Annotated in this window: 44 protein-coding genes (2 of these 44 cut by a window edge); 26 read left to right on the top strand and 18 right to left on the bottom strand. The window is 70.1% G+C overall.

What is annotated here, in order from left to right:
• A protein-coding gene (locus FDA94_RS26155) for a GAF domain-containing sensor histidine kinase (RefSeq protein ID WP_137249725.1) crosses the window boundary here: on the top strand, positions 1-328 show its 3' portion. Its footprint begins 1,298 nt before the window's first position; the window shows 328 of its 1,626 coding nt (coding positions 1,299-1,626); the start codon falls outside the window, past its left edge; it ends in the stop codon at positions 326-328.
• Here the strand turns inward: FDA94_RS26155 and FDA94_RS26150 are convergent.
• Positions 321-962 carry a response regulator gene (locus FDA94_RS26150; protein ID WP_137249724.1) on the bottom strand — a complete coding sequence of 214 codons (642 nt, stop codon included), beginning with the start codon at positions 960-962 and terminating at the stop codon, positions 321-323. The two genes, FDA94_RS26155 and FDA94_RS26150, sit on opposite strands and share 8 nt — an antisense overlap.
• A 137-nt stretch (positions 963-1,099) precedes the next feature.
• Between FDA94_RS26150 and FDA94_RS26145 the strand changes: the two genes are divergently transcribed.
• The 9 genes from FDA94_RS26145 (at position 1,100) to FDA94_RS26105 (ending at position 15,507) form a co-directional block, all read left to right on the top strand.
• A complete protein-coding gene (locus FDA94_RS26145; protein WP_137249723.1) occupies positions 1,100-1,948 on the top strand; it encodes a universal stress protein in 849 nt (282 codons plus the stop codon).
• A gap of 88 nt (positions 1,949-2,036) precedes the next feature.
• Entirely contained in the window at positions 2,037-3,218 is a 1,182-nt protein-coding gene (locus tag FDA94_RS26140) for an ROK family transcriptional regulator (protein ID WP_137249722.1), read from the top strand.
• Positions 3,215-4,144: a carbohydrate ABC transporter permease gene (locus FDA94_RS26135; protein WP_212735516.1), complete on the top strand. Its 930-nt coding sequence runs from the start codon at positions 3,215-3,217 to the stop codon at positions 4,142-4,144. Before FDA94_RS26140 ends, FDA94_RS26135 begins: the two co-directional genes overlap by 4 nt.
• Positions 4,137-4,943, top strand: coding sequence for a carbohydrate ABC transporter permease (locus FDA94_RS26130; protein WP_137249721.1), 807 nt, complete (start codon positions 4,137-4,139; stop codon positions 4,941-4,943). The genes FDA94_RS26135 and FDA94_RS26130 overlap by 8 nt, the downstream gene beginning before the upstream one ends.
• Positions 4,944-4,962: 19 nt before the next feature.
• Positions 4,963-6,216, top strand: a complete 1,254-nt coding sequence (locus FDA94_RS26125) for an ABC transporter substrate-binding protein (protein ID WP_137249720.1) — start codon at positions 4,963-4,965, stop codon at positions 6,214-6,216.
• Positions 6,217-6,240: 24 nt separating this feature from the next.
• Complete coding sequence (locus FDA94_RS26120) at positions 6,241-7,284, top strand: glycoside hydrolase family 15 protein (RefSeq protein ID WP_170991130.1); 1,044 nt, start codon at positions 6,241-6,243, stop codon at positions 7,282-7,284.
• Positions 7,281-9,425: a glycoside hydrolase family 31 protein gene (locus FDA94_RS26115; RefSeq protein WP_137249718.1), complete on the top strand. Its 2,145-nt coding sequence runs from the start codon at positions 7,281-7,283 to the stop codon at positions 9,423-9,425. The genes FDA94_RS26120 and FDA94_RS26115 overlap by 4 nt, the downstream gene beginning before the upstream one ends.
• A complete protein-coding gene (locus tag FDA94_RS26110) occupies positions 9,422-12,685 on the top strand; it encodes a TIM-barrel domain-containing protein (protein ID WP_137249717.1) in 3,264 nt (1,087 codons plus the stop codon). Before FDA94_RS26115 ends, FDA94_RS26110 begins: the two co-directional genes overlap by 4 nt.
• A complete protein-coding gene (locus FDA94_RS26105; RefSeq protein ID WP_137249716.1) occupies positions 12,682-15,507 on the top strand; it encodes a TIM-barrel domain-containing protein in 2,826 nt (941 codons plus the stop codon). Before FDA94_RS26110 ends, FDA94_RS26105 begins: the two co-directional genes overlap by 4 nt.
• Positions 15,508-15,529: 22 nt before the next feature.
• Here FDA94_RS26105 and FDA94_RS26100 read toward each other — a convergent pair whose 3' ends face one another.
• Complete coding sequence (locus FDA94_RS26100) at positions 15,530-15,991, bottom strand: hypothetical protein (protein ID WP_137249715.1); 462 nt, start codon at positions 15,989-15,991, stop codon at positions 15,530-15,532.
• Between the two features lie 171 nt (positions 15,992-16,162).
• Here FDA94_RS26100 and FDA94_RS26095 point away from each other — a divergent pair, with 171 nt between their 5' ends.
• The 4 genes from FDA94_RS26095 to FDA94_RS40030 are packed head-to-tail and all read left to right on the top strand — an operon-like array spanning position 16,163 to position 20,665.
• A complete protein-coding gene (locus tag FDA94_RS26095) occupies positions 16,163-17,617 on the top strand; it encodes a carboxylesterase/lipase family protein (protein WP_137249714.1) in 1,455 nt (484 codons plus the stop codon).
• Positions 17,618-17,631: 14 nt separating this feature from the next.
• The gene (locus FDA94_RS41380; protein ID WP_212735515.1) at positions 17,632-18,540 is read left to right on the top strand and encodes an O-acetyl-ADP-ribose deacetylase; all 909 of its coding nucleotides are present in this window, start codon (positions 17,632-17,634) and stop codon (positions 18,538-18,540) included.
• Positions 18,537-20,087 carry a CocE/NonD family hydrolase gene (locus FDA94_RS26085; RefSeq protein ID WP_137249713.1) on the top strand — a complete coding sequence of 517 codons (1,551 nt, stop codon included), beginning with the start codon at positions 18,537-18,539 and terminating at the stop codon, positions 20,085-20,087. Before FDA94_RS41380 ends, FDA94_RS26085 begins: the two co-directional genes overlap by 4 nt.
• Complete coding sequence (locus FDA94_RS40030; protein WP_212735514.1) at positions 20,084-20,665, top strand: maleylpyruvate isomerase N-terminal domain-containing protein; 582 nt, start codon at positions 20,084-20,086, stop codon at positions 20,663-20,665. Before FDA94_RS26085 ends, FDA94_RS40030 begins: the two co-directional genes overlap by 4 nt.
• 92 nt (positions 20,666-20,757) lie before the next feature.
• Here the strand turns inward: FDA94_RS40030 and FDA94_RS26075 are convergent, their stop codons facing one another.
• Positions 20,758-21,333, bottom strand: coding sequence for a PQQ-dependent sugar dehydrogenase (locus tag FDA94_RS26075; RefSeq protein ID WP_246060165.1), 576 nt, complete (start codon positions 21,331-21,333; stop codon positions 20,758-20,760).
• A gap of 293 nt (positions 21,334-21,626) precedes the next feature.
• On the opposite strand from FDA94_RS26075, the gene FDA94_RS26070 reads away from it, so the two are divergent.
• Entirely contained in the window at positions 21,627-21,995 is a 369-nt protein-coding gene (locus FDA94_RS26070) for a DNA-binding protein (protein WP_246060167.1), read from the top strand.
• Positions 21,996-22,630: 635 nt separating this feature from the next.
• Here FDA94_RS26070 and FDA94_RS26065 read toward each other — a convergent pair.
• The 5 genes from FDA94_RS26065 to FDA94_RS26045 are packed head-to-tail and all read right to left on the bottom strand — an operon-like array spanning position 22,631 to position 32,925.
• The gene (locus FDA94_RS26065; RefSeq protein WP_137249712.1) at positions 22,631-23,920 is read right to left on the bottom strand and encodes a hypothetical protein; all 1,290 of its coding nucleotides are present in this window, start codon (positions 23,918-23,920) and stop codon (positions 22,631-22,633) included.
• Between the two features lie 45 nt (positions 23,921-23,965).
• Entirely contained in the window at positions 23,966-26,785 is a 2,820-nt protein-coding gene (locus FDA94_RS26060) for a pPIWI_RE module domain-containing protein (protein ID WP_137249711.1), read from the bottom strand.
• A 15-nt stretch (positions 26,786-26,800) separates the two neighbouring features.
• The gene (locus tag FDA94_RS26055; protein WP_212735512.1) at positions 26,801-30,286 is read right to left on the bottom strand and encodes a pPIWI_RE_Z domain-containing protein; all 3,486 of its coding nucleotides are present in this window, start codon (positions 30,284-30,286) and stop codon (positions 26,801-26,803) included.
• Positions 30,287-30,308: 22 nt separating this feature from the next.
• A complete protein-coding gene (locus FDA94_RS26050; protein ID WP_137249710.1) occupies positions 30,309-31,436 on the bottom strand; it encodes a pPIWI_RE_Y domain-containing protein in 1,128 nt (375 codons plus the stop codon).
• A complete protein-coding gene (locus FDA94_RS26045; RefSeq protein WP_170991128.1) occupies positions 31,423-32,925 on the bottom strand; it encodes a PD-(D/E)XK nuclease family protein in 1,503 nt (500 codons plus the stop codon). Before FDA94_RS26045 ends, FDA94_RS26050 begins: the two co-directional genes overlap by 14 nt.
• A 288-nt stretch (positions 32,926-33,213) precedes the next feature.
• On the opposite strand from FDA94_RS26045, the gene FDA94_RS26040 reads away from it, so the two are divergent.
• On the top strand, positions 33,214-34,563 hold the full coding sequence (locus FDA94_RS26040) for a serine/threonine protein kinase (protein ID WP_137249708.1): 1,350 nt from the start codon (positions 33,214-33,216) through the stop codon (positions 34,561-34,563).
• Between the two features lie 14 nt (positions 34,564-34,577).
• Here the strand turns inward: FDA94_RS26040 and FDA94_RS26035 are convergent, their stop codons facing one another.
• Entirely contained in the window at positions 34,578-36,551 is a 1,974-nt protein-coding gene (locus tag FDA94_RS26035; protein ID WP_137249707.1) for an N-6 DNA methylase, read from the bottom strand.
• A 175-nt stretch (positions 36,552-36,726) separates the two neighbouring features.
• Positions 36,727-37,938, bottom strand: a complete 1,212-nt coding sequence (locus FDA94_RS26030) for an acyl-CoA dehydrogenase family protein (RefSeq protein ID WP_137249706.1) — start codon at positions 37,936-37,938, stop codon at positions 36,727-36,729.
• Between the two features lie 108 nt (positions 37,939-38,046).
• Between FDA94_RS26030 and FDA94_RS26025 the strand changes: the two genes are divergently transcribed.
• A complete protein-coding gene (locus tag FDA94_RS26025; RefSeq protein ID WP_137249705.1) occupies positions 38,047-40,623 on the top strand; it encodes a discoidin domain-containing protein in 2,577 nt (858 codons plus the stop codon).
• Between the two features lie 136 nt (positions 40,624-40,759).
• On the top strand, positions 40,760-41,779 hold the full coding sequence (locus tag FDA94_RS26020; RefSeq protein WP_137249704.1) for an ion channel: 1,020 nt from the start codon (positions 40,760-40,762) through the stop codon (positions 41,777-41,779).
• Here FDA94_RS26020 and FDA94_RS26015 read toward each other — a convergent pair.
• From FDA94_RS26015 to FDA94_RS26005, 3 genes are read right to left on the bottom strand one after another with little or no spacing between them, the layout of a single operon-like run.
• Positions 41,751-42,350: a Uma2 family endonuclease gene (locus FDA94_RS26015; RefSeq protein WP_212735511.1), complete on the bottom strand. Its 600-nt coding sequence runs from the start codon at positions 42,348-42,350 to the stop codon at positions 41,751-41,753. The two genes, FDA94_RS26020 and FDA94_RS26015, sit on opposite strands and share 29 nt — an antisense overlap.
• A gap of 4 nt (positions 42,351-42,354) precedes the next feature.
• Positions 42,355-43,269, bottom strand: coding sequence for a glucosyl-3-phosphoglycerate synthase (locus tag FDA94_RS26010; protein WP_137249702.1), 915 nt, complete (start codon positions 43,267-43,269; stop codon positions 42,355-42,357).
• A 55-nt stretch (positions 43,270-43,324) separates the two neighbouring features.
• Positions 43,325-44,794 carry a helix-turn-helix domain-containing protein gene (locus tag FDA94_RS26005; RefSeq protein WP_246060164.1) on the bottom strand — a complete coding sequence of 490 codons (1,470 nt, stop codon included), beginning with the start codon at positions 44,792-44,794 and terminating at the stop codon, positions 43,325-43,327.
• Between the two features lie 249 nt (positions 44,795-45,043).
• Between FDA94_RS26005 and aceA the strand changes: the two genes are divergently transcribed.
• Both aceA and FDA94_RS25995 read left to right on the top strand, forming a co-directional pair.
• Positions 45,044-46,327: an isocitrate lyase gene (aceA, locus tag FDA94_RS26000; RefSeq protein ID WP_137249735.1), complete on the top strand. Its 1,284-nt coding sequence runs from the start codon at positions 45,044-45,046 to the stop codon at positions 46,325-46,327.
• A 92-nt stretch (positions 46,328-46,419) separates the two neighbouring features.
• A complete protein-coding gene (locus tag FDA94_RS25995; RefSeq protein ID WP_137249701.1) occupies positions 46,420-47,160 on the top strand; it encodes a S1 family peptidase in 741 nt (246 codons plus the stop codon).
• A gap of 3 nt (positions 47,161-47,163) precedes the next feature.
• Here the strand turns inward: FDA94_RS25995 and FDA94_RS25990 are convergent, their stop codons facing one another.
• Together FDA94_RS25990 and FDA94_RS25985 are read right to left on the bottom strand one after the other, a co-directional pair.
• Positions 47,164-48,690 carry a protein kinase domain-containing protein gene (locus FDA94_RS25990; protein WP_137249700.1) on the bottom strand — a complete coding sequence of 509 codons (1,527 nt, stop codon included), beginning with the start codon at positions 48,688-48,690 and terminating at the stop codon, positions 47,164-47,166.
• A gap of 160 nt (positions 48,691-48,850) precedes the next feature.
• Positions 48,851-49,855, bottom strand: coding sequence for an alpha/beta hydrolase (locus tag FDA94_RS25985; protein WP_137249699.1), 1,005 nt, complete (start codon positions 49,853-49,855; stop codon positions 48,851-48,853).
• Between the two features lie 117 nt (positions 49,856-49,972).
• Here FDA94_RS25985 and FDA94_RS25980 point away from each other — a divergent pair, with 117 nt between their 5' ends.
• Genes FDA94_RS25980 through FDA94_RS25970 form a run of 3 tightly spaced genes read left to right on the top strand, consistent with a single transcriptional unit; the run spans position 49,973 to position 52,330 of the window.
• Positions 49,973-50,755 carry an ABC transporter permease gene (locus tag FDA94_RS25980; protein ID WP_246060163.1) on the top strand — a complete coding sequence of 261 codons (783 nt, stop codon included), beginning with the start codon at positions 49,973-49,975 and terminating at the stop codon, positions 50,753-50,755.
• Positions 50,748-51,527 (top strand): ABC transporter permease, encoded by a 780-nt coding sequence (locus FDA94_RS25975; RefSeq protein WP_137249698.1) that lies wholly within the window; start codon positions 50,748-50,750, stop codon positions 51,525-51,527. Before FDA94_RS25980 ends, FDA94_RS25975 begins: the two co-directional genes overlap by 8 nt.
• Complete coding sequence (locus tag FDA94_RS25970) at positions 51,527-52,330, top strand: ABC transporter ATP-binding protein (RefSeq protein WP_137249697.1); 804 nt, start codon at positions 51,527-51,529, stop codon at positions 52,328-52,330. Before FDA94_RS25975 ends, FDA94_RS25970 begins: the two co-directional genes overlap by 1 nt.
• Here FDA94_RS25970 and FDA94_RS25965 read toward each other — a convergent pair.
• Positions 52,257-52,730 carry a hypothetical protein gene (locus tag FDA94_RS25965; RefSeq protein ID WP_137249696.1) on the bottom strand — a complete coding sequence of 158 codons (474 nt, stop codon included), beginning with the start codon at positions 52,728-52,730 and terminating at the stop codon, positions 52,257-52,259. The genes FDA94_RS25970 and FDA94_RS25965 overlap by 74 nt on opposite strands.
• A gap of 133 nt (positions 52,731-52,863) precedes the next feature.
• On the opposite strand from FDA94_RS25965, the gene FDA94_RS25960 reads away from it, so the two are divergent.
• Positions 52,864-53,544, top strand: coding sequence for an MFS transporter (locus tag FDA94_RS25960; protein WP_246060162.1), 681 nt, complete (start codon positions 52,864-52,866; stop codon positions 53,542-53,544).
• A gap of 47 nt (positions 53,545-53,591) precedes the next feature.
• Positions 53,592-54,341, top strand: coding sequence for a YcnI family copper-binding membrane protein (locus FDA94_RS25955; RefSeq protein WP_137249695.1), 750 nt, complete (start codon positions 53,592-53,594; stop codon positions 54,339-54,341).
• Between the two features lie 804 nt (positions 54,342-55,145).
• On the opposite strand, the gene FDA94_RS25945 is transcribed toward FDA94_RS25955, so the two are convergent.
• Positions 55,146-55,817, bottom strand: coding sequence for an HAD family hydrolase (locus FDA94_RS25945; RefSeq protein WP_137249694.1), 672 nt, complete (start codon positions 55,815-55,817; stop codon positions 55,146-55,148).
• Positions 55,792-56,748 (bottom strand): dihydrodipicolinate synthase family protein, encoded by a 957-nt coding sequence (locus FDA94_RS25940; RefSeq protein ID WP_137249693.1) that lies wholly within the window; start codon positions 56,746-56,748, stop codon positions 55,792-55,794. Before FDA94_RS25940 ends, FDA94_RS25945 begins: the two co-directional genes overlap by 26 nt.
• A 70-nt stretch (positions 56,749-56,818) precedes the next feature.
• Here FDA94_RS25940 and FDA94_RS25935 point away from each other — a divergent pair, with 70 nt between their 5' ends.
• Positions 56,819-57,671, top strand: the 5' portion of a protein-coding gene (locus tag FDA94_RS25935; protein WP_137249692.1) for a LysR family transcriptional regulator. Its footprint extends 95 nt past the window's final position; 853 of the gene's 948 nt are visible here — the first part of the coding sequence; it begins with the start codon at positions 56,819-56,821; its stop codon lies off the right edge, out of view.

Here is a 57,671-nt window from a genome sequence, read left to right as displayed (position 1 = left end):
GTTCCGGCCCAGGCTGCGGTTGGACGGGCAGCTCGACTACGGCGTGCCCGAGGAGGTCGCCGAGCAGGTGCTCGCGGTGCTCCACGAGGCGCTGTCGAACGTGGCCCGGCACGCCGGGGCCAGGAACGTCGGGGTGACGCTGGAGCAGGACGGCGGGCAGGTGACGCTGGTCGTCGAGGACGACGGGGTCGGGCTCCCTCCCGGCGGGCGGCGCAGCGGGCTGCGCAACCTCCAGAAACGCGCGGACGATCTGGGCGGCTTCTTCGAGGCGGGGCCGCGCGCGGGCGGCGGCGGCACCCGCCTGGTGTGGCGCGTGCCGGTCAGCTGACCCCGTCGCCCCGCAGCCGCGTGGCGTAGACGGCCGCCTGGGTGCGCCGGCGCATGCCGAGTTTGCCGAGCATGCGGGAGACGTGGTTCTTGACCGTCTTCTCCGCCAGGAACATCTGTTCGCCGATCTGGCGGTTGGTCATGCCCTCGCCGACGTACTCCAGGATGCGGCGCTCCTGGTCGGTCAGCACGGCGAGCGGGTCCTTGCGCGCGGCGTCGTCCCGCAGCCGCCGCATCATCGTGCGGGTGGCCTTCGGGTCCAGGAGCGAGCGGCCGCCGGCGACGGTGCGCACCGCGCCCACCAGGTCGGATCCGTGGATCTGCTTGAGCACGTAGCCGGCCGCGCCGGCCATCACGGCCTGGAACAGGGCGTCGTCGTCGGCGAAGGAGGTCAGCATCAGGCAGGGCAGGTCGGGCATCCGGCTGCGGACCTCGCGGCAGACGTCGACGCCGTCGCCGTCGGGCAGGCGGACGTCGAGGACCACCACGTCGGGCCGCAGGACGGAGATACGCGTGATCGCCGACGCGACGGTCCCGGCCTCGCCGACGACGCGGATGTCGTCCTCGGACTCCAGGAGAACGGTCACTCCGCGCCGCACCACCTCGTGGTCGTCGACGATGAATACGCGAATCATGCTTTCACCATATTCATCCCAGATCTACCTAGATAGGGACTAAAGTCCCGTTTTGGCCGACTAGGGACTTTCGTCCCTATAGATCTACCCCTTGCAAACGTTGTCATCGGAAACCGGGAGAACACCAAGGGGAGAAAATGAAGGTTGTAACCGTTGGCGTGGACGGCTCGCCGAATTCGCTGGCGGCCGTCGAATGGGCCGCCGACGACGCGGCCCGCCGGGGCGCCTGGCTGCGCATCGTCCACGTGGTCGACCGGTCTCCGTACCGGTTCGTCCACTCTCCCCAGCTCGAACGCCAGATCGCCAGGGTGACCGGCCAGATCATGAGCGCGGCGGAGAAGACCGCGCGGCACCGGCGGCCCGGCCTCGGGATGCGCCTGGAGCACAGGGAGGGCCGCCCGGCCGAGGTGCTGCGCCGGCTGGCCGCCGAGTCCTCCGGGCTCGTGCTGGGCAGCCGGGGCATGAGCCGCACCGCAGGCGGCATCCTCGGTTCCGTCAGCACGCAGGTGGCCGGGCACGCCGCCGGGCCGGTGGTGATCGTCCGGGACCGCCCCGGGCGGCAGGTCGGCGAGGTCGTGATCGGCCTGGACGACTCGGCCGACTGCCAGCGGCCCATCTCCTACGCCTTCGAGCAGGCGAACCTGCACCGCGCCGAGATCCGCGCCCTGCACGCCTGGAGCCTGCCCGGCCACACCTACGCCCCAGAGGTCGACTACGACATCCACGCCGTCCGGGCGCACCAGCGGGCCGTCGCGGCCAACCAGCTCGCCAGGCACCGCAAGCGGTATCCGGCCCTGCCGGTCTTCGACGACCTGCGCTCCGCGCATCCGGTGGAGGCGCTGGTCGAGGCGTCGCTGAGGGCCGACCTCGTCGTGGTCGGCGCGCACGGCCAGGCGGGGTCGATGGTCATGGGCTCGGTCAGCCGCCGGGTGCTCCGGCACGCGCGCTGCCCGATCGCGGTGGTCCGTCCGTGCGCTCGGCACTGAGGTTTCGATCTGGTTTCAGACCCTTGACAGTGTCCGCCTGAACAGCCATATTTCGGGACTAACTTTACCAATAAAGAAAGTGAGCCCGATGGCTGCGACCGATCGCGGCGACCTCACCCGGACGGCGATCCTGGCCCTGCTCGGCACGGTCGGGCCGCTCAGCCGCACCGAGATCGCCAAGGAGCTGGACCTCTCCCCCGCGACGGTCACCCAGCTCACCAAGGCGCTCATGGCGGCGGGCATGCTGGAGGAACTCGACCTGCAGCCCTCGCGCGGCGGCCGGCCCGCCCAGCGCCTCGGCCTCGTCGGCTCGGCCGGGCGCGCGCTCGGCGTGAAGGTGACGGCCGAGCATCTGGTCATCGTCGAGGTCCGCCTCGACGGCGAGGTCCTCGGCTCGTGGGAGACCCCCTTCGACCCCTCCTCCCCCGACGCGCTGGGCGACCTGGCCGAGGCCGTCGCCGACGTGCTCGGCAAGGTGCCTCCGCTGCTGGGCGTCGGGGTCTGCGTCCCCGGCGGCGTCGACGACCAGGCCGTCGGCACCTGCAACGCGCCCACGCTGGGGTGGCAGGCCATGCCGGTGGGCGAGCGCCTGCGCCGCCGCCTCAAGCTGCCCGTCCTGCTGGAGAACGACGTCAACGCCCTCGCGGTGGCCGAGCGCCTCTACGGCCGGGGCCGCACCCACCGCGACTTCCTGGTCGTCACGATCGGCCGCGGCGTCGGAGCCGCGATCGTCGCCGACGGCCGGGTCTACCGGGGGGCCAGGGGCGGCGCGGGCGAGTTCGGGCACGTGCCGGTCGCCGTCGACGGTCCGTTGTGCGGGTGCGGGGCGTACGGCTGCCTCGAAGCCGTCGTCGGCGCGACCGGCCTCGTGGCGTCGGCCAGGGCCCGCGGGCTCGACGTGACGACGGTCGACGACCTGGGCGCGCTGGCGGCCGTCGACGCGACCGCCCGCGAGGTGTTCGCCGAGGCGGGCGCCATCCTCGGCCGGACGACGGCCGGATTGATAAACGTCGTCGACCCCGAGGTCGTCGTGGTCCTCGGCGAGGGCACCGCCCACTGGGAGTTCTGGCGCGAGGGCTTCGGCCCGGCGGTCCGCCGCCAGCTCATGCCGGGCCGCCGCGACATCGAGATCGAGGTCGAGAGCTGGGACGACACCTCCTGGGCCCAGGGCGCGGCGGCGCTGGTGCTCGCCACCCCGTTCGACACCGAGGGCGCGGCGGGCGAGCAGGGCCGGATGGTCCGGGCCCGGCTGATCGGGGCGGCCCCGTGACGCTCACCCAGACGCCCCCGCAGGCGCCCGCCAAGCAGCCGATCAGGCCGCCGAAGAAGCGGCTCAGGTACGCCCTCACGGTCGCCGTCTTCCTGCTCCCCAGCGCGGTCCCGCTGCTGCTGTTCACCCTGATCCCCATGGCGGGCTCACTGTGGACCTCGCTCCACGAGTGGAACCTGATCACGCCGATGAAGTGGGTCGGCCTGGACAACTACGCCCGCCTGCTGGCCAGCGAGGAGACCAGGGCCGCCTTCGGTCACACGCTCTACTTCATCGCCGGCTACCTGCCGCTCGTCTACGCGGGCGGGCTGGGCCTGGCGATGCTGCTCAACCGGGCCATGAAGGGCCGCGACATCTTCCGGGCGATCTACTTCCTGCCCGTCGTCACGTCGTGGGTGGTCGTGGCGCTGCTGTGGAAGTGGCTGCTCAACCCGGCGTCGGGGATCGTCAACTGGGCCATCGGCCTGTTCGGTCTCGAAGGCCCGGGGTGGTGGACCGACCCCGACTGGGCGATGCCCTCGATCATCCTCGCCTCGGCCTGGAAGGACCTCGGCTTCGTGATGATCATCCTGCTCGCGGGGCTGCAGGCCATCCCGAACGAGTACCTGGAGGCCGCGCGGGTCGACGGCGCGAACGCCTGGCAGCGCTTCCGGCGGATCACCCTCCCGCTGCTGTCGCCCAGCACGTTCTTCGTCGTCGTCATCTCGCTGATCAACGGGTTCCAGGTCTTCGACCAGGTCCACGTCATGACCGGCGGCGGGCCGGCCGGCGCGACCCAGGTCGTCGTCGAGCAGGTCTACAACCTGACCTTCAAGTACGGCCGCGCCGGTGAGGCGTCCGCCCTGTCGTGGCTGCTGTTCGCGGTCGTGCTGGTGGTCACGCTGATCCAGGTCCGGGGCCAGCGCCGGTGGGTGAACTATGGCTAGAGCAGGCAGGTACGCCGTCGTCGTGCTCGGCGCGCTGGTGATGCTGTTCCCGTTCGCGTGGGCGGTGATCACGTCGCTGACCCCGGCGGGGGCCGTGCTGCAGACCCCGCCCGACTTCACGCCCGACGATGCGGGCTTCGGCGCCTACGAGCGGCTGCTGGAGACCATGCCGTTCTGGCGGATCATGTTCAACAGCCTCTGGATCGCCGTCGCCTCGACCGTGTTCCAGCTGGTCACGAGCTCGATGGCGGCCTACGCCTTCGCCCGGCTGCCGTTCCCCGGCCGGGGCGCGCTGTTCGCCGTCTACCTGGCGACGCTGATGGTGCCGCTCCAGGTGCTGGTCGTGCCGCTCTTCATCGAGATGCGGACCTTCAACCTGACCGACACCTATTTCGCGGTCCTGGCCCCGACGATCGCCTCGGCGTTCGGCGTGTTCCTGCTGCGGCAGGCCGTCCAGCAGGTGCCCAAGGAGTTCGACGAGGCCGCGGTGCTCGACGGCGCCGGGCACTTCCGGATCTTCGCCCTGGTCGTGCTGCCGCTGATCCGCCCGGCCCTCGCCACGTTCGCCATCTTCGGCTTCATGGCCAGCTGGAACAGCTTCCTGTGGCCGCTGGTGATCATCAGGTCGCCCGAGTTCATGACCCTCCCGCTGGGGCTGGCCAACCTGCACGGCCAGTTCACCACCGAGTGGAACGTCGTGATGGCCGGGTCGGTCGTCAGCGTCGTCCCGATCCTCGTCCTCTACCTCTTCGCCCAGAAGCACGTCATCGCGTCCGTGGCCCAGTCAGGGCTGAAATAACAACACGAAGGAACCCCCCATGGCCGGATCAGCCCGGGTCGTCGCGGCGACCCTGATCACCGCCCTGCTCGCCACCGCCTGCTCCCAGGGCTCGGCGACCCGTACGGAAGAGCCCGCCGCAGGCGGCAAGGTCACCCTGCGCTACTTCACCTTCTCCGCCGCCCCCGACCACGTGAAAGACCTCGACACGATCGTGGCGGCGTTCGAGAAGGAGAACCCCACGGTCGACGTGCAGGTGGAGACGGCCCCCTACGACCAGTACTTCACCAAGCTCCAGACCAGCCTCGCCGGTCAGACCGCCCCGGACACCTTCGAGCTCAACTACGAGAACTTCGTCACCTACGCCGGCGCGGGCAGCCTGCTCGACCTGGGCGCCGCGGGCGGCGACACCGACACCTCCGGCTACGCCACCGAGTCGCTGAACGCCTTCAAGCACGAGGGCAAGCAGTTCGCGCTCCCGGCCTCGTTCTCCACGGTCGTCCTGCTCTACAACAAGGACCTGTTCGAGAAGGCCGGCGTCCCGCTGCCCACCGCCGACTGGACCTGGAAGGACGAGCAGGCCGCGGCCGAGAAGCTGACCGCCGACGGCGTCTTCGGGGACTTCCAGCCGGTGACGTTCTTCGAGTTCTACAAGGCGCTCAAGCAGGCCGGCGGCGAGTTCATGGCCGGCGGGAAGTCGACGTTCAACAGCCCCGAGGGCGTCAAGGCCGCCAAGTGGCTGGTCGACAAGGTCGGCAAGACCATGCCGACCGAGGCCGAGATCGGCGGCACCGCCGACTACGACACCAACCTGTTCAAGTCGGGCAAGCTCGCGATGTGGCACAACGGCATCTGGCAGTTCGCCGGCCTGAAGGACGTGCCGTTCCAGTGGGACGTCGTCGTCGAGCCCGGCGACGCCCAGAAGGCCAGCGCCGTCTTCCACAACTCGGTGGCCGCCTCGGCCACGACCAAACACCCGCGTGAGGCGTACGCCTGGGCCAAGTTCCTGAGCAGCTCGAACGTGGCCGCGACGACCCGGATCGCCAGCTCGTGGGAGCTGCCGCCGGTGTCCGACCAGGCCGTGCTGCAGGGCTACCTGAAGGACCCCGTCCCGGCCAACCGCCAGGCCGTCTTCGACTCGCTCAAGAGCATCGCGCTGCCGCCGGTCATCGCCCGCCAGCAGGAGATGCAGGACGCCGTCACCCAGGAGCTCACCGAGGCCGCGGCCGGCCGCAAGTCGGTCGAAGAGGCCCTGACCGAAGCCGCGTCCAAGGTCGACGCCCTTCTCGGCTAGGAGACGACCAGCATGATCGACTTGATGTCTCGCAGCATCCGGGTGATCCGCGAGAATCAGTCGCCCTCGGGGGCCTACCCGGCGTGCCCGACCTTCTCGGCCTATGCGGGTTACGCGTGGCTCCGCGACGGCGCGTTCATCGCCGAGGGCATGTCCCGCGCGGGCGAGGAGGCCTCGGTCACCGCCTTCCATCAGTGGTGCGCGCGGGTGATCACCGCGCGCGCCGCGCAGGTCGACGACCTGATCGACCGGCGCCACGACGAGACGCTCTCACCTGGGGAGATGCTGCCGACCCGGTTCACCCTCGACGGCGCCGACGGCACCGACGAGTGGTGGGACCACCAGCTCGACGGCTACGGCACCTGGCTGTGGCAGCTCGGTGAGCACGTCCGGCGCCACTCCGTGGACGTCCCGATGGAGGCCGTCCGGGTGGCCTCCCGCTACCTGGCGGCCTTCTGGGACAGCCCCTGCTACGACTGGTGGGAGGAGCACGTCGACCAGCGCCACGTGGCCACGCTCGGCGCGATCCACGCCGGGCTGCGGGCCGCGGTCGCGCTCGGGGTGTCCGACTCCGAGGTGAAGGAGGCGATCGGCGGCGTCGAGGCGCTGATCGCCACCGAGGGCGTCTCCGAGGCGGGCCACCTGCGCAAATGGCTGGGGTCCGACGAGGTCGACGCCAGTCTGCTGGCGTGCGTCGCCCCCTTCGGCGTGTACGCCCCCGACCACCCGGTGGCCGTCGCGACCGTCGCCGAGGTGGAGCGGCAGCTCGCCCACGAGGGCGGGGTGTACCGCTACCGGGCCGACACCTTCTACGGCGGCGGCCGGTGGGTGCTGCTGGCCGGGTTCCTCGGCCTGAACCACGCCGCCGCCGGGCGGCCCGAGGAGGCCCGCCGCTACCTCGACTGGATGGCCGCCCAGGCCCGTCCGAACGGCGACCTGCCCGAGCAGGTCTCCGACGTGCTGCTCTTCCCCGACCGCTACGACGAGTGGCTCCGGCGCTGGGGCACGGTCGCCACTCCCCTGCTGTGGTCGCACGGAATGTACCTGATGCTGGGAGCCGAACTTTGATCCGTCATCGCCCTTACGGCTCCGGCCACCCCTACGCCGAAACGGAGGACCAGCGGGTTCCCGCGCTGCCGCTCGACGGGCAGCCGGTCGAACTGCGGGTCCGGTCGTCGGCCGCCGAGGTGGTCTGCGAGTGGAACGGCGCCGACCTGCCCATGACGCCCCTCTACACCGGCGAGGGGCCGGTGGTCACCGACGGCGGGCACCTGGCCGCCGCCCAGGCCAAGGCGGCCCGTGCCGCCAGTGGGTCGTGGACGGTGACGACTCCTCCTCTGGTGTCCGGGGACCGCTACCGCTACCGGTTCCGGGAGCCGGGGCGTACCAGCAGGTGGTTCGAGGTGTCGGCGGCGCGCTGGCTGCCCGGGAAGATCGGCGTGAGCGGGACCGACCGGGTGGTGCCCGGCTCGGCCGAGTGGCTGGTCGACGCCGACGGGCCGCGCCGGGTCCGGTTCGCGGTGCGGCTGGCGCCCGACGACCACCTGGTCGGCTTCGGGGAGCGGTTCAACGCGGTCGACCAGCGGGGCAACGACCTCGACGCGGTCGTGTTCGAGCAGTACAAGGGGCAGGGGGCGGCGAACCGGACGTACCTCCCGATGCCCTTCGCCTTCGTCGTCGGCGCCGAGCCGTGGGGTTTCCACGTGCGGACGTCGCGGCGCACCTGGTACTCCAGCGAGGGCGACCTGCTGACGATCGAGGCGGAGGTCGCGGGCGACGACCTGGAGATCGTCTTCTACGACGGCCCGCCCGCCGCCGTGCTGGCGGCCTTCCTCGACGAGGTCGGCCACCCGACGGAGTTGCCCTCGTGGGTGTTCCGGCTGTGGGCCAGCGGCAACGAGTGGAACACCCAGGCCCGGGTGCTGCACGAGATGGACCGGCACCGCGAGCACGACATCCCGGTGGGCGCTCTCGTCATCGAGGCGTGGTCGGACGAGACCACCTTCACCGCCTTCCGCGGCGCGGTCTACGAGCCGTCGGAGGAGCCGCACTCGCTGAAGGACTACACCTTCCCCGCCGACGGGCCGTGGCCCGACCCGAAGGGCATGATCGACGAGCTGCACGACCGCGACGTCAAGGTCCTGCTCTGGCAGATCCCGCTGCAGAAGATGCGCCCGCACCCCCGCCACCAGGCGGCGGTCGACGCGAAGCAGCTGGTCGAGAAGGGGTACGGCGTCCGGGAGGCCGACGGCAGGCCCTACCGGAACCGGGGCTGGTGGTTCCCGCTGGCGCTGATGCCCGACCTGTCGTCGCCGGAGGTCCGCGACTGGTGGACCGCCAAGCGGGCCTACCTGGTCTCCGAGCTGGGCGTGGACGGGTTCAAGACCGACGGCGGCGAGCACGCCTGGGGCCACGACCTGCGCTACGCCGACGGCCGCCGGGGCGACGACGGGAACGGGCTGTTCCCCGTCCACTACGCGCGGGCCTTCGGCGACCTGCTGCGGGCGCACGGCAAGGCCCCGGTGACGTTCAGCCGGGCCGGGTTCACCGGCTCGCAGCCGCACGGCGCGTTCTGGGCCGGCGACGAGGACTCGACCTGGACCGCCTTCGCGGCGTCGATCCGCGCCGGGATCACCGCCTCGGCCTGCGGGATCGTCTATTGGGGCTGGGACCTGGCCGGGTTCTCCGGCGACCTGCCGACCGCCGAGCTCTACCTGCGCGCGGCCGGGACCTCGGCGTTCATGCCGATCATGCAGTACCACTCCGAGTTCAACCACCACCGCACCCCCATCCGCGACCGCACGCCCTGGAACATCGCCGAACAGACCGGCGACGAGACGGTCATCCCGGTCTTCCGCGAGTTCGCCAAGCTCAGGGAGCGGCTGGTGCCCTACCTGACCGAGCAGGCGGCCGTGGCGGTACGCGGCGGCAAGCCGCTCATGCGGGGTCTGTTCTTCGACCACATGGAACGCGAGTTGTGGTCGTACCCCCTGCAGTTCAAGCTGGGCGACGCGCTGCTCGTCGTCCCCGTCACCACGCCCGGCGCCACCGAGATCGCCGCCTACCTGCCCTCGGGCGAGTGGGTCGACGTGTGGACGGGCGAGGTCCAGCGCGGTGGGCGGGAGGTCGTCCTCCCCGCGCCCATCGAGCGTCCTCCGGTGCTCTGCGCCTCGGAGCACTGGCCGCGTTTGAAAGGAATGTTCGCATGACCCGGTTACGCTCGGGCGTCACCGTCGTGGTGCTGGCCCTGCTCGCCACGATGTTGCATGCCCTTCCCGCGGCCGCCCTCAGCGGCGTGCACCACAACCCGACCGGTATCGACGACCTCTACTCCACCGAGCCGACCGAGCGCTCTCCCCGTGACCCGATGGCCGGGGAGGCCGTCACCCTCAAGGCCACGACCTGGCCGATCGAGCCGGGTCAGACCGTCTGGATCACCTGGACGAAGAACGGCGTCGCGCAGACCCCGATCGGCGCCGCCTGGGACTACAACCAGGGCAACAACACCTACTGGCGGATCGCCATGGGGTCGTTCGTCCGGGGCGACTCCATCTCCTACACCGTCAACGCCGACGTCAACGGCGCCGGACAGCGCAGCGTGGGGCCGTTCACGTTCAAGGTGACGTCGTGGTCGACGGTCACCAACGTGGTGTCGTACGTGAACAACGGGACCAGCGTCGACGTGACGACCGGCGACTCGGCGGGGTCGTTCACGCCGAAGATCCGGTTCGCCTTCCCGGCGCTCGACCGCTTCCGCACCCAGATCGCGCCCTCGGGCAGCGGCCTGAACATCAGCGGCGTGTCGGGCTACACGGTCACCAACTCGGCCTCGACACTGCAGATCTCGACGTCGTCGCTGGTGCTGAAGATCCAGAAGACGCCCTACCGGCTCGCCGTCTACAAGGGCGACGGGACGACCCTGATCACGCGGCAGTACGACCCGTCGGTGTTCCGGAACATCGGCTGGGCCAGCGACGGCGTGTCGACGATCACCAAGATCGAAGACCACTTCCTCTCGCCGGCCGGCGAGCGCTTCGAGGGCTTCGGCGAACGCTACGACCGCCTCGACCAGCGCGGCACCGACGTGCACAACTTCGTCTACAACCAGTACCGCGACCAGGGGTCGTGGCGGCGCACCTACCTGTCGACGCCGTTCTTCCTGAACTCCGCCGGGTACGGCGTCTACCTCCCCTCGACCCGCTACTCCGTCTTCAACCTGAACACCCACCTGAGCGACCTGGCCGGATTCACCGTCGACACGAACGGCGCGCTGAACTCCACACTCGACTACCACTTCTTCGCCGGCACCCCCGCGGAGATCGTCGACGACTACACCGCGGTGACCGGCCGGCCGCAACTGCCACCCAAGTGGGCGTTCGGGCTCTGGATGTCGGCCAACGAGTGGAACACCCAGTCGGAGGTCACGGCGGAACTCGCCAACCCGACGACGCACGACATCCCGCACTCGGCGATCGTGCTGGAGCAGTGGAGCGACGAGGCGACCTTCTACGTCTGGCACGGCGCGACGTACACGGCCAAACCCGGCAGCGGGAAACTCGCCCTGAGCGATCTGACCTTCCCGCCCGGGACGGCCTGGAGCGACCCGAAGGCGATGGTCGACGACGCCCACGCCAGGGGCATCAAGGTGATCCTCTGGCAGATCCCGGTGTTCAAGGAGAACTTCGACACCAACCCGTCGTCCGCGCCCCCGCAGCACGTGAATGACAAGGCCTACGCGCAGGCGCAGGGATACGTCGCCTCGCAGCCAGGCGGGGTCTACCGGGTGCCGACGGGCCAGTGGTTCGGCGACAGCATGGTGCCCGACTTCACCTCGGCCGCCGCGCGGAACTGGTGGATGAGCAAGCGCGACTACCTGATGGACGACGTCGGGATCGACGGCTTCAAGACCGACGGCTCCGAGGCGATCTTCGGCCGGAACGTGTCGTTCGCCGACGGCCGCAAGGGCGACGAGATGCACAACGCCTACCCGAACTCCTATCTGTCGGCGTACAACACCTACGTCAAGGGCAAGAAGCCCGACGGCACGATCTTCAGCCGGGCCGGGACGGCCGGGGCGCAGTCGACCTCGATCTTCTGGGCCGGCGACCAGAACTCCTCGTTCCCGGCGTTCCAGGAGGCCGTGCGGGCGCAGCTGTCGGCCGGGCAGTCGGGCGTCCCCTACACCGCGTGGGACATGGCCGGGTTCACCGGCGACTTCCCGAGCGCCGAGCTCTACCTGCGGTCGGCGGCGCAGGCCGCGTTCTCGCCGATCATGCAGTACCACTCGGAGAAGGCCAATCCGGGGGTCTCGGAGGCGCGCACGCCGTGGAACGTGCAGGCGCGGACCGGGAACACGAACGTGATCCCGTACTTCCGGAAGTTCGCGAACGTGCGGATGAACCTGATCCCCTACCTGTACACCGAGGCCAAGTCGTCGTCGGTGACCGGCGTGCCGATGATGCGGGCGATGAGCTTCGCCTTCCCCTCCGACTCCACGGCCGCCGCGCTCGACCAGCAGTACATGTTCGGGCCGCAGCTGCTCGTCGCGCCGATCACCACGGCCGGGGCGACGTCGAAGAACGTCTACCTGCCGTCGGGTGAGTGGTACGACCTGTGGAACGGCGGCCGGTTCACCGGGCCCGGCACCAAGACCTACAACGCCGGGCTCGACACGATCCCCGTGTACGCCCGCGCCGGGGCGATCATCCCGCTGAACCTCAACTCGGCCTACCAGCTGGGCGGCAACATCTCCAACAGCGTCTCCTCGTACGCCAACCTCGTGTTCCGCATCTATCCGTCGGGCACCTCGTCGTACTCCTACTTCGAGGACTCGGCCGGGCTGAACCGGACCGTCACGTCGACCGAGAACTGGGCGTCCCACACGGTCGGCGTCTCGGTTCCGGCGCTGACCACAACCAGCACGCTGCAGGTGGCCTCGACCCAGCCGTCGTCGGTGACCGGCGCGACCGCGCGGGCCTCGCTCGCCGCGCTGCAGTCGGCCTCCGAGGGCTGGTGGTGGGACCCGGTGCAGCAGCTCACGTACGTGAAGCTGGCCTCCAGCGGGTCGGCGCGGTCGGTCACCCTGAACGGGGTCGACAAGGCCGCCTACGAGGCCGAGTTCGGCGCCGGCGTCGGCGTCTCGACCAACACCAACCACGCCGGATACACCGGCACCGGCTTCGTCGACGGCTTCGCCTCCTCCGGCGACTCGGTGACCTTCCAGGTCAGGGCCGACGCGACCGGCAGCCACCAGCTGAAGTTCCGCTACTCGACGACGGTCGCCTCGACGCGGACCGTCTACGTCGACGGGGTCTCAGTAGGGACGCTCAACCTGCCCGCGCTGGCGAACTGGGACACGTGGGGCACGGCGACGCTCACGACCAGCCTCACCGCCGGGGCCCGGTCGGTGAAGATCGAGTACGCCTCCAATGGGATCAACCTCGACAACCTGGTGGTGGCGCGGCCATGAGACGTCTCGTGTTCCTCGCCGTCCTGATCGGCAGCTTCCTGGTCGCCCTGCCCGCCCAGGCGGCCGTCCAGCGGGTGCAGTTCACCAGCGGGTCGACGTACCTGATCGCCGAGTTCCTCGACGACGACCTGGTGCACTTCGAGCTGGCCCAGGGCACCAGCCCCGGCACCGGGTCTCCGCTGTTCACCACGCCGCAGGTGGCCAAGACCGACTACACCGGGCCGTCCACCTTCAACCAGGTCGGGAACGTCATCACGACGGCGTCCATGAAGGTGGAGGTCACCGCCGGGACGCTGTGCGTGAAGGTCTCCGACCCCACGCGGCTGCTCTATGAGGCCTGCCCGCGCAACCTCTCGCAGGCGTGGAAGGGGCTCTCGGTGACGAAGAGCTCGATCCAGCACGCGTATGGGCTCGGCCAGCAGTTCTTCATGGGCGGCAGCGCCGACGGCGACTGGGTCGGCCGGACCCGCTCGCCCGGCGGGAACTACGGCAACGCCATGGTCTGGGACCCCGACAACGGACCCGTCGGGAACACCCAGATCCCGGTGCTGTTCGCGGTGGGGGCGTCCAACCTGAACTACGGCCTGTTCCTCGACCAAATCTACAAGCAGGAGTGGAACCTCAACGGCGACCCGTGGACCGTCGACACGTGGGGCGACCAGCTCCGGTGGTACACGATGACCGGCCCCGACCTGCCCGACCTGCGCAAGGACTATCTGGAGCTGACCGGCCGCCCGCCGGTGCCGCCGAAGAAGGCGTTCGGCATGTGGGTGTCGGAGTTCGGTTACGACAACTGGACCGAGATCGACAACCGGCTGTCCGGGCTGCGGACCGCGAAGTTCCCGGTGGACGGGTTCGTGCTCGACCTGCCGTGGTTCGGCGGGGTGACGGCCGGGTCGGACAACACCCTGATGGGGTCGCTGACGTGGGACACCGGCGACTTCCCCGCGCCGACCACCAAGATCGCCGACTATGCGGCCAACCAGGGCGTCGGGCTGATGACGATCGAGGAGTCGTACATCGGCAAGAACCGCCCGGAGCACGCCGACATGGCCACGCGCGGGTATCTGGTGCGGGCGGGCTGTTCGTCGTGCGCGCCGACCTACCTGACCACCAACGACTGGTGGGGCCGGGGCGGGATGATCGACTGGACGCAGAACGCGGCCGGCGACTACTGGCACGGCCTGAAGCGGCAGGCCCTGAGTGATCAGGGCATCCTGGGCCACTGGCTGGACCTGGGCGAACCGGAGATGTACGACCCCGCCGACTGGGTGTCGGGCGTCCTGCCGGGCAAGCACGCGCACGCCGACTACCACAACGTCTACAACCTGAAGTGGGCCGAGAGCATCGCGCGCAACTACGCGACCGGCACGAAGAGGCCGTTCATGCTGGCGCGGTCGGGCGCGGGCGGCATGCAGCGGCACGGCGTGGCGATGTGGTCGGCCGACATCGGCTCGAAGCTGACCGCGCTGGCCCAGCAGCAGAACGCCCAGATGCACATGTCGATGTCCGGGATCGACTACTACGGCTCCGACATCGGCGGGTTCCGGCGGGAGATGCTCGACAGCGACCTCGACGAGCTCTACACGCAGTGGTTCGCGAACGGCGCGTGGTTCGACGTGCCGCTGCGCCCGCACACCGAGAACCTGTGCAACTGCGCGGCGACCTCGCCCGACTCGATCGGCGACGAGGCCAGCAACCTGGGGAACCTGCGGCGGCGGTATGAGCTGACGCCGTACTACTACTCGCTGGCCCACCGGGCATATCTGACGGGCGAGCCGGTCGTGCCGCCGCCGGTGTACCACTACCAGAACGACGCGGCCGTCCGGGAGATGGGCCACCAGAAGATGATCGGCAAGGACCTGCTGGTCGGCGTCGTGGCCGGGGAGGACGAGCGGTCCCGGAACATGTACCTGCCGGCGGGGACCTGGTACGACTACGCGACCAACGAGAAGCTCGTGTCGACCGGCCAGTGGTTCAACGACCGCCCCCTGTGGGTGAACGGCGAGTTCCGGCTGCCGACGTTCGCGCGGGCCGGGGCGATCATTCCCAAGATGTTCGTGGACGACAAGACCATGAACGTCCTCGGAAAACGCACCGACGCCACCACCCGCAACGAGCTGATCGCCCGCGTCTACGCCTCGCCGGCCGCGAGCTCCTTCACCCTCTACGAGGACGACGGAACCTCGACCGCCTACAAGACCGGCTCGGTGCGGACCACCGCGTTGAGCCAGTCCCTGTCCGGGTCGGTGGCGACGGTGACGGTCGCGGCGTCCTCCGGGACCTACACGGGAGCGCCCTCCTCGCGCTCGAACGTGGTGGAACTGGTGGCCGACACGCAGGCCAGCGCGGTGACGTTGAACGGGTCGCCGTTGACGCAGCACGCGTCGAAGACGGCCTTCGACGCCGCCTCCAGCGGGTGGTACAACGCGGGCGGCGGCGTGATCGTCGCGAAGTCGGCCTCGACGGCGGTCGGGACGGCGAAGACCTTCGCGTTCACCATCGGGCAGACGCCGTCGTCGATGACGTTCAGCTGCGCGAACGGGACGACGACCGCCGGCCAGTCGGTCTACGCGGTGGGGAACGTGCCCCAGCTCGGGGCGTGGTCGGTGGCGAGCGCGGTGAAGCTGTCGCCGACGTCCTACCCGACGTGGACGGGGACCATCGCCAAGCTGCCGCCCGGGGCCTCCGTCGAGTGGAAGTGCGTGAAACGACAGGAGGCCGGTTTCCCGAACACGGCCGACGCGTGGGAACCGGGCGGGAACACGGTCTTCACGGCGCCGTCGAGCGGATCGGGAGGGACGACGTCGGGTTCGTTCTGACCGGCATGACCCGCCGGTGGGCCTACGTGCCCCGCACCACGAGCGGAGAGAGCAGGTCGTTCACCTCGTCATCCGAGAGGTGGGCGCCGTAGGGCAGCTCTCGCCACGCGCTGGCCCGCCGGAGGTTCACGAACGGGACGTCGAACACCTCGATGAAGTAGCGCGTGAGGGTGAACTCGGAGAACGCCTCTCCGAGTTCATCCCTCAGCCGCCGGATCACCTGCACGGGTTCCGCTCCCCCGCGCGCCATCTCGGCGAGAACCCGCTTGATGTCCTCATCGGGCATCGTCCACCCAGCCGGAGGTAGTTCGTCGTAGGACTCGTCGGACATTCCCGGCAGGAGGCCGCGCGTGATGGTGATGTAGACCGTGCCGTAGGTGGTCCGCGTCTTCCACAGCAGGAACTGGTCGACGTCGTGTTCGGACAGCCGCCCCAGCAGGCCGAGTAGCCGGTCGAGCTCTTCATCCGAAAGAGAGCCGCTCATGACGCCCCATTCTCACTTCGGGTTCTTCGGATAGGCGCGGTCTCCCCCAACGCCGGCAGGCAGGGTGTCCACCTTCGCGCAGTCGTCGATCCCGTGCAAAGTGGCCCTAAACGGTTTGCCCGGGTTCTTCGCCCGCTGGGAGTCTCGGCCCAGCACTGGAGAGGAGTCTCGATGACGGCAACCGTTTCCACCACAGTCGGTGACCTGCGGGGTGTCCGGGAGGCGGGCCTGGCGGTCTTCCGCGGCGTCCCGTTCGCCGAAGCGCCCGTCGGCCCGTTGCGGTTCCGGGCGCCGCGGCCCGTGCGGGCCTGGGACGGCGTGCGGCCCGCGCTCGAACACGGTCCGCCGCCCCCGCAGTCGGGGGTGCTCGGGGCCGCCGGAGACACCGGCGACGACTGGCTGACGCTCAACGTCTGGACTCCCAGAACGGACGCGGCGCTCCCGGTCATGGTGTGGATCCCCGGCGGCGGTTACGCCATGGGCCACTCCGGCCTGCCCGACTACGACGCGGGTCACCTCGCCTCGACCGGCACGGTCGTCGTCACGATCAACTATCGCCACGGCATCGAGGGGTTCGCCCACATCGAGGGGGCTCCGGCCAACCGGGGGCTGCTCGACCAGGTCGCCGCCCTGGAGTGGGTGCGGGACAACATCGGGGGCTTCGGCGGCGATCCGGGCCGGGTCACGGTCTTCGGGCAGTCGGCGGGCGGCGGTTCGGTCGCGGCGCTGCTCGCGATGCCGAGGTCCGCCGGGCTCTTCCACCGGGCGATCGCGCAGAGCGTGCCGGGGACGTTCTTCTCCGCCGGGCTCGCCGCCGACCTCGCCGCCGCGTTCGCCGCCGAGGCGGGGGTCGAGCCCACGGTCGACGGGATGTCGGAGATACCTCCGGACCTGACGCCCGAGGTGGGCGACGCGGTGTTCGCCAAGATGGCCCAGTGGCGGGAGCGGTGGGGGGTCATCACGCATCGGCCGATCCCGTTCGCGCCGGTCGTCGACGGCGACGTGCTGCCCGTGACCCCGTGGGAGGCGCTCGCCGACGGCGCGGGGCGCGACGTCGCGCTGCTCGTCGGGCACACCCGCGACGAGCACCGGCTGTTCAGCCTGATCGACGGCACGCTCGGCCAGGTCACCCGCGAGCAGGCCGAGACGGCCCTGCGCGTGCTCGCTCCGCACGCCCGCTACCGGGAGGCGTTCCCGGACGCGTCCGACGAGGAGGTGTACGAGCTGGTCAACGCCGACTGGCTGTTCCGGATGCCGAGCCTCCGCCTGGCCGAGGCGCAGGTCGCGGGCGGTGGGCGGGCCCATCTGTTCGAGCTGACCTGGGCCGCACCGAGCTTCGGCGCGTGTCACGGCCTCGACGTGCCGCTCGTCTTCGGCAACCTGACCAGCGGCCAGACCGCCGCGCTGGTCGGCGGGCCGTCGCCGGAGGCGGCGGAGCTGTCGGCGCAGATGAGGGGGTCGTGGACGGGTTTCGCCGCCCACGGCGACCCGGGCTGGCCCGCGTACACGACCGGCGAGCGCCTCACGCGGGTCTTCGGCACGCCGTCCACGGTCGCCCCCTACCCGGAGGAGACCTCACGGCTGCTGTGGCGCGACCACGACTTCTCGGCACTGCCGCTGCTCTGAGGCAGACTGCGGGGATGCGGATGCTCGTCGTCCAAGGCGATATCACCACCCAGTACGCCGACGTGATCGTGAACGCGGCGAACTCGTCGCTGATGGGGGCCGTCCATCGGCGCGGCGACCCCGCCATCCTGGCGGAGTGCCGGGCGCTGCTCACGTCCACGTACAAGAAGGGGCTGCCGGTCGGGCGGGCGGTCGCCACCACCGCCGGGGACCTGAACGCCCGGTGGGTGGTCCACACCGTGGGGCCGGTGTGGTCGGCCGACGACGACCGCTCCGGCCTGCTGGCCTCCTGCTACCGGGAGAGCCTGCGGGTCGCCGACGGCCTGGGGGCGCGGAGCGTGGCGTTCCCGGCGATCTCCACCGGGGCCTGCGGCTGGCCGCTCGACGACGCGGCCGCGATCGCGGTCCGCGCGCTGCGGGCCACGAGGACCGATGTGGACAGTGTCCGGTTCGTGACGTTCACCAAGGAGGCCCGCGCCGCCTTCACGAGCGTCGTCACGGGCGACGAGAACATCGCGGCGGGGCTGGCCGCGCATCCGGCCGACCAGTGGCGCCGGTTCTTCGCCGCCGTCGACGCGCTCACGCCCGCCGACCGCACGGTCACCTGGGAGGCCCCGGGGAACCAGCTGCCCTACCCGGTCTACACCGAGGAGTTCTGGCGGGTCGTGCGGCTGCTGTCGGAACTCGACGTGGTCGTGCCGTTCGACTGGGGCGCGTGGAGCCAGGCCAGCCCGCTCCACCCCGACGGCCGGGGGCTGGCCGTCGCGCCGGTCGCCGACGCCGCCCGGCTGGCCACCGCCTACGTCCGGGGCGAGCGGTTCTGCGACGGCACGCTGGAGAGCGGCCTCGGCAACGGAGCCCTGGACGCGATCTTCGACCGGCTGCGACGCTGGTTCACCGAAGAACACGGGGGCGGCCGATGAAGCCCAGAATCGAGCGCGACCTGCGCGTGCCGATGCGCGACGGGACCGTCCTGCTGGCCGACCGCTGGGCGCCTCCGAACGGCGACGGGCTGCCGGTCGTGCTCGTGCGCACCCCCTACGGCCGTCGCCGGGCCGTCCGCCAGATCGTCGGGCCGCTGGTGGAGGGCGGCTTCCAGGCGGTGGTGCAGAGCACCCGCGGCACGTTCGGCTCGGGCGGCCCGTTCGACCCCCTGCGGCGGGAGCGCGACGACGGCCTCGACACGGTCGAGTGGGTCACCGGGCAGCCGTGGTTCGGCGAGTCGATGGTCCTGTACGGCATGAGCTACCTCGGATTCACCCAGTGGGCCGTGGCCGATGCCCTGCCGCCGCAGGTCAAGGCCCTCGTCCCGGGGGTCTCGGAGTCGGCGCTCACCCTGGAGTTCCTGCGCGCCGACGGCTTCTCGCTGGAGACGCCGTTCTCGTGGGGCGTCATGGTGGGCGTACAGGAACGGCCGTTCTTCCTGCTGCGGATGCTGCTCGGCGGCCGGCGACTCCAGCGGTCCCTGCGCACCCTGCCCCTGAACCGCGCCGACACCGCCGCGCTGGGCCACCGCAGCGACTACCTCCAGGACATCCTGGTGCACGACACCGCGAGCCCCTTCTGGCGGAACGCCGACCACCGGCACCGGGTGGCCGGCACCCGGGTGCCGGTGAGCACGGTCGGCGGCTGGTTCGACATCTTCCTCCCCGGCCAGCTCCGCGACTTCCGGGCGCTGCCCGACGCGCGCCTCACGGTCGGCCCCTGGTCGCACGTCTCCCCCGGCGTCATGGAGGCCCAGACCACCGAGGCCCTGGAGTTCGCCCTGCCCCTGGCCAGGGGCGAGACCCCGGCGGAGAGGGCCCCGGTCCGCCTGTACGTCATGGGCGAGGAGAAATGGCGCGACTTCCCGTCGTGGCCCCCGCCGGGTTATGAGGACCGGCCGTTCCACCTCCACCCGGGCGGAACGCTGGGAACCGACCCGCCGGAGGAATCGGACCCCGACGGCTACCGCTACGACCCCGCCGACCCCACCCCGGCCGTGGGCGGCGTCCGGATGGCCTTCGGCGTCACGGCGGGCCCCGTCGACAACACCGCCCTCGAGGCCCGGCCCGACGTGCTCACCTACACGACGCCCCCGCTCGACGAGGACGTCGAGGTCGTCGGCGACGTGCGGGCCGAGATCTTCTTCCGTTCCAGCCTGCCGCACGCCGACGTGTTCGTCCGGCTGTGCGACGTCGACGCCGGGGGCCGTTCCGTGAACGTGTGCGACGGCCTGACCGGCGTCGACGGCGCCGACCGGGTGACGGCCGTCGAGGTGCGCCTGTGGCCGACCGCCTACGTGTTCCGGCGGGGCCACCGCATCCGCGTCCAGGTCTCCAGCGGGGCCTTCCCCCGCTACAACCGCAACCCCGGCACCGGCGAACCCCGGGCCACCGCGACCACGCTGCGCACGGCCGACCAGGAGGTCTTCCACGACCCGGGCCGTCCGTCGGCCGTCGTCCTGCCCGTCCGGGCGGTGGAGGTATGACGATCTTCGGGGATGCGATCGACGTCCGCCGCCTGTTCCCCGTGGAGAGGCGGGCGCTGCTCGACCTGCTCGACGGGCTGTCCCCGGACGACTGGACCCGGCCTACCGTCTGCCCCGGCTGGGACGTCCACGACGTCGTCGCGCACCTCGTCCACGACTACGCCCGGCGGCTGTCCGGCAGCCGTGACGGCCACCACGGCGACGGCTTCCGCGACGGCGAGACCCTGCCCGTCTTCCTCGCGCGGGTGAACGAGGAGTTCGTGCGGGCGGCGCGGGCCTTCTCCCCCGCCGTTCCGCCGCCGGGCCGTGGTGAGCGGCGATCCGGAGCTGGTCGAGGCGGCGACCACGCTGCTGGCCGTGGTGGCCTGACCCGGCGGTCAGGACGCGGGGCCGACCTCGGGTTCGGGCTCGGGCATGTCGGAGTCCTCCGCTTCGGGGGCTTCGGCTTCCTCGCCGGGCTCCTCCAGCGGTTCCGGGTCGCGGAGGATGGGGTGGTCGGGGGTCTCGGTCTCGGCCCCCGATCGTTCGGCCACGATCTCGCTCTCGCCGTTTATGCCACGGTTTTCGCCCATAAGTGATCCGTGCCCGGCGCGGCGGGTCGTACACGTGAACGGATCCCCGGGCCCGGCCTCCCCGCGGGGGGTGAAGGGGAGGCCGGGCGGTCAGGGGGTCAGGTCGGCTCGGGGGCGGTGTTGGTCTTGTCGACGCTCATCCGGAAGGGGTTGCGGAAGCCCATGGCGTAGATCTCGGGCCGGGTGCCCGGCGTGCCGGGGCGAACATGTTCCCGCTGGGGCTCGTGTACGTCCCGTCGGCCTGCGGCGTGATGCGCAGCACCGTGCCGCGCAGGTCGTCGGTGTTGCCGGAGGAACGCCGCGCGTCGAACTGCGGGTTGCGGCCGGTACGCTTCGAGCCGGGGCGAGTAGAAGAGGTGGATCCACCGGTTGACGGCGAAGTCAGGGTCGGCCGCCACGCCCTGGAGGTCTTCCTCGTCGCGGGTGTAGACGTTGAGCTTGCCCGCGTTCTTGGTGATGCCGGCCGGTGTGGTGACCCGCACCCAGCCGTCCCGTGCCGTGTGGACGACGTTCCGGTTCGGGAGGACGGCCAGGGACATGGCCTCCCCGAGCTTCGCGCTGCCGACGGCCAGCGGAACCTGCTGGTGGTCGGCCACGGGGATGTCGACGGCCCGGGCCGGGGCGGAGACGACCGCCGACAAGAGCGTGGCCCATCGCCGGAGACCTGGTGACATGGGGTCCTTCCTGAACGAGTGGGGGTCTCGTCAGGCAAGGCGCGCGCCGCCGCGCATGTTGCCGCGTCAGGGATCGCTTCCGATGAGGCCCCGCAGTTGCGGAACCCGGTGCTCTCGGCCGCGCACGACCGGGCGACGCGACGGGGTGCCACCCGTGCCGGCCGCCCGGACAGTTGTCCGCGGTGACGATTCAAGATTTTGTAACACAGGCGTGGACGATCATGCACCCCTCCACCGGATAACGATCCGATGTTTCAACATTTTGTTGACAACGTTTCGTTGAAAGAACCATGATGGAGGACGTGTACGCATCACTGACCCACATCGCCGACCGCCACGCCACGACCGAGACCCAGCGCGCCCGCCAGGTCCACCCGACGGTCCTCGGACCGCACGAGGCGGTCCGCCTCGTGACCATGCTGGCCGCCGGCACCGCCGCCCCCGACCCCGGCGAGCCGGAGGTCGACGCGTCCGACCTGACCGCGGCCCTGACGTTGATGCCGCTGGTCAGAGGGGAGATGGACCAACTGGAGGCGAGCCTGCTGCTGATCGCGCGGGGGCGCGGGCTGACCTGGCAGGAGATCGCCAACGCGCTGGGGCTCGGCTCGCCGCAGGCGGCCAAACAGCGCTACGAACGCCTGGCCGGCCGGGTCGCCGTCTGACCCTCCCGCCGACAGTCGGCGGTGGCTTCGGTCGGATGACACACCATCAGCAGAGTGATCGGACCTCCCGGGCGGACGTCCACGACCCGCACCGGCCGCCGGGCCGCCTGATGGCGGTCGGGCCCGACCGGGAACTCGATCCGCCCGGTCGCGCCCCGGACCTTCAGCCCGCCCAGGTGGTAGTGCACCCCGGCGCGGGCCGCCGCCGCCCGGACCTTCGCCCGCGTAGGCGTCGAGCCTCTCGTGCCTCCTCCGGGACAGCACGGCCTGCCGGGCGAACCAGCCGAACGTGAACGTGCCGCTGGCCCAGTAGACCGCACGGCAGACCGCCGCGACGAAGGTGGCGACGGCCGTGTGGACGGCGAGGAAGCGGGACACGTACTCGACCTGGGCCAGCCGCGACCTCCAGGGGGCCCGCCGCCGCATCCACTCCTTCAGCGGGTGGCCGAACGGGGCGAGCCTGGCCCGCTCCGACCGGACCAGGTCGTCTCCCGGCGTGCTCTTCCTGATCACGCGGGCCGCCAGGATCTCCTGCTCGTGCCAGACGCTCGTGCAGATGACATCTGTAGCAGCGCGAGAGACCCGAGTAACCAGAGTTATTCCGCAGAGTGCAGACCCCGAGCGGCAGTCGAATTTCACCGCCGGGGATCGAGCGCCCACCTCAGCCGGCCCCGGATCTTCTCCGGCGCCTTCTCGACCAGAACGCCCAGCTCAGCCCGCCATTCTTCGGGACACGGCCGGTGCAGCGCGGCCAGCACCGGGCCGCACCACGCCTGAAGGTCCATGAACGCGTTGGTCCCCAATTCGGGATCGCCGAGCAGCAGCAGATCGGCCTTGAGCCGCGTCCACGGATCGGCGGCGACGAGCAGACGATGGCCGGCCCGCCGCACGTGCGGCGGGTGGGCCCGGTCGAGCAGCCCGAAATCCGGCGGAGCCCCGGCCGCCCGCAGGCTCTTGACCGCCTGCCGCACGACCCGCGCCGACGGGTCGTGGATCAGCGGGGCCACGTCGTCGTGCCGCTCCCACCCCCGCAGGGCCCGGGCCGCCGCCGCCCGGACCTTCGCCCGCGGATGCCGCAGGAACGGGGTGATCCGCTCCGCGTCGGCGGGACCGGCGCTCTCGCCGAGCCCTTCGATCGAGGCGGGACCCGCCAGGTTGGCGCGGTAGTGGGACGCGGGGTCGCCGCCCGCCCGCCGCACGACCCCTTGGGCCGTCAGCCGGACGATCTTCGAGGGGTCCTCCAGGAACTCGGCGCCCCGGTGCGGAGCCAGGACCAGCGCGCGAGCCCTGATCTGACTGAAACGAGAGCGCAGGAACGGCTCCGGCTCACTCCGGTCGAGCAGGTGGCCGGCCGCGCGCAGCATGGCGGCGGGCGCGGTCATCCGGCCGTGGAGGCGGCGCAGGGCCTCGACGTCGTCGCGCCGGATCAGTTCCTCGACGACGAGACGCATCGTCCGGTCGTCGAAGTCGGCGTGCGCGTCGAAGGGGACCAGCGGGCGGAGCAGGTCGAGGAGGTCCCGGCCGCCGATCCGGTCCCGCAGCCGCACGGCGGTCGGGATCACGCGCCCGGCCGCCTCGGGCCTGGTGGCGACGTTGACGAGGATGTGGCGGGCGTAGGCGCGCACCGGGCCGGCCCAGTCGAGGGCGCGGATCACCAGCAGCGGCCAGAGCACCGGGTGGCGGGCGAGCTGCACGATCGCCCGCTCCCGGAACTCGCCCCGGCTGCTGCACGCCATCAGCAGGACGTGAACGGGGCGCCGCACCAGCGGGAGGTCCGGCGGCAGCCGGCGGAAGTAGCCAGAACGGATCGAGTCGTCAAGGGCGATCCACATGTCGGCGGTGAGCTCCCAGAGGCGGCTGTCAGGCACCTCGTCGTCGAACAGCTCGTGGGCGGTGATCTGCATGCGCGATGGTCGCAGGTCCAAGTGGGGGGTTTCGACCGATTGACGAAGGCGTCGCAAAGACCGGCGTTATCCCAGTTCACCCCCCTGCGACATGTCATCTTCCCCGTCCGTTCCGGTCTCCTCGGCAGCGACAGGCAGGACGTATTCCTGGGCCAGCGCGGCGAGATGAAGCGGCAGAGGCAAGCGGAGGGCGTCACGGTAGTCCGGCGGTTGCCGCATCTGGTGCACGGCGGCGGCCAGCGCTTCTGGTGCGTCGCCTTCGCTCTGATGGCAGCCGAGCACGGCGAGCTCGATCAGCCCGGGGTTCCAGCCCTGCTTGTCGACGTCCGACACTTCCTTCCCCAGGTTCTGGCCCTGTGTGATCCGCCGGTGGCCGAGTTTGTCGGCCTGGACCGCAGTGCTCTTGAAGGTTCCGGCCTTGGGTGTGGTGCTCCAGAAGACTCGTGGACACTCGGGATCGACCCACAGGTGCGACGGGATGCCGTTGTAGCCGTCTTTTGGATGAACCCCCCACCATTGCGGGGTTTCCCGGCCTTCGGTGATGCGCAGCCGCATCAGACGGAGATCCGGTGCGAGCGGGCGAGCGGGCGCCTTGCCCGTTTTGATCCGGTCCTGTTCGACGACTCCGTCTTGGAGCCACGTCCAGGACTGCCGGGCGTTCTGCGCCTGGGCGAGCAGGAGAGTGGGACGCCCCCGCAGGGTGAGAAGCAGCGTCTGGAGCCACTCCTCGGTCCGCTCCCGGCGGGCATCGCGCCGGCTGATGGGCTTCTGGTGCTCTTCCTCGTCAGAGACGAGGGCACGTTCCGGCTCGACCGTCCGGGCCAGCCGGAGCAGCATCTCCGGGTAGGACACCCAAGCTCCCGCACCGTCTTCGGCGGCGGCATCCCAGCCCTGGACACGGGCGAGTCCATCGCCTTCGGGTGTGACGAGTACGGCCACCGGCTGTTCCTGCGCCCAGCGGTTGCTCCTGCTGCGATTCTTACGCACCATCCAGATCGCCGCGTAGCCGAGGTCGGCCGGCACCCCCTGGGCGAGGGTGTGCTTCGGATGAACCCGGACCCCGAGCTGGCGCAAGCCGTCATCCCAGGACATCTCCGCTCGGTGCGCCGCGTTCGCCACCGAGTCGTGCTCTCGCCCTATTTTCTTGGGCACGAGGACGAACTGGGTGAGAACGCCGGCGTCGGCGGCGCCGAGACGGAGAGCGAACTTCGGATCATGGTCTCCCGAACTGAAATCGGCTCGCCGGTCGATCTCCACGAGCGCCAGCGAGGGGCTCGGCCCGGCGCCATCCGCCAGAAGGAACTCGGCGGTCTGCGTTCGCCGTCTTTTGATCGCCTCCGCGACCAGGGCGTTGGTCCGGCGTCCTTGCTGGGCGAAGACCAGATCACCGGCGAGACCGCCGGTGAGTTTCAGGCACCGCAGCCGGACCGTCAGTTCCCGAGTGTGCCACTGGACCAGCGCGGGTGAGCCGGGTTCGGCTTGTTCGAAGATCTCGTCTGTCGGGAGGTCGGCGTCCGCCGGCAGATCGAGGAGTCGCGCCAAGCCCGCAATCAGGGTGTTTCTCATCTCGGAGGTCTGCCACAGCAGGCGCGTCTCAAGGGTCGTCGAACCAAGGGCGTGCGCCAGACCCACCCGCCGGCGGAGTCCTCCGCGCTCGTGTTCGGCTTCCTTCTCCGCGGGTTTGGGCTGGACCCGCCGGTTGGCCGGCGTGGTGGCCGCCAACGCGGTGTGATTCAGCGCCGGAACCGGTCGAAGCTCTGGGGGAAGTGCCTGCTCAGCCCACTCGGTGAGCTGTGAGCGCTGGTGGGGCATGAAGCCGGGCTTGACGCCATGACTTCCCATCGCGGTGCCGAACACCACCGCCGCGCGCATATCAGTCAGCCATGCCTCCGGGTCCGACACCAGTAGCTCGGCGTCGGGGAACGGTTCGGCCAGGGGAAGATCCTCCAGCATGTGGGCTGGACCGCCGTCCACCCAGGCAACCCGTCCGCCACTCTCACGGCTCCAATCGTTCTCCAGCCGCGCGACTGCGAACCGCTCACTTCGTAGAGCGCCCGGAAGCCACGGAATGCGAGGGCGGAGCAACACGGTGGTCCGGCTCCGGTGGGGGATGTGGAGCCGCTTGGTGGAGCCGCGTACGACAGTGGCCCATCGGCGGAGACTGACGTGAAGATGGAAGCGCGGGAGCGGGTGAAACGGAACGGTCTGCACAGTTATCGCGAGCACCACCGAGTACCACCAGGAACGCTCCTTGCCGGGAAACTCGAGCGGTTGCGAGACGAGCTCGGCACCGCGCTCGAATCGCGACGCGCCGCGTGGCACTGAGCGGAACCGTAGCGTGATCCCCTGGTGTTCGAAGGGTTCGAGGCCCAGTATCCGGCCGGCCACCCAATCGGCGGCAAGTTGGTACTGGTGGTCGAGAGGCTCCGCCGTGCCGCCGTTCGTCCTCCCGCAGCGGAGCAGTTCCAGCTCCACGGGTTCCCAGGTAGGCGGGTTCGCCGCGAGTTCACGCCGGGCGTCCACCAGGGCGGCGCGCAGAGCGGGTTCCGGGCGGAGGTCTTTCAACCATCCGTTGAGGAGGGTACGGAACGGACCGTCGGGCGGAAGCGGCAGTCCGTCCGGGACGAGCAGCCAGGGCCGTGCCGGATCGTCTCCGGAGCGCGGCAGAACGAGCAGGTCGGGCAGGAGGGTCTGGAAGACGCCTTCCAGCCGCCGGGTGGGGACCGTCCGGTACGGCTCCGAGTCCTTCGGCCGCCCGGCGTCACACAGATTCAGGACGGCGGCTCGCCAGTGTTCGGGAAACGGCAGGGCTCGGTATCCGGCGCGGATCGAGGCGTCCGGGTTCACCGCCTGCCAGGCGCCGGTCCGGATGGTGCGGTAGGCCATGGAAGCTCCACGAGGTTATGAATGGTGATCGAGTGCGCACAAGGCGCCGTAAAGCGGCCGGTAGAGCAATCGGGCGAGGGCGGGGTCGGCCGGATCGGCGAAGCGGCTCGACGGATCGGGTGAGAAATAAGGGCTGAGGATCGCGTGCAGATCGCCCAGCAGGCCACCCCGCCCGGGCGGTGGGAGTTGTCCTTCAGAAGTCACCGCCCTGGCCTGACGCATGTCGAAACTGGCATCGACGAACACGACCCGGGCAGGGACGCCACCGCGCACCAGACGACCGATGACCTGCCACAACGTGACAAGCTGGTCCCACGCGAAGACCTTCTGCTCCCATTTGGGCAACCGAGAGTACGCGTAGCGGCGGGTGAGCAGACGCCGCCACTCCTCGCGGGCTTCGTGCCGGAAGTTCAGCGCCGCCTGGTCGAGACTTGCGGCCTTGGTGACCAGCTCGCTGAAGGTCGCGGGTCCCTTCCGTTCGTCATCTCGCTCTTGGTCTCGGACGAACCGTGCCGCCCAGTCGTTGATGGCGAAGACGGCCAGCGACAGGTCGTCGGGGCGGGGGTGCGGCCGGGCGAGGAAGAACGCGATCCCGAAAGCCGCCCTTCCTTCGGCGTTGAGGATGTTGTGGCCGCGTTCGACCGCCATGAGGGGGGCCACGAGGATCTCGGCGTTCGGGTCGTCCGCGAAACTGGCCAGGTCTCCTCGGCGGATCGAGCCAGGGCCGAGGGCGACGTCCAGGTCGGCGTCGTCAGCCACCAGCACGCGGACCCGCCCGCTCCACCGGCCGAACTCGTCCAGCACCCTTGCGACGACATTCGCCTCCTTGTAACTGCCGACCAGCAGCAGCGCCCTTCTGCGTGAATCGTCGTCGGCCCTGGCCAGTTCGCGCTCCAGCAGACTCGGCGTCCCACCGCGTCCCGGAGCCCCCAGCTTCCGTGCCATGGCCGCTGCGGCCAGCGGCCGGACCTTCGGATCCACCCCTGACAGCCGCATCGGCCGGCCGTCATCGCCCGCGAGGAAGAGCGTCGCGAACCGGGACCGATTCACCGCCTGCAGCGACGTCTCGGACGGCATGAGCACCGCGCCGACCGGCTCCAGCACATGAGCACGAGAAGACGCGCCGGCCCAGCTCGTGCCCGACATCAGCACGACATGCGCACCTGGGCGTCCGGCGCCGGGGTCGGCCCCGAACCGATGCAGAAGGAGCAACAGCTCCCGGCCGACACCCGCACACCTGAAGAACCGCAGAGTGCCGCTGAACTGACCGTCTTCGTTCTTGGCGCTCTCGTCGGGCAGGAACTGGTATCCGAGCACGTTTCCCATCGGCGATTCAGGGACGACCGGGGCGTAGTCCTGCGGTGGACGTTTGGACATCTCGTTACCGGTCGAGTCGAGCTTCATCGCGGCCTCCACGGCGGGCCACAAGTGGGTCAGCTGTACGAGACGGTGGTCGAGTGCGGTCAGAAGCAGGAGGAACTCCAGCCTGAGGCGAGAGGCGGTGATCCACGTGAGGTCGTCGGCCGGGGCTTGCGTCTCGGCGACCAGAGTCCGCAGAAGCGTCTCGACACGGCTCTGCACGTGCTGCGTCGCCATCGAGCTCAGCAGGTCCTTCGTCACAGACGTCAGCTCTCCCACGAGCTCACTACGCGGCGCCCGGTCGCCCAGAGGGTCATCGCGGTAGTCGTCGAAAACCCGGGTCAGCCGGCCCCGCAGATCGGCGGCGAGCGACGGTTCTGGGCCCTCCCCGGCGTCGGTCTCGTAGAGTGCCGCCTCGTCGGGAAGGTCGGCGGAAACCGTGAGGGGCTCGCCGAACCATTCCTTGAGAAACTTCTCCTGCAGGGTCCATGGGCTGAAGTAGTCGACGTCGACCCAGGCGCGCAGCGCTTCGGACGAGATGAGCAGTTGGTAGAGCCTGTCGGTGGCGGTACCCACCGTCGTCAGCGCGGAGCTCCAGCGGCCAATCTCGACGTCGGTCAGCTGAAGCCGGCCCTGCATCGAGAGTTCGCCGATCTTGTGCGTCTGCAGTCCGTCGAGCCAGGAGTCCGGCCCCGGCTGCACCAGAGTCGCCGACGGAGAGAAGATCCCGTCGAGCTTCATCTGGACCGCGTCCGCCTCATCGACGATCACCAGGTCGCTCATCAGGCAGGCCAGCTCCAGCTGACGCAACCGCTCGGCATTCAGCTGGCGAGCCACCAGAGATTGGACGAGGCTCGCCGGATTCGCGACCCAAACAAGGGAGTCCACCTGTTCCATCGCCGCACGGTGGCGCGGACACGATCTCCAGATCGGACAGCTGTGCGGCGTCCTCATGAACCGGGGCCTGGCCTGCGCCACCGGGCCACCGGGCCGATAGTCAGGAAGCGCGTCGTCCGTCTCGGCTTCGGGCGCATGTTCGGGGTAGAGGGTCGCGCACGGAGCGTCGGCGAAGCGCAGTGGATCGGTCGGCTCGACGCCGCGCAGCGCATCCACGACACAAGCGGTGCTCAGGTCGTCGAACGCCGCCTCGTCGTGATCGAGCAGGTTGTCGAGGCCTTGCGAGGAAAGGCGGCGGTGGAGTCTCTGCACGTGGAGCGGTCTGGTGGTGGAACCCAGAAGGGGCGTGGCCGAGGTGAAGCGCCGGATCGTCTCGACGAGGCGAAGCTGCTCGGCGACGTCCCCGACCACGAGCGTGCTGCGCAGTCCCCGTCTTGCCGCCCAGACCGCGAGGAGGACCATGAGCGTGCTCTTGCCCGCGCCGACCATGCCGACCAGGTGCAGGAGGCCGTTGATCGGTAGTTCCCCCGACTCGGCGAAGTCGGCCCCGTCCTTCGTGCGGAGCGCGAAGCGCAGGTCGGCGAAGCGCCTCATCCAGTTACCCGGAGGCGACACGCCGTCCGCGCGCTCGGCGTCGTCCATCCAGGCCGCGACATCAGCCAGGTCCGTGCGCGTGGGAGTCAGGGGCGAGCCATCACCAGGCCGTCCGGCTGCCAGGTCGTGGCCGGGACGCGGCGGCACGACCAGGTCGGCCGGAATGGTCACGGACGTGGACCTACGGCGTTCGGTGAAGCTGTTGCGGCCCGGAGGGGCGGGCCTGAGGTCATGGGTGGCGTGTGCTGGCAGGTGCGACAGAGCCTCGAGGTACGTCTCCCGCCGGGTGTCCGCGATCGTCGGCCTCAGGGCGCGTGGCGGCTTTCCCGGCTCCGAGACGTCATACGCGCGCAACCGCTCCGGTAGAGCCTGGTAGACATCGAGCAGATCGTGCCACGTGCGACGTCGCCGGAGAGTCCACAGAAGGTGGCGACCCGCAGCGATGGCCGTCTCCGCCTGGCCGGTCACCAGACCTGCCGCGTGTGCGTAGGGATAGCCGCTCAGCAGTGTGTACGCTCCCTCGGCCGGTTCATCCGGAGCGGCGAGACCGTTGAGGAACAACGCGAGTTCGATTTGGCAGACCTGCGGCGGCTTCAACCCCGTCGCCACCACCGCGGAGTCGTTCCAATGCGGCCGCAGCCTTTCGCTCACGGGTTTGTGCCATGACTCCCGGTCACGCATCATTTCCCACTCTCTGCGCACGGAGACGCGCTTTGGCGCGCTTCACCGTCTGGCCGTGTGTGCGAAGGACAAGGCCGCCGGCCGCAGAAGGACGGTGCCGTTTGAAGACGTCCACGTAGTCGTGCCGCTCGGTTGCGCGATGGTCGGGAACGACCCAGAACGCCTCGTCATAGGGTGGCTCGGCCGGAACGGGCCGAGCCGACCTGCCGAGGAACACCGGGCTGGCCCAGTCCTTCACGTCGATGGCCCACACCCATCCGTCCGGGAAAGTGACCCGCAGGTCATAGCTGTCGAACCCCGGCCACATCTGAACGTGGACCCCGAGGACGCCCAGCGCGGTTTCGAGGTCGATTTCCGCGCGTCCGGGGCCCGTCACGAACTGGCGAAGTGGGCGCATCAGCTGACGGAGCTCGCCGACTTCGTCGACCAGTAGCTCGCGGCCCGCCGGGGGCGGCCCGAAGCGCTGGCAACGGTCTCGCTCACACCACCAGCCGCCGTCCCGGGTGGGGACGAGCAACGTGAGGCAGCGGCCGCAGGCCACGAACCGTCCGTCTCTGGCGAAGCTCCGCGGCACGTCGACATAGGCCTTGCCGATGACGTGGTGAACAGGCTCGAGTTGGAGATCGCCGAGCACCTCGAAGAACTCGGCGGCGGTGAGGACCGGGCGTTCGACGAGAAGCCTGCGGAAGGCGGAGTAGGCGTCCTCCTCCCCGTAGTCGCGGCAGCGGGTCAGGGCTTCACGGATGTACAGACGCTCCAGGTATTCGGCCGCGCTGTCGCGGGAACGTTCCGACCACTCGTGACAGAGCTCCGTTGGCCGACCGGAGAGGGGGTCGAGGAGCCGATCGTCGCCGCTGACCAGATCAGCCGGTAGGTCGAGAGGCCAGTCGCTGATCGGCCGTTCGCGGCACCAATCCAGCAACTGCGCGAGACTCGCGGGCGGCTGCGCGCCACGAAGCAGACAGGCGAGAACGGTCCGGTCCAGTGCCCGTTGTGCCTCTGCCGGGTAAGGCAGGGTGAAGCCCTCCAGGCCTTGGTGGGTCTCAAGTTTGAGCAGCGCCGTCGCGAGTGTCGTGAGCAGGGGAACCCCGTTGTGGACGGGCCCGTCAGGAAATGACATCAATGGTCTCTCCCACTTCGGCGAGTCCGGGAGCGCACCAGGGAAGAGCCTCGCAGCCGCGGCACGGACGTCCAGGGCGGGCCGGGTACACCTCATCGGCAGCCCATTGGATGCCGTAACCGGCGATGATGGTGCGCGCCTGGGAGACCGTTGCCGGATCGGAGGGAGCGAACTCCTCCCGCATCCTGCCGTCGGCGAACAGCAGTTCGAGCTCGACCAGAGACCGGCGCAGATTCCCGCCGGGAACTCCCGATGCCATCATGACGACGGCGAGGGCGACCTGTGGATACAGCTCCATGAGGGGGATGTGGCCGGGCGGCCTCTTTCCGCTGGTCTTGGTCTCGCGCCAGATCCATCCGTCGCCGTCCGCGTAGAGCAGATCGGCATCCGCGACCACCACGCTGTCCAGATCTGAGTCGTACGCAGCCAGCCGAGGCTGGACGTGGACCGGCGAAGCCGCAGGCAGATCGTTGAGCGGACAGATCGCCCGGTGCTGAGCGATCATCCGGATAGCCGTTCCAGTCTCCTCAGGCGTGAGGCCGGCGACGGCTTCGGGCAGGGGCAGGGACCGACAACCGCCGGGGGTGGCGTGGCGATCATTGAGCCAGGCGTCCACGGCTCGGCCCCGCCTGATCTGCTCCGATTCCCGAGCCAGACGCTTGATCTTCAGCACGCGCGTCAGGTGGTAACGAGCGGGACAATCACGGTGGGCACGGAGATCCGACATGGAGACGGTCCGCCGCTTACGTGGCGCCGAGGGCGTCGCGCCGAGCAGCCCCGGGACACGCACGGGAGCCGCGCACAGCGGCAGTTCCTCACAGCCCGCGCAGTCCGCGCCCGGCCTGCGGTCGGCGCCGTCCACCAACTCGGCGAAGGCCGCACGGACGATCGTTTCGTAACCGATCCGGACTTGGGCTACATCCAGGTCGGCGAGGACCTTTCTGCTGCCGTCTCCGCATCCCACCGAGATGACCCTGACTCGTTGGGGTGCAACGTCCCGGCCCGTGAGGGGCCGGTAGGGCTTACGGAAGCCACTGATGGCCGCGTCTCCGAAAGCCGCGACAGCGGCTGCGGCCAGGATCACTCTCTCCGGCTTGTCCTTGGCCGAGGTGAAGCTCGGTAACCACAGCTCACGAAGCGTGCCGTCGGCAGAGGTATAACGACGCCCCCATGCGGTGCGCTCGTACCTCGTCGCGCCCCGGGCGTCCGCCTCCTTGCGCTCGTGCACAGCCACCCATTCGTGGCCGACCGGGCCGGTGGCCGGATACCCGGCCGCCCGGCGCGCTGCTTCCTCGTCAGCCCGTGCGCCGAGAAATGCAGCGGTAGCGGCCTCCGCCCAGCGCAGATGCCCTGCGTGGCACGGTTTGCCGGTGACCGCACGACCGAATTCCGCCTCGTCCAGCGCTCGCATCACCGGAGCGAGCGCGAACTCCTCAAGCGGCGTGCGGCGGGTGCGCTCAGGCTGATGGAAGACAAGCGGCCGCGTCACCGCAGCTCTGCCACGCGGACAGGCGTGCGGATCCGGCTCGAGCAACGCAGCTTTGACCCGTATCACGCGGGGATCGCCTGCCAGTCCAGGACACACCTGAGGTCCCCTCTCTCGATAGTCGACGAGGATTAGGAAAGCATCAGCTGTGAACTTAGTCAATCGCGTTACTGCTAGCATTCACTAGACATGGCATCTAAATAGTCGCAGGAACCGAGGAGCACCGCGTTGAAACCAGGTCAAATCCTCAACGGGAGATTTGAGCTGCTCGACATCCACCGGACAGGAGGGATGGCTCAGCTCTGGCGGGCTCTCGATCGCGAAACCAGGTCCATGGTGATGGTCAAGGCTCTCCTGGCGCCCGGCGACCACACCGTGGACGGGATCAGTGCCTACCGGGATCTCTGCGGCAGGTTCCGGCGCGAATGTGAACTGCTCGGCAAGCTCGACGCCCCGAACATCCCGTGTCTGCTGTACCGGGACCTTCGCCCCTCCGAACCGTTCTACGTCATGGAGTTCATCACCGGTCTGGCGCTGGACCTCTACCTGAAGAAGTACAGCCCGCCACCGGTGGAGGCCTCGGCGGCGATCGTCGTGGATCTCCTCGACGGACTGAAGGTCGTCCACGCCGCCCAAGCCGTCCACCGTGACCTCAAGCCCGCCAACGCCGTCATCGACCGCAGCGGGACGACCTGGTTGATCGATCTCGGCATCGCTTTCCTCCTGGACCCCGCCGCCACCCGCTACACCCAGGCGGGGGCCACCCCCGGAAGCCACGGCTTCAAGGCCCCCGAGATCCTCCGAGGTGACGGCCACCCCACTCACGCCGCCGACATCTACAGCCTCGGCTGTCTGACCTACCTGCTGCTCACCGCACACCAGGTGTTCGACGACCGGAGCGAGCACCTGATGGCGCGACGGCATCTCGAGGAGCGACCACCGCGACCGAGCCTGATCAATCCCCGGATTCCGAAGGCCATCGACGACCACGTTCTGGGGATGCTGGAGAAGAGCCCCGGAGCTCGGCCGTCGATAGCCGAGATACGGGCAGCTTTTGCCGCTTTCCTTCCCTCCCTGAGCGGCGCGACGCCGTCTCCACTGCTCGATCCTGATCCGACCGCTCGATACCGCGGCGCCCAGTCACAAACCCCGCCGCAGACCAGACTCGCCGGACGCCGATCGTCGCGACCGCCGCAAAGCGGGGTGAACCGTGAGACGTTCGGTCGCCTTCGCGCAGAAGCGCTCACGGAGATCCGGTCATCCGGGCCGGGACGGCATCTGGATCGGCTACGGAACGTTCTGCCGGACGCCCGAAACCGCTGGGGCGTGAAGGACGAGGACATCCTTCGCGGCCTGCTGCTCGTCGCCGACGCCCTCCGCGCCGAAGACCACAACTCCGAAGCCAAGGCCGCCTACCAGGAGGTTCTCGGGCACGCGTCCGCGTCGATGGCCGACGTGACGATCGAGGCCCGCTTGGGAATCGCCGAATGCAGGATCAGCCTGGGCGACGCTCAACGGGCCCATGCGGACTGGACGGGGATCGTACGAGACATGTCCGCGCTACCTGATCCGTCGCCTCATCTGACCAGCCGCATCAATGAGGTGCGGGCATACCTGGACGAGAGCGGCTTCGCCGTCTGAACGGGCCGGCGCTCTCAGCTGAGCGGAATCCGCCCAGAGGCCAGCAGCTCCGCCATCGCCTGAACGAGTGACCTCCCCGACGACTCCAGACTGCGGGTCATCCTCTCGAAGTCGACCACCCTCCGATAGATCTCGCCATAGCGCCGCTGATCTTCCAATGGCAGTAGCAGAACACGGAGCCGTCGGACGTCCACCCGGGAAGACGAGGACGAATGCCCCCCTGCCTGCCGAGCGTTGCCCGGAGACCTCAGACACGCGGCCAGGAACCACGGGTCAACGACCGTGGGGTCGGGTCGTATCACCAGGAACTGCGGGCCGACGATCGACGGGGCTCCGGCGTCGACGTGGACGCCGAACGACTGGGCCACGCTGACAACGACCAGGTCATCCGCGGAAGTCACGGTGAGGTCGGGCGTCACCTCGAGATCCTCCTTTGGCAGCCACTCTTCGGGACCGTCAGAGAGATGAAAATCAGACGTGGCGAAGACCTTGACTCCGAGGTCGGGCCGATGACCGCGCCGCAGGCGCAGCTCCGGTAGTGGACGGCCCGGCAGGATGCGAAGGGCGGAGATTCCTTCGAGCTCGGCCAGCGACACGCTGACGTGACCCTCACCTGCGGCGACGGGGGTCAGCGCCGAGAGACCGGCGCGGAGGCCCTCCATCTCCCGGAGGTGTTCACCGAACCGATCCCAGCTTTGCTGCAGCCGAACCCGGGATGTCACATCCGAAACAGGTATGTGCCGGCCGGGGGTCAGGTCGACGTCCTCATCGAGAAGTTCGATGGTCGCTACGCGTACCGACCGCTCGGTCCGTCCCTGCCGTACCGCCTCAGAGACGTGGTCCAGAACCGCCGACCAGTCGACGCCGGCACGACCGGTTGACGCCGTGGCCCTACAGTCGGACACGTCGACGAACAACGGCCCGCCCGAGACGGCCGCCTCCCGTGGACGGCGAAGAACCCACAGCTGAAGGGCGACGCCGAAGGGAACGGCGGCCCCCGGAGGCAGCGTTATGACCGCTTCCAAGGCTCCTTGCCGAAGGAGAGCGGCCCTCACCCTGCGTCCCGCTCTCCTGCCGGCGACCGCAGGGGGGAGCAGGGCCACCGCGATCCCGTCAGCGTCCAGAAGGGACACCGCGTGCTGGACCCAAGCGAGTTCGGATTCGGTTCTGGGCGGCTGTCCGAAGATCCACCGAGGGTCGGACATCAGCTCGGTGTGGCCCCAGTCACGTTCGTTGGCCGGCAGGTCACACAGCACGATGTCAGCTTTGACATCGGGGAAGGCATTCGACCGCAGCGAGTCTCCTGCTTCGATAGCCAGTGACGCCGATTCACCGTCTCGGCGGATTCGGCCGAACAGTCTGACCGTCGCCATCTCGGTCAGCACCCGGTCGATGTCCTGGCCGAGCAGCGCCGCGGACGGCCAGGCGTCGTGCGCGGCGAGGAGAAGCGCGCCCAGCCCGCACGACGGATCCATCACCGCTCTGACCGGTCCGCGGTGGAAGAGCCCGCCCACCCGCACCATCAGGTCCGCGAGTTGAGGCGGGGTCGCGGCCACCTGCCGGACGTGTACCCCCTGCCATCGGTCGATGAGGAAGTCGAGCACGCGTTCCCAGCCCTCGTCTGCTGCCAGGGCGACAGCGGCTTCCACGAGCGAGGTCTCATGGGAAGGCAACGTGCCGCCGAAGGATCGCCCGAGGAAGGCGTAGCCGACGGCTGCGATCGCCATCCCCATGGAGTCGCGATCCCCCAGTGCGTCGAAACGGGGCCAAAGCCGTTCGAGCCTGCCCGATCCGTCTTGAAGTTTCTGATTTTCCCGCAGCCAGCGCTCGACCGTATCCAAGTCGAACTGAGGGCTGGCGTCGCTTCCCCCCACCGGATCGGGAAAGGTGGAATAACGTCTCCGCCAGTTGCTCACGGCCGCACGGCCAACGCCGGCGATCCTCGCGATTTCCGCGAGCGTGACGGCCGGACTGGCGTGGCTGCTCATTGACTTAGTTTATCTGCACTCACTGGCGGTAGCGCCTTCAGGCCTACGGGCAACCAGAATCCACTGGTTCATGCAGCTCAGCGGCGGTTGACCATAAGGAGTCACTTACTCTCAGTGAGAGGTCGACACCAGCGGCGGGAATCGATCAGCTCATCCAGGTGCGCTCACACGCCTGTCACCGAACGACCAACCCGGTGACCGCCCGAGAGATGATCAGCCGCTGGATCTCCGACGTCCCCTCGAAGATGGTGAAGATCTTCGCGTCGCGGTGGAACCTCTCGACGGGATGGTCGCGCGTGTACCCCGCCCCACCCAGCACCTGAATCGCCTGCTCCGTCACCCAGACCGCCGTCTCCCCCGCCACCAGCTTCGACATCGACCCCTCGGCCTGCGTGAACCCGCCCCCCTGCCGCCCCATCCACGCCGCCTTCCACGTCAGCAGCCGCGCCATCTCGATCCGCGTCGCCATGTCGGCGAGCAGGAACGCCACCGCCTGGTTCTCCCCGATGGCCCGCCCGAACTGCCGCCGTTCCCGCGCGTAGTCCCGCGCGTACTCGAAGGCCGCCCGCGCGATCCCCACGGCCATCGAGGCGACCACCGGCCGAGTGGCCTCGAAGGTCCGCAGCGCCGCCTGGCCGCCCGACCGCTGGCCCGACCGGGCCCGCGCCAGCCGTTCCTCCATCTTGTCGACCCCGCCCAGCAGGCACGAGGCGGGCAGCACCACGTCGTCCAAGACCACTTCGGCCGTGTGCGACGCCCTGATCCCGTGCTTGCGGAACTTCTGCCCCTGGGAGAAACCGGGGGTCCCGGGCGGCACGACGAACGTCACCTGCCCCCGCGCCCCCAGCGACGGGTCGACGGTCGCCACCACGATGTGGACGGCCGCGATCCCCCCGTTCGACACCCACGTCTTGGTCCCGTTCAACCGGAAGTCGCCGGAGGGCAGCCGGGTGGCAGTGGTCCGGATGGCCCCCACGTCGGACCCGGCGTCCGGCTCCGAGGCGCAGAACGCACCCACCGCAACGTCGTCAGGTGTTCCGAACATCACCGGCAGCCAGGTCCCGACCTGTTCGTCGGTTCCGTTGGCCGACAGCGCGGCGGCGGCAAGGCCCGTCGCCGTCAGGGACAGGCCGATTCCCGCGTCGCCCCAGAACAGCTCCTCGAAGGCCACCGGCAGCCCGAGGCCGCTGCTCTCGAACCACTGGGTGGCGAAGAAATCCATCGAATAGAGGCCGATCTTGGCCGCCTCCTGGAGCACCGGCCACGGGGTCTCCTCGCGGTCGTCCCATAGGGCCCCAGCTGGGCGGACGACGTCTCGGGCGAACGCGTGCACCCACTCGCGGACCTCACGGACATCTTCTGGCAATTCAGGGTTGAAGGTCGTCACCGCCACAGGCTACCCCTTGACGATGATGTTCCCGTTAAGTTAAATCAAGGATCGAAATAAGGCATTGAGAAAGACCCTTCACACCCCCCTTCACTGTGGAGAACACGCATGAGAGGTCTGTCCAGGCTTGCCGCCTTGGGCACCGCGTCGGCGGTCGTGGCCGCCGCGCTGATCGCCTTACCGGCAGGTCCCGCCTTCGCCGACGTCCTGCTGTCGCAGGGCAAGACGGCGACGTCATCCTCCGTCGAGAACGGCGGTACGCCCGCCTCGGCGGCCGTCGACGGCAACACCGCCACCCGCTGGTCGAGCCTCTACACCAACGACCAGTGGCTGCAGGTCGACCTCGGGTCGGCACAGGCCATCAACAAGGTCACCCTCCTCTGGGAGGGGGCCTACGGAAGCGCGTACAAGATCCAGGGCTCGACCAACGGCACCTCCTGGACGGACCTGCAGAACGTCACCGGAGGTGACGGAGGCACCGACACCCTGACTGTGAGCGGTACCTATCGGTATGTACGGCTGCAGGGCGTCACCCGGGCCACCGGGTGGGGCTACTCCCTCTGGGAGTTCCAGGTCTTCGGGCCGGACGGCACCGGCGGCGGGACCTGCGGCACCACCAACGCGGCGCTGAACAAGCCCGCCAGCGCCTCCTCGCTCCAGGGCGCCGGGTTCCCGGCCTCGGCCGCGTTCGACGGCAACAACGGCACCCGCTGGTCGAGCCTGGCGGCCGACCCGCAGTGGGTGCAGGTCGACCTCGGCTCCGCCGTGGACATCTGCAAGATCGACCTGCGCTGGGAGGCCGCGTACGCCTCCAGCTTCCAGCTCCAGTCGTCGACCAACGGCACCACCTGGACGACACTCAAGTCGGTGACCGGTGCGACCGGTGGCGTGCAGTCCCACACGGTGACCGGCAACGGCCGCTACATCAGAGTGAACGGCACAGCCCGCGCCACCGGCTATGGCTACTCACTCTGGGAGGTCGCGGTTTACACCGGCAGCGGACCCGTCGACCCGGGCGACCCCGGCGGCCCGATCACGGGCGGCGGCGACCTCGGCCCGAACGTCCACGTCTACGACGCCTCGACGCCGGCCGCGACCATCCAGAGCCAGCTCGACTCGGTGTTCACGCAGCAGGAGTCGGCGCAGTTCGGCACCGGACGGCACGCGTTCATGTTCAAGCCGGGCACCTACAACGTCAACGCGAAGGTCGGGTTCTACACCTCGATCTACGGCCTCGGCCAGAACCCCGGCGACGTCACCATCAACGGCGGCATCACCGTCGACGCGGGCTGGTTCAACGGCAACGCGACGCAGAACTTCTGGCGCTCCACCGAGAACCTGTCGGTGCAGCCGACCGGCGGCACCAACCAGTGGGCCGTGTCGCAGGCCGCCCCGTTCCGCCGCATGTGGATCAAGGGCAACCTGAACCTCGCGCCGACCGGCTACGGCTGGGCGTCCGGCGGCTACATCGCCGACTCCCGGATCGACGGGACCGTCGGCCCCTACTCGCAGCAGCAGTGGTACACCCGTGACTCCACGATCGGCGGCTGGCTGAACGGCGTGTGGAACATGGTGTTCTCGGGCGTCGTCGGCGCCCCGGCCACCGGCTTCCCCGAGCCCGTCTACACGACGCTGCAGAACACCCCGCTCTCACGGGAGAAGCCGTACCTGTACGTCGACGGCTCTGGCGCCTACCGCGTCTTCGTGCCCTCGCTCCGCACCAACGCGCGTGGCCAGAGCTGGGCGAACGGCGCCACCCCCGGCACCTCGCTCCCGCTGTCGCAGTTCTACGTCGCCAAGCCCGGCGACTCGGCCGCCCGCATCAACGCGGCGCTCGCCCAGGGCCTGCACCTGCTGCTCACCCCGGGCATCTACCGCACCAGCGCCCCGATCAACATCGACCGGGCCAACACCGTCGTCCTGGGCCTCGGCCTGGCGACGATCATCCCCGAGAACGCGGCGGTGGCGATGAAGGTCGCCGACGTGGACGGCGTCCGCCTCGCGGGCTTCCTGATCGACGCCGGACCGCAGAAGTCGCCCGTGCTCATCGAGGTCGGCCCGCCCGGCTCCTCGGCCGACCACAGCGCCAACCCCACCACCCTGTCGGACGTGTTCGTCCGCATCGGCGGCGCCTTCGCCGGCAACGCCGAGGTCAGCGTCATCGTCAACAGCGACGACGTGATCATCGACCACACCTGGCTGTGGCGCGGCGACCACGGCGAGGGCATCGGCTGGAACGTCAACACGGCCGAGACCGGCCTGATCGTGAACGGTGACGACGTCCTGGCCACCGGCCTGTTCGTCGAGCACTACCGCAAGTACGACGTCGAGTGGTACGGCGAGCGCGGCCGGACGATCTTCTTCCAGAACGAGAAGGCCTACGACCCGCCGAACCAGGCCGCCTACATGAACGGCTCGGTCAAGGGCTGGGCCGCCTACAAGGTGGGCGACAACGTCCAGGTCCACGAGGGCTGGGGCATGGGCGCCTACTGCTACTTCAACGTCGACCCGACCATCCAGGTCGACCGGGTCTTCGAGGTGCCGATCAGGCCCACGGTGAAGTTCCACAGCCTGCTGGCGGTCTCGCTCGGCGGCAACGGCATCATCAACCACGTGATCAACACCACGGGCGGACCCGCCCAGGGCACGGCGACCATCCCCGCCAAGGTGGTCTCCTACCCGTAACCGAAAAAGCTGGGCCGTGGGTCTCCCGGGCGCCGCCGGGAGGCTCACGGCTCCTCCATGTGCGCCGAGTCCAATTTGTGAGGACCTTTTCCGGCTTGTCGCCTATAAGGTGACCCGCACCGGAATGGGGATTAAGATGCCGATCTTCCTCGCGCGGCTGCTGGCCCGGATCAGCACCTGGTGGACTCCCGTGCTCGTGCTGGCCGTGGTGTTCGTGACGAGCTGGCCCCTGATGACGCTCGCCGAACCGGGCGCCGACATCACCTCGCCGGGCAACTTCTGGTGGTGGTTCGTGGTGACGTCCTCGACCGTGGGCTACGGCGACCTGTTCCCCAGGTCCCCGGCGGGCCACCTCGTGGGCGTCTACGTGATCGTCGGCGGCATCGCCGCGCTGACGACGCTGTTCACCCGCCTCGCCACCCGCATCGAACGGACGAGGGGACGCCGCATGCACGGCTCGATCACGGTGCGCCTGTCCGGGCACGTCGTCCTGCTGGGCTACAGCCCGGGGCGCACCGAGACGATGGTGGACGAACTGTCCGCCGACGGCACGAAGGTGGTCGTCTGCGCCTGGGACGAGGTCCAGAGCCATCCCATGCCCGAGAAGGACGTCGAGTTCGTCCGGGGCGCGCTGACCGACGAGAGGACGCTGGCCAGAGCGGGCGTCGACCGAGCGCACAGCGTGCTGGTCGACGCCCGCGACGACAACGAGGCCCTCGCCGTCGCGCTGACCGCCGACCACGTGATCACCACCGCGCATCTGGTGGTGGCGCTGCGCGATCTCGCGCGGGTCAGGCAGGTCCGGTACGTCGGGGAGAAGATCCGCTGCGTGCAGTGGCACACCCCGCACATGATCACCGAGGAGCTGAGGGACCCCGGGATCAGCGAGATCTACGCCCAGCTCATGACCCACGGCGGCGCCGACACCTATTCGGTCCCGCTCACGGTCGGGCCGGTGACGGTCGAGCACTGCCAGACGGTCTTGGGCCGCCACCACGGCGCGACCCTGCTGGCCGCCCGCGACGGCGCGGCGCTGCTGGTCAATCCGCCGTGGCAGGCCGAACTGAACGCGGGGACGATCCTGTACTACATGGGCTCGGCCCGGCTCGACGCCGCCCGGCTCGCCCTCAGTCTTGGAGCTCCGGCCAGTCGATGATCATCGGGATCGGCATGCCGATCTCGGGTGAGCCGCCCGCGTCCCGCATCAGCGTGCCGATGTGCTTGTACGTCATGGTCGCCTGGTCGAGGTGGTAACGCTCGACGGCGGAGACGCCCGTCCGGTCGAGCCGGAGGATCCAGTAGTAGAGGATCCCGGCCCGCCCGTATTCGCTGGGTTTGCCGCACGTGTCGGTGGTCTCGGTCCCGGGCTCGACGATCTCCACGGCCAGCACGACGTCGTCGGGGCGCAGCACGTGATCGTCGTCGAGGCACCGGAAGAGCACCACGTCGGGCCGCCGGACGTGCAGCGGCACGTCCCGCAGGCGGACGTCGGCGGCGTTGGCGACGGTCAGGCAGCCGTAGCCCCGGGCCATCGCCTCACGGGCGTGCTTCTCCAGCAGGTCGGCGAGCCGCCGGGCCACGGTCTGGTGCCTGCGGCCGTTGGAGGGGCGGTGCACCACGTAGCCGTCGACGACCTCGATCAGCAGGTCGCCGGGGAGCAGCGCGTACTCCTCCGCCGTGAGCGGATGAGGCTGGGAACTGAGCGTGCGGAACCAGTCGTCTGGCACCGTCTCAGGATAGAACGCCCGCCATCGGAGGTCTCTGGGCAACAGAGACATCGTGTTCGACCGGTTCGTGGCCCAGCGCCGAGCGCCGGAACTGGGTCAGCCGCAGCTGTGCGTTCCCCAGCGGCACGCCGCTCAGCCGTGACCAGGCGGTCTGCATGATCTGCGCGGCCATCCCGCCGAGGGCCTCGGTCGACTGGTGGGAGTGGACGCGGCGGCCGAGGTCGACCTGCGCCAGCGCGTCGAGGCCGCACAGGTCGAGCAGGTCGATCAGCAGGCCGAGCTCCACGCCGTAGCCGGTCACGAAGGGCACCCGCTCCAGGGCGGTCCGGCGGCCGGCGTACTCGCCCGAGAGCGGCTGGACGAACCCGGCCAGCTCGGGCCAGTGCAGGTTGATCAGGGGGCGGGCGACCAGCTCGGTCACCCGGCCGCCGCCGGTCTGCTCGGCGCCGAACGGGCGGTCGTAGCAGCCCTTCACGTACGCCACCGTGCGGTCGGTCAGCAGCGGCCCCAGCAGCCCCGTGACGAACGAGGTCTCGAACTCGCGCAGGTCGGAGTCGATGAAGACCAGCAGGTCACCGGACGTGACGGCGAGCGACTTCCAGAGGGCCTCGCCCTTGCCGTCGAGCGGCTTGAGGTCGGGCAGGATCTCGTCCTGGGCGATCACCGTCGCGCCCGCCCGCGCGGCCACGGCCGCGGTGTCGTCGGTCGACCGGGAGTCGATCACGACCAGCTCGTCGACCAGGCCGGGGAGATCGCGCCGGATCGCCGCGACGATCTCGCCGACGGTCTCCCGCTCGTTCCGGGCCGGGAGCACGACGCTGATGGTCGTGGTTCCCTTGGCGTCGAGCAGCGCCGGAAGGGGCCAGTCGGACGCCGACGACGATCGCCTGCCCGACCACGCCAGCACCTCAGGCAGCACGCCCGCACTCCCCCCTGCACGTCACGCACACACCTTATGGGGTGTCGTGACCGTTCTAATCGGCGGCGTGGCGTTCGAGGAAGGCGTACACGTCGGCCTCGTCGACGCCGGGGAACGACCCGGGCGGCAGCGCGGCCAGCACGTGGGAGTTGGCGCGGGCCGAGGGGAAGGCGTACCCCTCCCAGCGCTGGGCCAGCTCGGCCGGCGGCCGGCGGCAGCAGTCGCCGTTGGGGCAGTTCGACTTGGTCCGCCGGGTGGTCTCGCGGCCCCGGAACCAGCGCGACTCGCGGAACGGCACGCCGAGCGTGATCGCGAAGTCCTTCTCGTGGGACGGGTCGACGTGCGCGACGCAGAAGTGGGTGCCCGTGGGGCCGTCGCTGTACTGGTGGTAGACCGAGTAGCGGTCGGGCGACCGGAACACCTGCCGGCCCGACCACTGCTGGCACAGCCGCTGGCCCTCGATCGCGCCCTGCTCGTCGGCCGGGAAGATGATGCCGTCGTTCTCGTACGCCTTGTAGATGATCCCCCCGGCGTCGTTGCGCACGAAGTGGCAGACGAGGTCGAGGTGGTGCGTGGCCAGGTTCGTGAAGCGGTGGGCGGCCATCTCGTAGGAGACGGCGAACACGTCGCGAAGGTCCTCGACCGACAGGGCGCGGTCGCGCTTGGCCTCCAGCAGGTAGGGGGCGGCGGCGGCCTCGGGGACCAGCACGGCGGCGGCGAAGTAGTTGGCCTCGACCCGCTGGCGGAGGAAGTCGGCGAAGTCGCGGGGCTTGTGGTGGCCCAGGGCGATGTGGCCGATGGTCTGGAGCAGGATCGTGCGCGGGGTGTGCATGCCGAGCTGCTCGCGCTTGAGGTAGATCCGGTGGTTGCGCAGGTCGGTCACCGAACGGGCCGAACGCGGCAGGTCGGGGGCGGTGTGCACAGTGAAGCCGTAGTGGGCGACCAGGGCCTGGATCATGCTCTGGGACAGGGCGCCGGTGCGGTAGCCGACCGACAGCAGGGCCTCGGCGGCGGCGCTCTCGATCTCCTGGAAGTAGTTGCCGGCCTCGCGCTGCTTGCGCCGCAGCTCGGCGTTGGCGGCCCGCGCCTCCTCGGGGGTGGCGGTGCCCTTGGCCTGACGGGCCTTGAGCTCGTCGTACAGACCGAGAAGGTGTTCCAGCACGTCGTTGGGGACCCGCGCGGAGACCTTCAGCCTCCCCAGGCCCAGTGAGGTGTAGAGGGGGTCGCGCTGGGCCTCCTCCAGGGCGATCTCCAGCTGGGCGCGGCGGTTGGGGGCCTGCCGGCGCAGCAGCTCCTCGACCGGGACGCCGAGCGCGGCGGCCAGCGACTTCAGCAGCGACAGCTTGGGCTCGCGCTTGCCGTTCTCCAGCAGGGAGAGCTGGCTGGGCGCCCGGCCGACCCGTTCGCCGAGGTCGGAGAGGGTGAGGCCGCGCTGGCGGCGGAGGTGTTTGAGACGCTGCCCGAACGCGAGCAGGTCGATCTCCTGCGTCAAAGACAGCGGTTCTTCGCCGAGCACGGAGGGCATCTCGTAAGGATAGGCGAAATTTCGTGACATCTTCCAGTGCGAGTGACTCAGCTCACATCGATTGGTCTAGTCCTTATAGGAAATTCGATGTTTCTTCGCACCGCAACACGGGAACGAATTTCCGCCCCGCGAATATTTGGCCATATTTCTAGACATCTCGACTTGTTTGGTCTCTTGACATCAACACAAACTCGGAAACAAGCACCCCAGGTGACGACCCAACGCAACAAGGGAGTGACCGAGAAGATGATGTCGGAACGCCTCAGGTCAGCCGCCGCCGAGCTGCGTCATGACTGGGACACCAATCCCCGGTGGTCCAGCATCGACCGCACCTACGCCCCGGACGACGTCGTGCGGCTGCGCGGGTCCGTCCAGGAGCAGTACACCCTGGCCCGCCTCGGCGCCAAGCGGCTGTGGGACCTTCTGCACACCGAGGACTACGTCAACGCCCTGGGCGCCCTCACCGGCAACCAGGCCGTCCAGCAGGTGAAGGCCGGGCTCAAGGCCATCTACCTGTCGGGCTGGCAGGTCGCCGCGGACGCCAACCTCGGCGGCCACACCTACCCCGACCAGAGCCTCTACCCCGCCAACTCGGTGCCCGCCGTGGTCCGGCGCATCAACAACGCGCTGCTGCGGGCCGACCAGATCACCTGGGCCGAGGGCGTCGAGGACGCGCCGCACTGGCTGGCGCCCATCATCGCCGACGCCGAGGCCGGATTCGGCGGCGTGCTCAACGCCTTCGAGCTCATGAAGGGCATGATCGCGGCCGGCGCGGCGGGCGTGCACTGGGAAGACCAGCTCGCGTCCGAGAAGAAGTGCGGCCACCTCGGCGGGAAGGTCCTGATCCCGACCTCCCAGCACGTCAAGACCCTCAACGCGGCCCGCCTCGCGGCCGACGTCTGCGGCGTCTCCACTCTGGTCATCGCGCGGACCGACGCCCAGGCCGCGACCCTGCTGACCAGCGACGTCGACCCGCTCGACCAGCGGTTCTGCACCGGCGAACGCTCCGCCGAGGGCTTCTACCGGGTCCGCAACGGGATCGAGCCCTGCATCGCGCGGGGGCTGGCCTACGCTCCGTACAGCGACCTGCTGTGGATGGAGACCGGCACGCCCGACCTGGACGTCGCCCGTCAGTTCGCCGAGGCGATCAAGGACCGCTACCCGGACCAGATGCTCGCCTACAACTGCTCGCCGTCGTTCAACTGGCGCAAGCACCTGGACGACTCCTCGATCGCCAAGTTCCAGCGCGAGCTCGGCCACATGGGGTACAAGTTCCAGTTCATCACCCTGGCCGGGTTCCACTCGCTGAACTACTCGATGTTCGACCTGGCCCGGGGCTACGCCGAAGAGGGCATGTCGGCGTACGTGGGCCTCCAGGAGGCCGAGTTCGCGGCCGAGAAGCGCGGCTACACCGCGACCAAGCACCAGCGCGAGGTCGGCACCGGCTACTTCGACCTGGTCAGCACCGCCATCTCGCCCGACTCCTCGACGACCGCCTACCGAGGCTCGACCGAGGCCGACCAGTTCCACTAGAAGCCCGGCCCCGCCGCCGCGACGCCGCAGGTCACCCTCGAAGGATCTGACGTAGGAGCGGCGGCGGGGCCGTTCCCAGTAGGCTCCGGCGGATGATCGGGAAGTTACTCGGCCTCGCCGCACTCATCGCCGTGGCGGGATGCGGCCAGGAGGTCCAACCGCCCACGCGGGCGGTGCCCACTGCGGCGAAGGCCACCCCGTCGGCGTCGGCGTCGGTGCCGGCTGAGGTCGCGGCGCACCGGCCGAACGTGGTCAGGCTGACCGCCACCACCCCCTCGTGCGCCGGGGACAGAAGGATGGGCACCGGGTTCGCCTACTCACCCGACCGGGTGCTGACCGCCGCGCACGTCGTGGCGGGCGCCGAAAGCCCGATCACGGTGACCGACGCCGACGGCAGACGCCACAGGGGCGACGTCGTCGTCTTCGACCCGAAACGGGACGTCGCGGTCCTGCGGGTGGCCGGCCTGGACGCCGATTTCCTTGATTTCGACTCGGTCGATCCTGGCGACCGGGCCACGTTCGCCGCCTACTCGAAGGACGGGAAGTTCACCGTGCGGTCGGGCGAGGCCGGCCCGCCGAGGCCCGCTCTCGTCAACGACCTCTACAACGAGCGCGCCGTGTCGCGCGAGGTGCTCGTCCTCACGGCCGCCGTCGACCCGGGCATGTCGGGCGGGCCACTGTTCGGGCCGCACGGAGACGTCGTCGGGATGATCTTCGCCGCCAACCTCGACCAGCCCGGCAGCAGCTACATACTCACCACCAGGGAGATCGCCCGCCCCGCGGCGGACGGCCTGAGAGCCACCGCCCCCGTGTCGACCCGGGAATGCGCCTGAGGATCACCCAGCGGACGGTGACGGCGACGGTGAGGGGCTCGGGGAAGGCGACGGGCTCGGGGAGGCCGGCGGAGACGGCGAGGGCTGCGGGGACTCCTCGTCGCCCCACTGGGGTTCCGTGGTGATCCCGCCCGTCGGGACCGGGCGGGTCGGCGTCGGGTTGTTCGTCGGGCCCGGGTTGTCCGGCGGCCCCTGGGTCCAGGTCGGCTCTCCGGGAGGCGGCGACGGGACCGAGGTGTTCCACGGGTCCTCGCCCGGCGGCCACGACGGGGTGATCGTCCGGGTCGCCGTCACGGTGACCTGCGCGCCCTCCTCGCCGATCGGCGGCACCTCGCCCTCGACCGGCGGCCGGGACGTGCCGAGCACCTCGGGCGAGGCCGCCGCCTCGTTGGGCAGCACGACCATCGGCACCGCCGGCGGCGGTTCGGCGGTCTGCACGCCGCCCGCCGGGGAACTGGTGGCCGCCACGACCGTGATCGCCGCGATGGTGACCGTGGCCAGGGCGGCGTAGCCGGCGTGCTGGGTGGTCGAGCCGGACCGGCGGCGGCGTCCCCGGACGCCGGTCTCGGGCGCCGCCGCGACGGCCTTCAGTTCGCCGCCGCGCGGGTAGGGCACCGGCTGCCAGATCTCCTCCATGACCTCCGCCACGGCCACCCGCAGGTCGGGCGGCAGACCGACCCCTCCGGCGGCCAGCAGGGCCGACAGCAGTTCGGCGGCGTCGGGGCGTTCGGCGGGCTCCTTGCGCAGGGCGGCGTTGACGGTGTCCCAGAGCAGCTTGGGCACGGCCGAGATCCGGGGCTCCTCCAGCAGGATCCGGCGCATCACGACCTCGGCCTCGCCCGCCCCGAACGGGTGGTAGCCGGTCGAGGCGAAGGCGACCAGGCAGCCCCAGGAGAAGACGTCGGAGGCGGGGATCGCCGGGCCGCCGGTCAGCCGCTCGGGGGCGACCCAGCCGGGGCTGCCCATGATCTGCCCGGCCTGGGTGTGCGCGGCCAGCGTGTCGAGGTCGCGGGCGATGCCGAAGTCGATCACGAACGGGCCGCTCGGCGACAGCAGCACGTTGCCGGGCTTCAGGTCGCGGTGGACCAGCCCGGCCTCGTGGGTGGCCACCAGGGCGGCGGCCGTGCCGAGGGCGACGCCGTAGGCGAGGTCGGGGGTGAGCGGGCCGCGCGCGGCCACGACCTGCGACAGGCCGGGCCCGGCGATGTACTCGGTGACGAGGTAGGGGCGGTCGCGGTCGTGTCCGTCCTCGATCACGGCGGCGGTGCAGAAGGGCGCCACGCGGCGGGAGAACTCGACCTCTTCGGTGAAGCGGGCGCGCAGGGTCGGGTCGGACAGGTGCATCGGGTGGGGGGTCTTCAGCGCCACCAGGCCGCCCTGCGGATGCTCCGCGAGGTAGACCACGCCCATGCCGCCGGTGCCCAGGCGGCCGAGCAGCAGATATCGGCCAATGATGACCGGGTCTCCCACGGTGAGTGGCCGCACGCCGGGCGGCATGCCGTTCTGGGGGCCCGTTCCGCCTCGTGCCATCCGGAAGTTACCTCTCCGATCCAAAGAAGTACGCAAGGCACACTGTGGCCGGATGGAACGGTCCGCGCCTCCAACTAGGCAGAAGCGGCATAACGGGTTAGGTCACTACGACCTGGGGGTAACAAACGCCAGGTCACAGCGGTACCAACAGTCACTCGCCTCAGGCCGCCACTTCGCCGCCGGCGGCTTTCGCCGCGGCCTCGACCGCCTCGACGAAGCGGCCCATGTTGGGGAAGACCAGCCGGGCCTCGGGCAGTATGTCGGCCATGAGCGCGAAGACGTGGGGCATCTTCCGCCATTCTTCATACCGCACCGGAACCCCGTTCGCACGCGCCCGTTCGGCCACGCGGTGGGCCTCCTCGCGGAGCACCTCGGTGGTGCTGGTGACGATCATCAGCGGCGGCAGGCCCGTGTAGTCGCCGAAGACCGGGGAGACGAGGGGGTCGCGGTTGTCCAGGCCCTCGGTCCAGCGGCGGGCCATCCACTCGACCCGGCCGGCGGGGAGCAGCGGGTCGGCCCAGCGGTTGGCGGTCTTGCGCTCGTCGCTGAGGTCTGCCCAGGGAGACAGGCAGATGGCCGCCGCGGGGAGCGGCAGCCCGTTGTCGCGGAGGGAGAGCAGCATCGCCAGGGCCAGGTGGCCCCCGGCCGAGTCGCCGGCCAGCACGATGCCCTCGGGGGCGAAGCCCCGGTCGAGCAGGGCGCGGTAGGCGTCCAGGGCGTCGGCGAGCGACTCGGCCAGCTTGTGCTGGGGGCCCTGCCGGTAGTCGAGCGCCAGCACCGGCCGCTGTGTCACGGCCGACAGCCGCCACGTGATCGGCCGGTGCGTCACTGGAGAACAGATGAAATAGCCGCCCCCATGGAGATAGAGGACGACCTTGCTCTCATCGAGCTCTTGGAGATCGGAGTCGGGCTGACCGGACCCGCGTACCCACTCCCCCGAGCAGGCGCCGAACGACTCCTGTTCGATCGAGACGGTCGGCGGGACCAGTCCGGGCAGGCGTCCGCCCAGCTCGATGATCCGGTTGGCGACCACCAGGCTGGCGGTCGTACGGAGAAGGACGGCCGATATGGGCTTCATGGTGCCCCGCAACAGCCCGTTGGCCGCTATGGCCTGCCAGCTCAAAGGGTGTTCCGGGCGAACGTCCACGTCGATGTCAGCGTTCATGCGGATCCCTCCTTGTCCGTTTCGTTCCCTTATGCCTAGTTAGGTAACCCAGGATGTTACACAGGGGTTACGCAGATCGGCAGGGGTGAATCACCGGGTTACGATCCTCGGCGGGAGGTGGCCGACTTCGTCCTCTACCTGCGCCTGTTCCAGTACGGCTTCCGCCGTCACAGCACCTACCTCGCCGCGGCGCTCGCCGGGGCCTTCACCAACACGGTTTTCGGCGTTCTGCGGGCCTATGTCCTGATCGCCTTGTGGGAGGCCCGCCCCGGCCTCGCCGGATACAGCCTCACCGAGGCCGTGACCTTCTGCTTCCTCACCCAGGGCTTCATCGGGCCCATGCAGGTGTTCGGCCGGGGCCTGTCGTTCGGTGACCGCATCAGGTCGGGCGACATCGCGTTCGACCTGGTCAGACCCGCTCCCCTGCTGCTCTGGAGCCTCTCGGAGGACCTCGGCAGGGCGGCCTACCTGACCCTGGCCCGCAGCCTGCCGCCCTCGATCGCCGGGGCGGTCATGTTCACCATGGTCCTGCCGGTCTCCCCCTGGTTCCTCCCGTCGTTCGTGCTGGGGATCGTGGTCAGCTTCGGCTGGCGCTACCTCGTCACGCTCGCGGCGTGCTGGACCACCGACGACCGGGGCATGCACACCCTCTCGGCCCTGCTGACCTTCTTCTTCAGCGGGATGGTGCTCCCGCTCGGGCTGTTCCCGGGCTGGCTGCGCACGGTCGCGGAGGCCTCGCCGTTCGCGGCGATGGTGCAGGTCCCGGCCGACGTGTGGCTCGGCGCCGAACCGGCGTGGAGCGCCCTGGGGTTCCAGCTTTTCTGGGCCGTCGCCCTGCTCGGCCTCGGCGCGCTGCTGACGGCGGCGGCCCGGCGCAAGGTGGTGGTGCAGGGTGGGTGACTACCTCCTGCTGGCCTGGACGTGGGTCCGCGCCTCGGCGCAGTACCGCACCTCGTTCGCCGTCTCGATCGTCAGCTCGTTCGCGATCAACGCCCTCGACGCCGTCGCCATCGGCATCGTCTTCACCCACGTCACCACCCTGGGCGGGTTCTCGCTCCGCGAGGTCATGTTCCTGTACGGCACCAGCGGCGTCTCCTTCGCCCTCGCCGACATGCTCTTCGGCAACGTCGAGCGCCTCAGCCAGCACATCAGGGCCGGCACCTTCGACACGATGCTGATCCGGCCGGTCTCTCCCTTCGTCCAGATGGCCGCCGACGGCTTCGGCGCCCACCGGATCGGGCGGCTGGCCCAGGCGGTCATCGTGCTCGGCCTGTCGCTGCCGGTCGTGCCGTGGTCGCGGGCGTGGATGGTGCCGGTCATGATCGTCTGCGGCGTGGTGATCTTCACGGCGGTGTTCACGCTCGGGGCGGCGCTCCAGTTCGTCCTGGTCGACGCCCCCGAGCTCGCCAACGCCTTCACCTACGGCGGGGTCACGCTGACGCAGTATCCGCTGTCGGTCTACGGCGAGCAGCTCGTCCGAGGGGTGACCTACATCGTGCCGCTGGCCTTCGTGAACTGGCAGCCGGCCCTCTACGTCCTCGGGCAGCCCGACCCCCTCGGGCTGCCCGGCTGGCTCCGCTTCGCCTCTCCTCTGGCCGCCCTGCTGCTGTCCGCCGTGGCCGCCCTCGCGTGGCGGGCGGGCATCCGCCGTTACCGATCGACGGGGAACTGATGATCGAGACCATCTCTCTGGGCCGCGACTTCAAGGTGCGCGGGGCGGTCGTCCCGGCCGTACACGACCTGACCTTCCGGGTGGAGGCCGGCGAGTTCGTCGGCTGCCTGGGCCCCAACGGCGCCGGGAAATCGACGACGATCAAGATGCTGACCGGGATCCTGACCCCCACGCGCGGGCGGGCGCTGGTGGCCGGGCTCGACCCGGCGCGGCAGCGGAAGGCGCTGGCGCGGCGGATCGGGGTGGTCTTCGGGCAGCGGACGACGCTGTGGTGGGACCTGCCGCTGCGCGACAGCTTCGAACTGGTCCGGCTCCTTTACAAAGTAGATCGTGACCGGTTCGGCGCGCGGCTGGCCGAGCTGACCGAGGTGCTGGAGCTGGGCCCGTTCCTGAAGACGCCCGTCCGGCAGCTCAGCCTGGGCCAGCGGATGCGCGGCGACATCACCGCCGCGCTGCTGCACGATCCCGAGGTGCTGGTGCTCGACGAGCCCACGATCGGGCTCGACGTGGTCGCCAAGGGCGAGGTCCGGTCGTTCCTGGCCCGGCTGAACGCCGAACGCGGCACGACCGTGCTGCTGACCACCCACGACCTGGGCGACGTCGAGCGGCTCTGCCGTCGGGTGCTGCTGATCGACCACGGGCGGCTGGCCTTCGACGGGAGCGTGGCGCAGCTGCGGGCGCTGGTCCCCGGGCAGGAATCGATCGAAGACGTCGTGGCGCACCTCTACCTCAGTAGTACTCCGGCTGTTCCTCGTACTCCTCGTCGTACTCCCGATGCGGACCCGCCCACCGTGACGGCATGAGCACCGGCACGAACAGGGCGATCCCCACCAGGCCGTAGACGCCCGACGACAGCAGCGCGAGCATCCCCTGGCCGGCCTCGGCGATCTCCTTCTGGAGGCCGGCGCCGACGGGGGCCAGGCTGGTGGCGCGGGAGACGTCGATGGCGTACACGACCGTCCAGGCCAGCAGCACCATCGAGGGCACGAACGCGGCGATCGGCGAGATCCGGCCCGCGATGACCACCCCGAGAAAAAGGCCGACGACGGCCATGATCCCCAGCGCGATCAGCATCCGGGGGTCGCGGACGGGGTCGATGTCACCGACGGACCCTCGCAGCGACTCCCGTGAGGCCCAGCCCCCGCCGAACAGCAGAGCGGCGGCGACGACGATCCCGACGAGCAGCCCGATGAAGTGCCGCATGTCACCCACCTCGAAAACGTTCTTGGTCCGCGCGGCAACATTAGCGACAAAAACCGAAATATCGCACTGCTCCTGACGGGATCGCTTGGCGGCGGGGTGACATCCCGGCAAAGCGTGAGAAGATGTGCGCGCCATGCCGAAGACCCACCCGATCCCAGCAGACACAGCGGTGTCGCACGGGTGCCGTGGTGATCGGCCGGAGCCCCCGCGCATCAGGCGACGCCCGCTCCTTTCCGGCGATCACCCCCCAGGTTCGCCCGCAGGACTCGCCCTGAGGTTCGCGCGGTCCGGCTCGTTCGCGGCCGTCTGCGTCGTCCTCGCCGCCGGGGGCCACCAGGCCGCCGGGGGCGACGGGCCGACCCTCGGGGCGCTCGCCATCGGCATGCTCACCGTCTTCGGGGGCGCCTTCGCACTCGCGGGCCGTGAGCGGTCCCTCGGCGTCATCGGCGGGGTGCAGGTCGCGGCGCAGTTCCTGCTGCACGAGCTGTTCACCGAAGGGCAGACCGCCCGCGTGCTGATCGGCCCGCTGACCGATCCCGACCACGACCACGGCGGGCTCGGGGTCTCCCTCGGCATGGTGCTCGCCCACCTCACCGCCTCGCTGGTCACCGCCTGGTGGCTCGCGCGGGGCGAGGCCGCCCTGTGGGCGGTGCTGCGACGCCTCGGCGTCGGCGCCTGGCGGGTGCTCAAGGCGCCGCCGGTCCCAGCCCTGCCGCGTCAGACGCGGGTCCGCGCCGCTGCCGTCGCGCTCTCTCCGGTACGTCCCCTCCGGCACGCCGTCGTCCGGCGCGGCCCTCCACTGGCCGGGATCTAGGCAGCCCGTCCCCTTTTTCCTTCCGCACGACCAGTGGAGTCCTTGTCATGTCCGTTCTTCGCCGCGCCCTGGCGATCACCGCCACCGCCACCGCGCTCACCCTCGGCTTCGCCCTCCCGGCGCTGGCCCACGTCACCGTCCAGCCCGGCTCGGTCGAGCAGGGCAGCTTCAGCAAGGTCGCCTTCCGCGTCCCCAACGAGCGCGACGACGCCTCGACCACCAAGATCGAGGTCACCTTCCCGGTCGACGCCCCGCTGCCGTTCGTCTCGGTGAAGCCGGTCCCCGGCTGGAAGGCCGAGGTGACCGAGGGCAAGCTGCCCACCCCGGTCCAGTCGCAGTACGGCGAGATCACCGAGGCCGTCACCAAGATCACCTGGACCGGCGGCGAGGTGAAGCCGGGCGAGTTCCAGGAGTTCGAGGTCTCCCTCGGCGGCCTGCCGACCACAACCGACCACCTCTACTTCCCGACCAAGCAGACCTACAGCAGCGGCGAGGTCGTCGACTGGAAGGACGAGCCGAAGGCCGACGGCAGCGAGGCCGAGCACCCCGTCCCGACCCTGAAGCTCACCCCGCCCACCGGTGACGACCACCACGGCGCCGCCGCCTCGGCCGCCCCGAGCGCCGCCCCGGCCGTAGCCGCCTCCCCGGCCGTGGCCGCCTCCCCGGTCGCCGCCGACGCCCACGACTCGGGCTCCAGCGACGGCACCGCCCGCCTCATCGGCGGCATCGGCGTCGTGGTGGGAATCGCGGGCGTGGGCGTCGCCATCGCGGCCCTGCGCCGCAAGCCGACCGCCTAGGAAGTGACGTCCCGCGACCTGAACCGCGCCCGCGCGACCGACCCGAAGATCGCGAGATGAGCCGGAGCGCCTTGGGCGGCTCGGCGGAAGCCCTCCGTCGAGCCGCTAGGTGGCCGGCCAGAACCGCATCTTGTCGAGCTCGGCGAAGGCGATGCCCACACGGGAATCGGGTTCTCGATCGTTGTGCGGAGCGGCCGGGAGGAGGACGCCGCCTCTCGCCGGGAGCTGTTCCGGACGATCGTCCGCCCGGCGCTCACCTTCACCGACGGCCTCCCGGCCGAAAGAGGATCGTCATGAGACCCGCGCGACCACCTTCCTGACCCGACGGGCGCACCACTCCGCGACTGGAACGGATCGTGAAGGTGCTCCGCACCGCCGGGCTCAACTCCGAGGCCGAGCCGCACATCGACGCCCGGCTCAAGACCCACGCCGCGTTCGCGGTGCCACTCGGGCAGACGGTACGGGCGGCGGGCGGCCCGGCGGCGCTGGCCGATGATGCGGACAAGGTCCGCCTCATGCGGCAGCACCTGGCCGCCCTGCCCATGCCTCCGGTCCCTCGGGGGTTCGCCGCGTTGCGGACCCTGCCGGAAGGCTGCCTGCTCGTGGCCGTGCTGCGGCGCTTCCTATCGGCGAATCCGCCGGCAGACCCGAGCGAGGCGGCCCGAAGTCGCGGTGGTGACCGGCCACGAAGACCCCCTTGGGGTGGGCTCTCACACCGACGCCTGCTGGTCGGCACTTCGGCGGTCGGCGTTCAGCGCCGCCGTCCCTGCCGCCTCTCCGGCTGGGGGCGGCTGCCCGGCTCAGTCAGGGGACGTGCTTTCGGAAGAGCTCGGTCAAGGGCGCGGACTCAAGACTGGCGACGACCGTGTCAGCCGCGGCGAGCACGCCCGGATCGCCGATGCCCACGACATGGCAGCCTGCCCGCCGAGCTCCCTCCACTCCCGCCGACGCGTCCTCGAAGACGACCGCCTGCCACGGAAGCACGCCGAGACGCACTGCCGCCTCCAGGAAGACCGCCGGATCCGGTTTGGCCTGGCTGATGACCGTTCCGTCGACGATCGCGTCGAAGTAGTCCTCGATCCCCGTGCGGGCCAGAACCTCGCGGGCGCTCCGGCTCGCCGAGGCGAGGCCGATGGGCAGGCCCCAGGCGCGCAGCGTTTCGAGTGTTTCGACCGCGCCCGGCAGCAGGTCCGCGGACCCCAGGTCGGCGAGATACCGCTGGTAGAGGGTGTTCTTTCGGTCAGCGGCCACATGGGCTTCCGCCTCGCCGAGTGCGACGCCTCCCGAGCGGAACACGATGGCGACGGCGGCCGTCCGCCCCACTCCTTTGACGGCCTCGGCTACGTCATCACCGGGAGCGAAACCGTACTCGCCGGCGACTTCCGACCATGCCCGCCAGTGCAGGCGCGCGGTGTCGACCAGCACTCCGTCAAGGTCGAAAATCGCTGCGTCATGAAGGGGACCGGTGTCCGTCATGCACGTCCTCTCGGTATGTGTCTCTCCAGCGCATGATCCGACATGGATGGGTCGCCGACGCTTCGGCGCTCAGCGCCGCCACGACTGTGGCGGGCGCGGCGGCCAGGAGGGGCAGCCGTACCGAAGGGCTGGGGATGTCGCCCCGCGCGTGCAGCACTTCCTTGATCACCGTGGGGTTCGGCTCCGCGAACAGCTTCAGCGAGAGCAGGGCCAGGCGCCGTCCGAGGTCGCGGGCTTCGGTCACCGAGCCTGCCCGCCAGACGTCGATGAGCCGGGCGAAGCCGGCGGTGGCGACCAACGCCGAGGCGACCACGCCACCGTGCGCCCCCATCGCCAGCAGCGGCGACAGGCACGCGTCGTCGCCTCCCAGGATCGCGAACCCCGCCGGCGGATCGGCCAGCAACTCCACGACGACGTCACCGATCCCGCCGGTGGCGGACTTGATCCCCACCACGCCAGGGATCGCGGCGAGCCGCCGCAGCGTCTCGGCGGACAGTGGCTGACCTGTGCGAAGCGGGACGTCGTACACGACCAGAGGCACCGGACTCGTTGCGGCCAGATGCGTGAAGTACGCGACCACCCCGTCCTCACCAGGGCGGACGAACGGCGGAACCACGGTGAGCGCGGCGACCGTCTCCGGTGCGCGGTTCCGGAACGCTCGATCGCCGAGCCGCCCCAGCGCCTCGACCGTGTTCGCGCCGACGAGGAGGGGCGCCGACCGCTCCTGGCACACCCGGGCCACCACCTCGACCACGGCCCGCTTCTCCGCCTCGTCCAGCGAACCGGGTTCTCCCGTGGTCCCGAGGGCGACCAGCCCGGCGGCCCCGTCGGCCAGCACCCGCCGCGCGAGCCCTTCGAGCGCGTCGAGCGACACCTCGCCGGAATCCTGGAACGGGGTGATCAATGGGACATAGAGCCCGTCAAGTGTCATGCCTCCATCGTGGGTGGCAGCAATGTGAAGGACCAGTTCCGATTCATGAAGGGATCCGTAAGCTGAACTTATGCTTGATGTTCGCCGGCTGCGGCTGCTCCGCGATCTGTCCCGGCTCGGCACCATCGCGGCCGTGGCCGAAGCTCACGCCTACACCCCGTCGGCGGTCTCTCAGCAGCTCGCGGCGCTGCAACGGGAGGCCGGCGTGCCCCTGCTGGAGAAGACGGGACGGGGCGTCGCCCTCACCCCGGCCGCCGTTGCCCTGGTCGGCCACACCGAAACCGTGCTGGCCGCCCTGGAGAGGGCGTCCGCCTCGCTGGCCGCCGCCCGCACCCCCCTGAGCGGAACCATCCGCATCGGCGCCTTCCCGACAGCGGTCCACACCCTGCTCCCGGCGGCGCTGGTCGCTCTGGCCCGCGACCATCCGGCTCTCGACCTGATGGTCACCGAGCTCGACCCGGCCGCCGCCCCCGAGGCGCTCCGAGAACGACGCCTCGACGTGGCCCTGCTCCACGACTACGACCTGGCCCCGGTCGACCCCGACCCAACGCTCGACTCGACACCGCTGCTGGACGAGACCGTCTACCTCGCGGTCCCGAGCTCGGCGGCCACCGGGTCACTCGCCGACCCCGTGGCCGGGTTCCGGGACGCCGAATGGATCATGTCCGCGCCCGGAACCCTCTGCCACACCGTCGCCGTGCGGGCCTGCCAGGCGGCCGGGTTCTCGCCCCGCGCCCGCCACCACGTCGACGACTTCGCCGCCGTCCTCACCCTCGTTGCCGCAGGTCAGGGCGTCGCTCTCGTGCCCGAACTCGGTGCGGCCCGACCGCCTGACGGAGTGAGCCTGCTGCCCCTGACGGCCCGGCGCCGGACCCGGATCGCCTACCGCCGCGGCGCCGGCGACCACCCCGCCGTCGCCGCCT

Source organism: Herbidospora galbida (assembly GCF_005233835.1).
Taxonomy (GTDB): Bacteria; Actinomycetota; Actinomycetes; order Streptosporangiales; family Streptosporangiaceae; genus Herbidospora; species Herbidospora galbida.
Note: the sequence above shows the minus strand (reverse complement) of the source record. Positions and strands in the feature narration are given on the sequence as shown.

Bases quoted from the DNA above. Each gene is read 5' to 3' on its own strand.
- FDA94_RS26150 (WP_137249724.1), bottom strand. From the start codon at position 962: ATGATTCGCGTATTCATCGTCGACGACCACGAGGTGGTGCGGCGCGGA.
- FDA94_RS26145 (WP_137249723.1), top strand. From the start codon at position 1,100: ATGAAGGTTGTAACCGTTGGCGTGGACGGCTCGCCGAATTCGCTGGCG.
- FDA94_RS26140 (WP_137249722.1), top strand. From the start codon at position 2,037: ATGGCTGCGACCGATCGCGGCGACCTCACCCGGACGGCGATCCTGGCC.
- FDA94_RS26130 (WP_137249721.1), top strand. From the start codon at position 4,137: ATGGCTAGAGCAGGCAGGTACGCCGTCGTCGTGCTCGGCGCGCTGGTG.
- FDA94_RS26125 (WP_137249720.1), top strand. From the start codon at position 4,963: ATGGCCGGATCAGCCCGGGTCGTCGCGGCGACCCTGATCACCGCCCTG.
- FDA94_RS26120 (WP_170991130.1), top strand. From the start codon at position 6,241: ATGTCTCGCAGCATCCGGGTGATCCGCGAGAATCAGTCGCCCTCGGGG.
- FDA94_RS26110 (WP_137249717.1), top strand. From the start codon at position 9,422: ATGACCCGGTTACGCTCGGGCGTCACCGTCGTGGTGCTGGCCCTGCTC.
- FDA94_RS26105 (WP_137249716.1), top strand. From the start codon at position 12,682: ATGAGACGTCTCGTGTTCCTCGCCGTCCTGATCGGCAGCTTCCTGGTC.
- FDA94_RS26100 (WP_137249715.1), bottom strand. From the start codon at position 15,991: ATGAGCGGCTCTCTTTCGGATGAAGAGCTCGACCGGCTACTCGGCCTG.
- FDA94_RS26095 (WP_137249714.1), top strand. From the start codon at position 16,163: ATGACGGCAACCGTTTCCACCACAGTCGGTGACCTGCGGGGTGTCCGG.
- FDA94_RS41380 (WP_212735515.1), top strand. From the start codon at position 17,632: ATGCGGATGCTCGTCGTCCAAGGCGATATCACCACCCAGTACGCCGAC.
- FDA94_RS26085 (WP_137249713.1), top strand. From the start codon at position 18,537: ATGAAGCCCAGAATCGAGCGCGACCTGCGCGTGCCGATGCGCGACGGG.
- FDA94_RS40030 (WP_212735514.1), top strand. From the start codon at position 20,084: ATGACGATCTTCGGGGATGCGATCGACGTCCGCCGCCTGTTCCCCGTG.
- FDA94_RS26075 (WP_246060165.1), bottom strand. From the start codon at position 21,333: ATGTCACCAGGTCTCCGGCGATGGGCCACGCTCTTGTCGGCGGTCGTC.
- FDA94_RS26070 (WP_246060167.1), top strand. From the start codon at position 21,627: ATGGAGGACGTGTACGCATCACTGACCCACATCGCCGACCGCCACGCC.
- FDA94_RS26060 (WP_137249711.1), bottom strand. From the start codon at position 26,785: ATGGCCTACCGCACCATCCGGACCGGCGCCTGGCAGGCGGTGAACCCG.
- FDA94_RS26050 (WP_137249710.1), bottom strand. From the start codon at position 31,436: ATGTCATTTCCTGACGGGCCCGTCCACAACGGGGTTCCCCTGCTCACG.
- FDA94_RS26040 (WP_137249708.1), top strand. From the start codon at position 33,214: ATGGCTCAGCTCTGGCGGGCTCTCGATCGCGAAACCAGGTCCATGGTG.
- FDA94_RS26035 (WP_137249707.1), bottom strand. From the start codon at position 36,551: ATGAGCAGCCACGCCAGTCCGGCCGTCACGCTCGCGGAAATCGCGAGG.
- FDA94_RS26025 (WP_137249705.1), top strand. From the start codon at position 38,047: ATGAGAGGTCTGTCCAGGCTTGCCGCCTTGGGCACCGCGTCGGCGGTC.
- FDA94_RS26020 (WP_137249704.1), top strand. From the start codon at position 40,760: ATGCCGATCTTCCTCGCGCGGCTGCTGGCCCGGATCAGCACCTGGTGG.
- FDA94_RS26005 (WP_246060164.1), bottom strand. From the start codon at position 44,794: ATGCCCTCCGTGCTCGGCGAAGAACCGCTGTCTTTGACGCAGGAGATC.
- aceA (WP_137249735.1), top strand. From the start codon at position 45,044: ATGTCGGAACGCCTCAGGTCAGCCGCCGCCGAGCTGCGTCATGACTGG.
- FDA94_RS25995 (WP_137249701.1), top strand. From the start codon at position 46,420: ATGATCGGGAAGTTACTCGGCCTCGCCGCACTCATCGCCGTGGCGGGA.
- FDA94_RS25990 (WP_137249700.1), bottom strand. From the start codon at position 48,690: ATGGCACGAGGCGGAACGGGCCCCCAGAACGGCATGCCGCCCGGCGTG.
- FDA94_RS25985 (WP_137249699.1), bottom strand. From the start codon at position 49,855: ATGAACGCTGACATCGACGTGGACGTTCGCCCGGAACACCCTTTGAGC.
- FDA94_RS25970 (WP_137249697.1), top strand. From the start codon at position 51,527: ATGATCGAGACCATCTCTCTGGGCCGCGACTTCAAGGTGCGCGGGGCG.
- FDA94_RS25965 (WP_137249696.1), bottom strand. From the start codon at position 52,730: ATGCGGCACTTCATCGGGCTGCTCGTCGGGATCGTCGTCGCCGCCGCT.
- FDA94_RS25960 (WP_246060162.1), top strand. From the start codon at position 52,864: ATGCCGAAGACCCACCCGATCCCAGCAGACACAGCGGTGTCGCACGGG.
- FDA94_RS25955 (WP_137249695.1), top strand. From the start codon at position 53,592: ATGTCCGTTCTTCGCCGCGCCCTGGCGATCACCGCCACCGCCACCGCG.
- FDA94_RS25945 (WP_137249694.1), bottom strand. From the start codon at position 55,817: ATGACGGACACCGGTCCCCTTCATGACGCAGCGATTTTCGACCTTGAC.
- FDA94_RS25940 (WP_137249693.1), bottom strand. From the start codon at position 56,748: ATGACACTTGACGGGCTCTATGTCCCATTGATCACCCCGTTCCAGGAT.